Raw genomic sequence first — 55,944 nt, 5'->3', positions numbered from 1 at the left:
CGACCAGGATCTCGGAGCCGATCAGCAGCGCCAGCGTCAGCGGCGCCGCATTCTCCGTGAGCGGTTTCAGGACCGCGACCAGGATCGGCGCCAGCGCGAACGTCGTGACGAGCGCGATGAACAGGCGGACCTGGGCCGGGACATTGACGCTGGAATAGCCGGGCACGAACATCAGGCAGGCGCCGATGCGGCAGAACACGATGAACGTGACCAGCACGCTATCGGCAAGGCCGCTGATCACGATATGGCTCCGAGCGCGCGGATCTCGGCGCAACGCGCGACCTCGACATGTGACAGGATCGGCAGCGTCGGGAACACCCGCTCCAGGATCATCCGGACATAGGGGCGGGCTTCGGGGGTCACTGCCAGCACCACGCTGGTGCCGCTCTCGGTGAACTTGCGGATCGCCGTGCTGGCTTCCGTCGCGAACTGCTCGATCAGGCGCGGATCGGCGTCGAACTCGACCACGTCGCCCTTGGCGTCGCGCTTCAGGCTCTGGTGGAAGGCGAGATCCCAGCGATTGCCGAGGCGAACCACGTTGAGCACGCCGTTGTCGGAGAGATCGCCGCAGATCTGCTGCGCAAGACGCGTGCGCACATGCTCTGCGACCTGCTCGGAGCGCCGCACATGGGGCGCGATCTCGGCGATGGCTTCGAGGATCAGATGCAGGTTGCGGATCGATACGCGCTCGGCCAGCAGGATCTTGAGGATCGCCAGCAGACCCGAATAGGAGATCTGCGAGGGACAGAGATCCTCGACCAGGCGCTTGTACTCGGGATCGAGCCGGTCGAGCAGCGCGCGCATGTCCTTGTAGGACAGGAGCTGGGCGAGATTCGCCCGGATCACCTCGCTCAAATGCGTGAGCAGCACCGAGAGATTGTCGACCGGCTTGCAGCCCTGGCGCCTGACTTCGTCGGTGAAAGCCTCCGTCACCCACAGCGCCTTCATGCCGAAGGCGGGCTCGATCACCTCTTCACCGGGCACGTCGGGCTTGCCGTCCTTGTCGACCAGCACCAGCACCTCGCCAAGCCTGAGCTCGCCATGCGCAACGCGCGTGTCGTGGATCCGGATCTGATATCCCTTGGGATCGATCGACAGATTGTCGGTGAGCTTGATCTCGGGAATGACGAAGCCGTACTGCTTGGCGAACTTCTTGCGGATCTTGGCCACGCGGTGCGCAAGCTCGGTGCGCGCGCCCAGCAGATGGACCGAAAGATGGCCGCCCAGCGCCAGCTCGATCTCGGCGGTCTTGAGCGATTCTTTGACGGATTCCTTGGCCTCGGCTTGGGCGCGTTCGTCGGCCTTGCGCGCGTCTTCCTTCTGCTTGAGCGCCGCCTGCCGCTTCGGCAGCGAGTAGCCGACGAAGGCCATCACGCCGCCGAGCAGCACGAAGGGCGCCATCGGCAGGCCCGGCATCAGGGCCAGCACGAACATCATCAGCGCGGCGGCCGACACCGCACGGGGATAACCGCCGAGCTGCCGCAGCACGGCCTGTTCCGCCGAGCCCCTGGTGCCGCCCTTGGAAACGAGAAGGCCGGCCGACAGCGACACGATCAGCGCCGGCATCTGCGACACGAGGCCGTCGCCGACGGACAGCTTTGTGTAGACATCGGCGGCACGCGACAGGGTCAGGCCGTGATGGGTGACGCCGATGATGATGCCGCCGAAGATATTGATCGCGGTGATGATCAGGCCGGCGATAGCGTCGCCGCGGACGAACTTCGAGGCACCGTCCATGGCACCGAAGAAGGCGCTTTCCCTCCTCGAGTTCGCGGCGCCGGCGCTGCGCTTCCTTGTCGTCGATCAGGCCGGCCGACAGGTCGGCGTCGATCGCCATCTGCTTGCCGGGGATGGCATCCAGGGTGAAACGGGCGCCGACTTCGGCGATACGCGTCGCACCCTTGGTGATCACCACGAAATTCACCGTGACCAGAATCGCGAAGATGATCAGGCCGATGACGAAGTCGCCGCCCATGACGAATTTGGAGAAGCCGGCGACGACGTAGCCCGCGGCCTGCTCGCCCTCCCCGCCGCGCGACAGGATCAAGCGGGTCGTCGCCACGTTGAGCGCCAGGCGCAGAATCGTCGCGATCAGCAGCACGGTCGGAAAAGCGGAGAAATCGAGCGGCCGCTGGATCCACAGCGCGACCATCAAGATCAGCGCCGACAGCGCGATCGAGAAGGCAAGCCCGAGATCGATCAGGATGGGCGGGATCGGCAGGAACAGGATCGTGAGCATGGTCACGATGCCGCCCGCGAAGAAGGCGTCCGCCCCGAATCGGCGCGGGCTGGGCAGGCTAGCAGCTAACGTATCGGCCATGGGTCACCGGCAGAGGGTCCGCCTGGTAATTTGCCGCGCAAAGCTTACGCGAGGGTGGTGGCCGACGACCGCGGGCTCAGAAGCCGCGCTCGATATGCGAATAGACCATCTCGGTGAAGGTGGAGAGATGGGCGCCGATGAAGGAGCCGGAGACGGCGACGACCACGAGAAGGACGATGATCTTCGGAACGAAGGTCAGCGTCGCCTCTTGAATCTGGGTCAGCGCCTGCAGCAGCGCGATGGCGGTGCCGACCAGCATTGCGGCCCCGACCGCGGGGCCGGAGGCGACGATGATGGTCCAGATCGCCGCCTGGACGATGTCGAGGGCGTCGCGTTCGTTCATGACTGGCTGATCGTGAGCCCGGGCCCGACCGCGACTTTCGTGCCGTTCTCGAGGGTCGCGACGGAACCGTTGGTGTTGATGGAGATCGATGCGACCTTGCCGCTGAAGGTCGCGCCGGTCGAGTCGGTGAAGGTGACCTTCTTTCCGATCAGCCCGTCCGCCTGCGACAGCGACTGCGAGGACAGCAGCGCATCCAGCTTGTTATTGGTCTGCATGGCCTGCTCGACCGTCGAGAGTTGAGCGAACTGGCTCATATATTGCGACGTATCCATTGGATTGGTCGGGTCCTGGTTCTTCATCTCGGCGACGAGAAGCTGAAGAAACGTATTGTAATCGACGCCGGTGCTCGACGTGTTCGAGATCGTGTTGGTCGAATTGGACTTGCTGGTGCTGTCGGTCGCGCTGGGGACGTTCATTTTGCCTCTCCGCTGTCAGGCAGCTTCGAATGGGGCGGCGGCGCCGGCCAGGATGGCTTGCTCCACCGGGAACAGCGCCCGTATTCGCTTGAGCGCCTCAAAATAACGGGTCGCCTCGACCAGCTCGTCGACCGCGGCAAGCCCCTCCAGCATCTCGCGGCTTTCGCACACCGCGACCAGGGCCGCGTGGTGCTGCTCATAGAGCGCCGACGCATCCCGAACGTCGGTCGGGTTCATCAGCATGAGCTGGACGATGAAATAGAGCTGCCGCATCGCCGTGGTGGCGTCGGAGGCCTGCATGACCTGCCCTTCGAGCAGGAACATCACGTCGTTGACGAGCTCGACCGAGACCTTGCGGTCCACGCGCAGAACCGCGCCGTTGATGTAGATCCGTTCGCCCGCCCGCAAGGAGATCTTCATTAAAGCGCGTCTCGGATCAGGCGGTTGATTTCGATGAGCTGCATCACGTCGTCCGACTTTTCTTCGCGAAGGCGGTCGGCTTCCTTGACGACCCACAGGCCGATCGAGATGATATCGGCCCGCAGCTTCTCGGGAAGCCCGTTCTCCGGATGCGCGAGGTCCTCGATGAAGATGGTCCACAACCGCCGCACATAGAGCAGGCTCTGGACCTGGTCCTCGAAACTGGCGCGTCCCTTCTGGAGGCGCTCGAGGCGGTCGATGCCCAGGCTAAGCGCCTGGCGCTCGCGCCCCCTCGCCTCATAGCCGCTATCATCGACGACCGCTTCATAGGCTTCAAACGTCATCAGGACCACACTGCGCAGGAAATCGAAGAACAAGACAAAGGTTGCGAGCCTTGGCTCAGAGATAGTTGAGGAGGCTGATCTTCTGGAGCTGCGACGTCAGCGCGAGCGCCGTCTGAATCTGGGTCTGCAAGGTGTTGACGCGCACCGAGGCTTCGGCCGGATCGACCTTCTCCATACCGACGATCTGATTGTTCAGAATGTCCTGCTGCGTCTTGAGCTTGTCGGTTGCGGAGGTGAGCCGCTGCTGGACCGTGCCGACATCACCGCCGAGCGTAGCGAGGCCGGTGATGGCGTTCCCGACGAGGCCGATCGCCTTGTCAACGACGACCTGAAACGTCGACTGGTCCAGGTTCGCGTTTCCGAGATCGGCCATCATGGTGTAGGCCTCCGCGAGCATGCGGAAGGCGGGTTGGTTGGCGCTGACTGACGTATCGGCAATCTCGGTCGTGGAGATACGGCTTTGCATGACCTGGTCGGTGGCCGACGACCAGTTGCTGTTCCAGGCCGGGCTCGCGAATTCGGCATCGAAGGTGGTGTTGAGGAACGTCTGCATCTGGGCCGGCGTGATGTTCTTCACGTTGGGCGAGGATTGCGAGAAGCCGAAGAACGTAGCGAAATCGGAGTCGACCCGGTTCTTGCTGGCGGAGCCGGCGGCATAGGCCGTGATCGGCTGGTTCTGCGTGTTGATGCCCGAGAACAGGTACGAGCCGTTATAGGAGACGTTCAGCGCGCCGATCAGATCCTGGAGATTGGAGGACGCAGGCGGCAGGATGATCCGCCCGCCGCCGTCGGTGCTGCGGGCCGCGATCAGGTCCTTGAGGAAGGACGTTGCGGTCGTGTTGAGCTGGGTGATCCGGTTCTGCGTCACGTCGAGGCGTCCCGCGACGAGCCCATTGGTGTCGACGAGCTGATCGGCGAAGCTGAAGTCGGCCCGCAGGGTGAGGTCGCCGCCCGTCGTGGCCCCGAGCTCGAGGCCGACATCGTAAAAGCGGCCGGTGGTCGCCTCCGTCGACGCCTTGCTCAGCAGGGCCTGGTTATTCGTGATCGACGACCTCAACGACGACGACAGCATCAAGGTCGAGATGTAGTTCGCGCTCATCATGGCTTATTTCCCCACCGCAGCCAGCAGGCTCTGCAACATTTCGTCGACGGTCGAGATGATCTTCGACGAGGCCGAATAGGTGCGCTCAACCTGAAGCATCAAAGACATCTCGTCGTCCATGTTGACGCCGCTGACGTTCGACAGCGCCGCGGTGCTGCGGTCGAGCAGCGTCTTCTGGTAGCTGACGTTGGAGTCCGCGGTCTTGCGCTGGTTTTCGATCCAGCTGGTCGATGACGATGCGAAGTCGATCAAACTGCCGTTCGGCTTGCCTTGCGTGGTTGCATCGAACGGCTGCGCAGCATCCATGCCGCCGATGAGCTGCTGCAGCCGGGCCGAGTAGCCGCCGTTGCCGGCGGTGTTGTATCGGTATGCGACATTGCCGCTGATGGCGCCGTCGCGCAGCAGATTTGGGTTACCGCCCTGGGCCGGATCGACTGACGCTGCGACGCTGATCAGGCCGGCAAGTCCGACCGAGACGGTGGCGCTCGCCGGCATCGCCGGCGCGCCGGGATAGGTGAAGAGACCGGGAACGTCGGGCAGCGCCGCGGCGGTCTGATCGCTCTCCCTGAAGGTATTGATCAGGCCGCGCGCGATTTCGTCGAGCTGGCTCTGGTAGGTGACGGTATCTTGGTCACGCAGCTGGGCGAGACCCGCGAGCTTGCCCGACTTAAGCGGCATCACCGAATTGGCACCGGTTACCGGGACGCCGTCGATGACCACCGCGTTGCCCGTGGTGCCGGGCGTATAGATGTTGGTCGCCGTGAAGCTGACCGTTCGGGCCGTCTTGTCGAACAGCACCACACCGCTGTCGGTGTAGAGCGCCGCGTCGCCGTTGGGGCGGAGCGACATGGTGACGCCGAGCTCCTGCGACAGCTGCGCGACGATGCTGTCGCGCTGGTCGAGATAGTCGGTGACATCGTCGCCGGAGATCGTGCCCTTCACGATCGCGGTGTTCACGGTCCCGAACTGGGAGAGCAGCTGATTGATGTTCTGGACCGACGTTTTCATGTCGGCATCCGCGCCCGCACGGACCGACTGCACGGTCTGCGTCGCCTGGTTGAGCGCGGTCGCCATGTCCTTGGCGGATGTCACCGCCGCCTGCGCCAGCGTGGTGTTGTCCGGAGCGTTGGCATATTGCTGCAGCGCCTTCTTCAGCGCGTTGAGCTGCGCCGTCGGCGACTGGTCGAGCTCCGGATCGTCTACCGTGGCAGACGCGATCTTCTGGAGACCGTCATAGATCGCGGTCTGCTTGGTCGACGACGAGGTCGCGATCAGGACGTTGTCGTAGAGACCTGAACTCGCGGCGCGCTGGATCGCCGCCACATAGACTCCGGCCCCGGGCAGATTGTCCAGCACGGCGATCTTGCGCGAATAGCCGGCGGAGCTGGCACCGGCGATGTTGCGCGAGATGGTCGAGGACTGGATGCCCGACGCCATGAGCGAAGCGCGGGCGGAGTCGAGAGCGGCGGTAAGGGACATGATTTGCTCTTGCCCGGAACGGGCGCTGGAGAATTCAGCGCTTCAGGTTGACGACGACGTCGAGCAGGTCGGCGCCGGTCTGGAACGATTTCGAGTTGGCAGTGAAGCCGCGCTGGGCCTCGATCATCCCGGTGAGCTCGTCCGCGAGGTCGACGTTCGAGTCTTCCAGAGCTCCGGACTGGACCGTGCCGAGTCCGCCAGTACCGGCATTCCCGGCCTGCGCGTTGCCGGAATTCATGTTGGTCGAATAGACGTTGCCGGGCTCCGGCGTCAGATTGTCGGGGCTCGCGACGTCGGCAAGCATGATGGTGTAGAGCGTCAGCTGCTGCCCGTTCTTGAGGATCGCCGTCACGAAGCCCGAATCGTCGACATCGACCTTGTCGATGGCAGAGGGAACGCTGCCATTGACAGTGGCCTTGAAGCTGAAGTCGGTTCCGACCTGCGTCATGTTCGACAGATCCAGGCTCATCGCCGCACCGTTGGGAACGGTGAGGGCCAGAGTCTTCGGGCTCGCCGCCGCCAGCGTGCCTTTGCCGGCCGCGGTGGTATCGAAGGTGAAAGTGGTGGCGGCGCCGACCGACGCACCCGTCGCGGAGTCGTAAGCCTGAATCTGCCAGGTGTCCGAGCCGGCGCCCGTCGCCGTGTGGGACATGTAGATGTCGAGCGTAACGGCCTGGCCGATGTTGTTGTAGGCCACGATCGAGCTCTTCGACGAATATGACGCCGGCCCGGGCGGACCGGCGATCACTGCCGCTTTCGGATCCAGATTGCCGGTCGTGAGCGTCCCCGCCGTCGAGGGCACGGGCACTTGCGAGACCTGGGCAATGTTGACGATCTGCATGCCGGACAGACTGTTCTGCGAGAAATTGGTCACCTTACCGGGCTGACCCAGGAGGTAGTAGCCGGCCGCGTTGACCAGGTTGCCCTGGCTGTCCGGCACGAACGAGCCGGCGCGCGTCAGATATTGCTGCGTGTTGTTGGCGTTCGACACCACGAAGAAGCCGTTGCCCTGGACCGCGAGGTCCGTGGTCGACGTGGTGAACTGCGTATGTCCCGCGTCGCTGATGGCGTAGCGCACCGTGGTCTCGACGGCGCCGGAGTCGTAGTTGCCGGAGCCGCTCTTCAGGATCAGCGAGGAGAATTCGGTCGAGGCCCGCTTGTAGCCGGTCGTGTTGACGTTCGCGATGTTATCCGAAACCGTCGACAGCTTGTTGGACTGCGCGCTCATTCCGGAAACGCCGGTGCGCATAACACCATACAGGCTCATGAATTGGGCTCCTTCGGTAGGTTGCCGCTACAATGCTGGTTCTTGCTTGCGCGGGGCTGATGATTGGGAACCATGCACAACTTCAGGGTTGTCCTGGTCATGTCGCCTTGGGTTGACAGAACGAGCGCGCCTTGTCGGTCCACGCGCCGAAGCCGCTCGAGACGAGATGCGCGACGATGTGGCAGACATAGCGCTTCTGCGCCGGCTGATTGTTGGGGCCGGCATTGTAGCGGGCGACCGCCATGGTCCAGCTGCCCTCGCGCTGCTTCAGCTCCTTCAGGAAGCGCGCGGCATATTCCACGTTCTTGGCGGGATCGAACATCGCGCGCACGGACGTGAACTTGTCGCCATGATAGTAGTGGTTGATCTGCATGCAGCCGAGGTCGATCAGCTTGATGCCCTTGGCGCGCATCGCCTCGAAATTCGCGATCGCATCATTCATGTCCTTGGCGAACACGGTCTGCCCATCGGCGCCCAGTGCGTAAGGATGGAGCGCGCCGCGCCGTCCGGTTTCGGTCAGGCCGACCGCATAGAGAATGCCGAGCGGAATGCCGTGCTGCTGGGACGCACGCGCCATCTCGCGCTCGCAGGGACGCGCATTGTCGGTCGCCGCTGCCGCGGTGCCCGCGTTACAGATAAACAGGACCGCGACGAGTCTGCTGGCCCACGTCCTGATCATGACGTGTCTCCTGGTTGGACTGACGCTCCTGGCGGGTCTGCCTCGCCTCGCCGTCCGATTGCCCCGATGAACTGCCGGTGCCGTCGAACGTGCCTTGCGACTGGGGCGGAGGCTGTTGCTGGCCCGGGAGATGCGGTTGCGACTGGCCGGAGCCGCTCGGGAATCCGTCCAGCGAGCCATGCTGCACCGGCGCGACGTCGGCAACGTAACCGGCCGACTGCATCAGATCGCCGATCTGGTCGCGCTGCTGGTCCAGCATCTGGCTGGTGTCCTTCCGTTCGGCCGCAAGATGGACGGACACCTCGGTACCGACGAGACGAAGGCGCACGGTGACGTTGCCGAGCTGCGGCGGCTCGAGATTGATGGTCAGAATCTTGACAGGCTCCGGCGCGTTGGCCTGTGACATCGCGAGATCGGCAGCCGCGGACGCCATCGGCGTCGCGGTTTCCTTCAACTCGGTGACGACCGCGTTGGCGACCTGTTGCGGCGCGTTGAATTGCGCCGGCGGCAGATGGGTTTCCTGCTGGACCACGGTGACCTTGGTCGCTTCGGGCAAGGTGTCCCGCGACGAGGCCTTGACCGCGCGTTCGACATTGGCTGTGACGGCTTCGAAGCCTGACGTCGCAGGCATTGCCTTCGCAGCCTCGCCGCCTTGCTGGGGTGCGGCCTCCTGAGCTGCCCACGCTTGCGAAGCCGGACCTTGCGCGCGCGGGCTGGCTGGAGCTGCGCCAGCCGGCGCGGAATCGACCGCGGCCGCCTTCGCCGGTGCCTGACTCTCCCGCTTGGTCGAGGAGGACCGGTCATCTCGCGCGGGCGCGCCCTTCTTGTCGTCCGTCGGCAATTGCATCTGCGGATTCGCGGCGGCGAGCTCCGGTCCAGCGATCACCGGGGTGCTCGATCGGCTCTCGGCATCCGCTTTCGAGGCGATATCGACCGGATGTTGCTTCTCCGACGATTTGCTGGTCTTCTCGTCGGAAGACTTCTCCGATGATGTGGGTTCGTCTGCCGCCTCGGCGTGCTCGTGCACCGTGCGGTCCTTCCCGGTCGGGTCCGCGAGGCGCGTGCGCAGCGTTGCGGTTTTCACGGCCGTGTCGCCGCTCTCCTCATTCAGCGCCCGCTTGGCGAGGTTCGAGACGGTGTGGAGCAAATCGTTGAATGACGAATTCGCCTGCGATTTCGCACCAGTGCCTTTCCCAGAACGCGACGTCCCGCGCATGTTGAGGCTCTCGGCGAGGCCGGAGAAGACCTGTCCTGATGTTCCGCTGAGTTTCGTCATGGACGACGATCCCTGGTGAGAAGTTCGAGTTCGCTGAGCTGCTTCTGCGCGCGTGCGAGGGCCGCGGTCGACGACGCGAGATCGAGACGCGCCGGGGTTGCCGCCGGCTTGTCGGCGGCAGCGGCAGGTGCGCCCGCGAACGGCTTGCGGACGTCGAGCGCGAGTTGCACCGTCGCGTTCAGAAGCGGAACGTCGCGCTCGGGCAGCTTCGAGCGGTCGAGTGCCTTCAGCTCGGCAAGACCACCGTCATATTCGTCGGTGAGCGCACGCGAGGCGCCGCGGAAGAGATGCGCTCGCTCCCGCTCCGCAGAAGCATCGGCACTGAGCGTCAGCGCGCGCTCGCCGGCAAGCCGGGTCACTTCCATCCGTCCGCGCAGCATCGCGGCGCGTGCGATCACGAGATAGAGCTTGAGGCGGCTCGCGCGGTCGATCTGCTCCAGCAGGCTGCCGATTCGCGAGAAGCGGCGCTCGTCGAGCGCGAGGCTCGATTGCGTCAGGCCCGAGGAGAAGCGCTGCCAGAAGTCGCCGGCATAGATCGAGTTGCGATAGTGGCGGATGTAAGCCAGCGTCAGGAACTCGAACTTGTCGAAATCCTCGGCCTGTCCGACCAGCAGGATCTCGCGGCGCAGTGCAGCTTCCTCCACCAGCGTGCCGGGCAGAAGCAGACGGGCGTCGTCGAGGCGCTCGATCGCGAGCGATGCTTCCAAGCGTGCGAACAGCGCCCCCTGAACCAGCGCGACCTGTCCGCCCAGGCCCGACGGAAGCGTCCGCGGCTTGACATCCTTGAGCAGCTCGCGCGCTTCGTCCTGGCGGCCTTCGACATAGGCGAGCGCACCGTCGAACAGCCGCCCCTCGACATTGATCTTGTCGCGCGGCAGCTTGCGGACCAGTTGCGGCGCGCCGCCGCTGAGCATGTAGATGACGACGGCCTGGCCGTTCTGCGGATTGCTCCACACGTTCGCATCGGCGGCGAGAAACTTCTCGCCGATCTGCCGGATCAGCGCGATGTGGCTGCCATGCGCGGCGGTATCGCCATTGGCGATGCCGTCCTGCACCGCCTGCAATCGGCGTACGAGCTCATAGGGTTCGTTCGACGCCGTTGCAGGCGCAGGAGCGAGCGCCGGGGCCGGGGTTGGCGACGGCGCCGTCTCAGCCAAGGCGCGTGCAGCCGCCAGGGGCGGCAGCATCAGCAACGCTGCGCAGAGGAGCAGCCTGATCAAGGGCGCTTCTCCCGAACCAGGATCTCGATCCGGCGGTTCTGCGCGGCGGCCGGGTCGTTCGGAAGCTTCGGCCGCCGATCGGCATAGCCTTCGACGTGCTCGATTCGCTGCGCATCGACGCCGGAGCGGACCAGCATGTAATAGGCCATCTGTGCGCGCGCCGTCGACAGCCGCCAATTGTCGTAGTTCTCCGACTTGTAAGGCCGATTATCGGTGTGGCCGCGCACGATGATCACGCCCTGGCGCTTCGTCAGCAACGGCCCGATCTTGTCGATCACACGGATCAGCTCGGGTCGCGGCTCCGCCGAGCCGACCGCGAACATGCCGAAGCTGGCATCGTCGGTGAGGCTGATCAGAAGACCTTCCTCGACCTGACGCACCTCGGCGACTGGTCCGGCGCCGGCCTTGATATCCGACAGCGCATCCGCGATCGCGGATTGAAGCTGCTTGACGGTCGGCTGCTGAGTCTGCGCCGCATCGCGCGGTTCCGAATTCTTGGCTTGATCGCCAGCGCGCGGTTGCGCGCCGGCATTGGCTTGAGCGGCCGGCTGCGCAGGCTGCGCATTCGCCTGGGCGCCGCCGTCGTGCTGAGCCTGCGACGGCGCAGGCCCTGGCGGCAGCAGGGGCGACAGGCTTGCGGACGAAGCATCGGTATTGGCAGCGACGCTTCCGCCGGCATCGTCCGTCTTGGCACGGCGCACCTGCGCCTCCCCTTGGCCCGCTCCGGACGCATTGTCCCGCGCGGACGCATTCGGCTTTGGCTCGCTGTCGACGAAGCGATCCGCATCCTTCGACATTTGCGGCGCCAGCTTCCAATAGCCGGGATCGAAGGGATCGCGATAGGCGTCGCCGCCCTTGAGGCCTTCCTCTTCAGCCGAGGTCAGCGCACCTGCACGCCGCTGGCCCGAAGCCTGGTTGGAGCTGTTGGCGATCTCGGCAAGCGTCGCAAAGGGATCGCGGAACAGGACTTTCTCTTCGAAGGAAGCCGGCTTCTCGGCCGTCGGCGAGTCGCCGCGACGCTCCTCATTCGGCCCGGCTGGCTGGCGCTTGCCATCCTGCCCCTCGAACTGCGTCGGCTCTTTCTTGGTGATATCCTTGAGGCCCTTCGGAGCAGGCGCGTTCTCCGCAAGCTTGATTGGATTGAAATAGCTCGCGACCACCTGCTTTTGGTCCTGGTTGAGGGCGTTGAGCAGCCACATGACCAGGAAGAACGCCATCATCGCGGTCATGAAATCCGCATAGGCGATCTTCCACACGCCACCGTGATGCGCCTCCTCGGCGAAGGCGCTGCGCCGGCGGACGATAACGAGCTCCTGCTTGACCTCTTCCATGGCGACTACCGGCGCGCGTCTTTCAGGCGCTCGCTCCACGCCGATATCTGCGTCTCGATCACGGTCTGGTCGGCGATGACGCGGACCTCCAGGGTCTCGGCGACCTCATACTCGATGCTCGCGCGCTTGGAAGCCTCGAGCTGCGTCCTCACGAGGTCAAGCAGCTCGCTCGGGCCCGTCACTTTGAACACCGGCACCGGCGAGTTGCCGGTCAGAGCCGCGACCTGCTCGACCAGAGACCCGATCGCCTTGTCGCGGACCGCTTCGGCGAGGAACGGCAGCAATATGCGCGCGACGGAGCTCGCGATGTTGGTCTCGATCTCGCGGCATGCCGCCTCGAAACCGCTGACGATCGCCGCCGCCTGCTGGTCGGACCATTTGGCGCGCTCCTCGCCGAGCCGGATCGCGCTACGCACCCGCTCCTCGGCGACCTTGGCATCGCCTTCCGCAACGCCGGCGGCGTGGCCGCGACGATAGGCATCGTCGAGAAGATTGACCGGCGGAGCTTCCGGCTCGGGCGCCGAAAGCGGCGGCTGAAGCTGCGGCTGCGATTGAGGTTGGCGCTGCGGCTGAGCCTGAGGCTGCGGCTCGCGCCGGGCCTCCTTCTGTCTCGTCAGCACGTCCTGAATCTTGGGCGGCGGAGGCGGCGGCGACTTGGCCCGGCCGTTCGCGTCGAACTGCGTCAGGAGTTTTCCGATTGCCGCGTTCATGCCGCCTCCTCGCGTCGCATCCAGTCTTTAAGGATTGCCGCCGCCTGCATCTGATCGAGCCGGACGATCTGCTCCAGCCGCTTCTGCGGCGTCCGCTGCATCTTGCCTTCGAGGTCCTCGACGAGGTTGAGCTCGGGATCCTGGCTCTCGGCCAAGGCGAGAGCCGCGGCGGTTTCGAGCTCCGCGGCCTCGGCCTCTTCGGTCTGCTCCTGCTGTGCGCGGTGAGTCAGGATGCCGTTGACCGCGGGACGAAGGCCGAACCAGACCAGCATTGAGGCGACGGCCAAGATCGTCACCGCGTTGATGACGCTGCCGAGCTGCTTGTTGATCATCTCGACAAAGCTGATCGGCGGCACCGGAGCGAGTTCACGCGAGCCTTCGATGAAGTCGACGGCCGTCACCTGGATCTGGTCGCCGCGCGTCTTGTCCAGCCCGCCGGCGGTCGCCGCGAGCTGGCTGATCTCGGCGAGCTTGCTGTCGATGATGGCCTGGTTGCTCTTGTCGCCGAGATCGGCAACGAGCCGCGCGCGGTTGACCAGCACGGCAATGAAGAGTTTCTTGACCGAATAGCCGTCACTCACCGTCGTCGTGGTCTTCGACGACACTTCGAAATTGGTGACGTCCTCGCGGCGGGTCTTGTCTTCGCTGGAATTCTTGGTCCCGCCGGAATTGACCTGCTGGTCGGGCAGATTCTGCTGCACCGTGGTCGGCTGCGAGCGGTCCGCGTTCTGCGACGATTCCTTTTCGCGGACGTTTCGCACCGAACGCTCGGCGCGGCTCTCCGGATCGTAGACGGTCTCGTTGATCTGCCGCTTGTCGGTGGAGAGCTGCGGGGCGACGCTCACCTCGAAATTGTCGAGGCCCAGATAGGGCGTTAGCGCCTTGCGGATGTTCTCCTGCACCATGCCGCCGACCGTCTTCTGGAGGCTCGCCATCTTGGTCGGCGCAGCGCTCGCCTCGTCCTCCTCGGCGAGCAGCATTGAGCCGTCGGCGTCCAGCACGGTCACCTTGTCGCGGCTCATGCCGGGAATGGCGGCTGCGACGAGATGGCGGATCGACTGCGCGGTGCGCGCTTCGATCGCGCCATCGGTGCGCAGCACGACCGATGCCGAAGGCGGCTGCTGCGTCGCGCGGAACGAGCCGCGTACCGGCAGCACGATATGCACCCGCGCAGCCTTCACTCCCTTCATCAGCTGCACTGTACGCGCGATCTCGCCTTCGAGCGCGCGCAGCTTCGTCACTTCCTGCATGAACGAGGTCAAGCCGAGCGAGCCGATCTTGTCGAACAGCTCGTAGCCGGAATTGGCGCTGGTCGGCAGGCCCTTTTCGGCGAGCAGCATCCGCGCCTGCATGGTCTGGCTCGGGCGCACCGAGACGGCATCGCCAGCCGTATTGACGTCGAAGGCGATGTTCTGCTCGCGCAGCGCCGCGCCCATGCGCGTCACGTCCTCGCGGGTCAGGCCGGTATAGAGCGTCTCGAATTCCGGCCGGCTTAGATAGTACGCGCCGCCGACAACGGTGACGAGAACGGCAAAGCCGATCAGTCCCAAGGCCATCAGGCGTCGCGGCCCAAGCTCCAGCAGATTGTTGAGCAGTTGCTGTATCTGCGCACGACTGAACAGCATATGACCTCGTACCAATGCGAACATAGAGGACACTCCGCTGCCAACCTTGTCTGAAGGTTGCGCAAGGACACGAATGTGTCGGTTCGCTGGCGAGGCGTTGTAATTTTGCAAGGATTTCCTCCGACGCAAACGGTCCAGCAGCAGCCATCGGGCGCACGACCGCACGACAACGCAATCGGCGGCGGGTGCTCCATGAAGTCTGGCGTCAGGAGGTCATTGCAGGCACATCATGTGCCGCCAAATCCACCGTTCATGGCGGGGACCGTGCTCCCATGGGGAGCACGGTCATTTTGAAAGCCGAAGCTTACTTGAACAGCGAGAGGATGCTCTGGCTGTTCTGGTTGGCGATCGAGAGCGCCTGAACGCCGAGCTGCTGCTGGGTCTGGAGCGCCTGCAGGCGGGTCGATTCCGCATTCATGTCGGCGTCGACGAGCTGGCCGATACCGCGATCCACGGAGTCCATCAGGGTCTTGACGAAATCCGTATTGGTCTGGATGCGGTTCTTGACGGCGCCGAGGTCGGCGGCGGCCGAAGCCACCTTGTTGATCGCAGCGGTGACCTGCGCGATGTAGGTATCGAGCGTGGCCTGGTCGGTCGCGGCATCGGTCAGCGAGGTGATGGTCAGGTTGTCGATCGACACACCGCTGGTCTGCGTGTCCAGAATGCCGGTGGAGGTCGAGCTGTAGAGCGAATAGTTGGAGATCGTCAGGGTGATGGAGCCGATAGTCGGCGTGCCGCTGACGCGCGAGAATGACGACACCAGGTCGAAGGTCGCCGGCGTCGAGGCGGTCGCGCTCAGCCAGTTCACGCCGTTGAAGGTCGCCGCAGCGGCGGTGCTCTTCATCTGCTGCTGGATCTGGGTGATGTCGGCCTGGATCTTGGCGCGGTCGATACCGGCGGTCTTGGCTTCGACCAGCAGCGACTGCAGCTTGGTCAGACCACCGGTCTTGTCGCCGACCACGGCGGTCAGAGCGGTGTATTCGGTGTCGACGGTCGCGGCCGATAGACCGAGCGAGTCGGAGACCGCGGAGAGCGCGGCGTTGTCGGCGCGCATCGAGGTTGCGATCGACCAATAGGCGGCGTTGTCCGACGCGGTCGAGACGCGCTGGCCGGTCGAGATCCGGTTTTCGGTGGTCTGCAGGTTGGAGCTGACGTTGCGGAGGGTCTGCAGCGCCGTCATTGCAGCGGAGTTGGTGAGCAGACTAGAACTCATTTTTGACGTCCCCTGGAAATAGAATGAATTTTTTGGGACATACCGGGTTTGCACCGGTACGGCAGGGCGGCATCATGCCTTTGGGCCGCGGAAAAGCGCGCTCAACCTGTCGTAACGGCGGCGATAGCACGCGAAGTTTGTGCGGGGCTTGTGGCTCCGTAACCGGACCACAATGGTGCAGCCGAATTTACGGCTTGTGCGGGACGTCACGCCAACATGAAAAGAGCCGCGCTTCGCGAGAAGCGCGGCCCCCGTTCGGATAGTTTTCAGGCTTAGCGGAACAGCGACAGGATGCTCTGGCTGTTCTGGTTGGCGATCGAGAGCGCCTGAACGCCGAGCTGCTGCTGGGTCTGCAGCGCCTGCAGGCGGGTCGATTCCGCATTCATGTCGGCGTCGACGAGCTGGCCGATACCGCGATCCACGGAGTCCATCAGGGTCTTGACGAATTCCGTGTTGGTGGAGATGCGGTTCTTGACGGCGCCGAGGTCGGCGGCGGCGGAAGCCACCTTGTTGATCGCAGCGGTGACCTGCGCGATGTAGGTATCGAGCGTGGCCTGGTCGGTCGCCGCGTCAGTCAGCGAGGTGATGGTCAGGTTGTCGACCGACACACCGCTGGTCTGCGTGTCCAGAATGCCGGAGGAGGTCGAGGTGTAGAGCGAATAGTTCGAGATCGTCAGGGTGATGGAGCCGATGGTCGGCGTGCTCTGGATGCGCGAGAACGACGACACCAGGTCGAAGGTCGCCGGCGTCGAGGCGGTCGCGCTCAGCCAGTTCACGCCGTTGAAGGTCGCCGCAGCGGCGGTGTTCTTCATCTGCTGCTGGATCTGGGTGATGTCGGCCTGGATCTTGGCGCGGTCGATACCGGCGGTCTTGGCTTCGACCAGCAGCGACTGCAGCTTGGTCAGGCCACCCGTCTTGTCGCCGACCACGGCGGTCAGAGCGGTATATTCGGTATCGACAGTCGCAGCCGACAGACCGAGCGAGTCGGAAACCGCGGAGAGCGCGGCGTTGTCGGCGCGCATCGAGGTTGCGATCGACCAGTAGGCCGCGTTGTCCGAAGCGGTCGAGACGCGCTGGCCGGTCGAGATCCGGTTTTCGGTCGTCTGCAGGTTGGAGCTGACGTTGCGGAGGGTCTGCAGCGCCGTCATTGCTGCGGAGTTGGTGAGAAGGCTAGAACCCATTTTGATGTCCCTTTGAGATTGATGGAGTGGGGACATACCGGACTTGCACCGGTACGACAGGGCGGCGTCATGCCTTTGGGCTGCCGAAAAGCGGTTAGGCCCAACCTGTCGTACGGCGACCGTAACGTGCGAAGCTTGTGCGAGGCTTGTGGCTCTGTGACTCGGCTGCAACAGAGCAGCCGAATTGAAGGCGTGCGCGTCGCGTCACGCCAAACGAAAGGGCCGCGCTTTGCGAGAAGCGCGACCCTCCCTGGATTGTACTTGGGTTTAGCGGAACAGCGACAGGATGCTCTGGCTGCTGTTGTTGGCGATCGAAAGCGCCTGCACGCCGAGCTGCTGCTGGACCTGGAGGGCCGCCAGACGGGTGGACTCCTGGTTCATGTCGGCGTCGACAAGCTGGCCGATACCGCGATCAACCGAGTCCATCAGCGACTTGACGAATTCCGTGTTGGTCGAGATACGGTTCTTGACGGCGCCGAGATCGGCGGCGGCCGAAGCTGACTTGTTGATCGCAGCGGTGACCTGCGCGATGTAGGTATCGAGCGTGGCCTGGTCGGTCGCAGCATCGGTCAGCGAGGAGATAGTCATGTTGGCGACCGACACACCGCTGGTCTGCGCGTCCAGAATGCCGCTCGTGCTGGACGTGTAGAGCGAGTAGTTGGAGACCGTCAGGGTAATCGAGCCCGTGGTCGGCGTGCTCTGGACGCGGGAGTAGGACGACACGAGGTCGACCGTCGCCGGCGTCGAGGCGGTCGTGCTCAGCCAGTTCACGCCGTTGAAGGTCGCCGCATCGGCGGTGCTCTTCATCTGCTGCTGGATCTGGGTGATGTCGGCCTGGATCTTGGAGCGGTCGATACCGGCGGTCTTGGCTTCGACCAGCAGCGACTGGAGCTTGACCAAGCCGGAGTTCTTGTCGCCGATGACCGTGTTCAGAGCGGTGTATTCGGTGTCGACGGTCGCGGCCGACAGACCGAGCGAGTCGGAGACGGCGGAGAGCGCGGCGTTGTCGGCGCGCATCGAGGTCGCGATCGACCAATAGGCGGCGTTGTCCGAAGCGGTCGAGACGCGCTGGCCGGTGGAGATGCGGGTTTGCGTGGCGGAGAGCTGCGAACTCACAGACCGCAGGGTCTGGAGTGCGGTCATGGCGGTCGAGTTCGTAAGCAGGCTTGACATTGCGAATGTCCCTTTATGTACGCGTTACATTTTCACGAGGGGACATACCGGGCTTGCACCGGTACGGAGGGACGGCATCATGCCTTTGGACTGATGTGGGTGGGGTCCAACCCGCCGTGATGCATTGCTAGCACGCCGAATCTTGCGCGCAGCTTAAGATCGGCTTGAATTTCCCAGCAAAATCATATGGTTAACATTACCCACCGCTAACCATGATGCGGTACCTCTCGCTAACCATAACCGGCCGGCCGGCGATCGCGCCTTACGAGAACGAGCGCACCAGGCCTGAGGCGAGCAGATTCCAGCCGTCGATCAGCACGAAGAACAGCATCTTGAACGGCAGCGCGAGGATCGTCGGCGGCATCATCATCATGCCCATCGACATGGTCAGCGTCGCCACGATCATGTCGATGACCAGGAACGGCAGCATGATGAGGAATCCGATCTCGAACGAGCGCCTGAGCTCGGAGATCATGAAGGCCGGGATGATGACGCGCAGATCGATGCGCTTGTCGTCGAACTTCTTGCGAAAACTCTCGGCGGCGAGCGCCTCGAAGGTCTGGAGGTCCTTGTCGCGGACATGCGCCAGCATGAACTCGCGGAACGGATCGGTGATCTTCAGATAGGCCTCCTCCTCCGAGATCTCGTTCTTCATGAGAGGCTGGACACCGCTCTCCCAGGCGCGGTCGAAGGTCGGCGCCATCACGTAGAAGGTCATGAACAGCGCGAGGCTGATCAGCACCAGATTGGCCGGCGTGGTCTGGAGGCCGAGACCGGAGCGCAGGAACGACAGCGCCACCGCAAACCGTGTGAAGCTCGTCACCATGATCAGCAGGCCCGGCGCCACCGACAATACCGTGATCAGCGCCATCAACTGGATGATCCGGCCACTGGTCGAGCCGTTGCCGGGAGGCAGCAGCGAGTTGAGGTCCGGAATCTGGGCGAACGCCATCTCGGGCAGGAGGACCAGAACCAGCGCGAGCAGCAGGACTCTCGATTTCACTGGATCACCAACGTCTCAATGATCAATTCGCGAACCTTGCCCGACGAGCGGATGTTGGCGCGCTCGGTCAGGTCGTCGCGCAGATGCTGGAGCCCGCGAGATCCCTCGAACTGGCTGACGGACGCCGAGCGAAGATAGGTCACGATGTCCTCGCTGATATGGGCTGCGAGGATGCCGGCGTCCTCGTCGTTCATGCTATCGGTCACCATGGAAGCTTCGATACGCGCCCAATTGTTGGACGGCGCGCCGAGATTGGTCACGATCGGAGACAGTTTCCTGAGCCGCGCGCTTCCGGCATAGCTCGTGGCAACAGGTGGCGGCGCGGCGGCTTTCTTCGCGTCGGCGACGCGCTCCGCGGCCGCAAACAGATGCAGACCGGCGAACGCGCCAGCGCCGATCGCGATCAGGGTCAGCACCACAATGGCCGCGATCAGGCGCATCACGTCCCCTGCCCTCGCGACGCGGCCCGGCCGGCGCTATTCTCAGAATGGTGCCACGGCGTCATAGATGCGATGTCCCCATCCGGGTTGCTGCACGTCAGACAGATTTCCGCGGCCGCCGTAGGACACGCGCGCCTCCGCGATCTTCTCGTAGGAGATCGTGTTGGTGCGCGATATGTCGCGCGGACGCACGATGCCGCCGACGTTGAGCACGCGCATCTCGGTGTTGACGCGGAATTCCTGCGAGCCGCTGATCATCATATTGCCGTTCGGCAACACGTCGGTGACGACGGCGGCGATCGACAGCTTGATGTCCTCGGTGCGATCGATCTGGCCGTTGCCCTTGATCTGGGTGTTGGTAGAGAGGTTGGCGTTGGCCTGGCCCTTGTCGCTCCATCCGGCTACGTCCATCAGCCAGTCCAACCCGAACTTGATCTGCGAATCGCGCGAGCGGTCGGTCTTGTTGTCGAGCTTGGCCTTGTCCTGCATCGAGATGATCACCGTCACGACGTCGCCGGTGCGGCGGGCGCGGGGATCGCGGTAGAGATCGGTGCCGTCGTCCCAGGTCGAGCGATAGCTCACGGGCGTGCGAACGCGGGGCGTCACCGGGATCGGTTCGGCCTGCGTCCTGAGGCCGCTGCCGACCGGCGACAATCGCGGGCCGGTCAAGACTTCCGCCGGATCATTGAAGCATCCGGCCAGGAGCACCGACGACAGCAGGAGCGACAGGACGAGGATCGGCTTCTTCATCTATTTGGTCTTTCCGTCATCCACGCGGCGCATTCCGCCGAGCAGGTCGGCAAGGTGCGCCGCGCGCGCCGTATCCATTTCGTTGAAGATCGCGCTCGAGGTCCTCGGGTTGAGCTTGGCGAGCACGGCGGCGGCGGTCTCGTCTGCCATGCCCGCGATCTGGGTGGCGGCCGCATCCGGCTTCATGCGCGAGTAGATCTCGACGACCTGCGCTTCGGCCTTCTTCAGAAAGTCGTCGCGCAGCGCCATCCACTTCTCGTATTCGGCGCGCTTGGCCTCGACCTCGGCGATCCGCTCACGGAGCTGGGTCTCGGCCTTTTCCAGCTCCTTGAGCTGCCAGGCCAGTCGCGCATCGACCGCGGGGTCGGCGACGTTGCTGCAGAACAGCGCGACCTCGTTATCCGCGGGCACAGCGGCCTGCGCCGGCGCAGGCTTCGGCGGTGCCGTGACGCTGCCGGGCTTGACCGTGCGCACGGGCGCGGATGCAGGTGCGGCTGCGGGCGCCCGGGCCGGTGCCGGCGTCTCGGGCGCGGGCACCACACCGGTGACCGCGGGACCGGAGTCTTCGGCCGCCCACGCCGTCGCCCGGATCAACGTGTTGTCGCCCGGTATCGGCATCGCCGGTGCAGGCGGCTTCTGCGCTCCCGGCGCACGGGCGCGCGCGAACGAGAGCAGGTTGAGCGGCTTCGACGCTTTGGCCTCGTCCAGCGCCAGCACGGGCGAGGCGCCCGCAAGCGCGGACGCCGCGACCAGGACGAGGAGTGTGGCTTTGTGATCCAGCTTCAGCATCGGGCCGCGTGCGATTCTCGGTCGAGACCTGAGCATTGAGCGACCAAGCTTGCACGACGCTTGTGCATCATTGCACGATGACGTCGGCCTGGAGCGCACCGGCGGTCTTGATGGCCTGGAGGATCGCGATGATGCCCGACGGCTTCAGGCCGATCTGGTTCAGGCCGCGCACCAGACGCTGGAGGTCGACGCCGCTGAGGATCGCCACCTGCGATCCGGCTTCGTTGGCCTCGACGATAGTCTGGGGAACGACGACCGTCTGCCCTTGCGAGAACGGCGCGGGCTGCGAGACCACAGGAAGCTCGGTGACACGAACCGTCAGATTGCCGTGCGTCACGGCGACGGTCGAGATGCGCACGTCACGTCCGATCACCACCGTCCCCGTGCGCTCGTTGATCACCACCCGCGCCGGAGTGTCGGGTTCGACCGTCAGCTCGCCGATCTCCGCGAGGAAGCGGACCGGCCCGACGTAGCGCGGTTTCGACAGCACGATCGTGCGATAGTCGCGCTCGAAGGCGATCTGCGCCCGATAGCGGCCGCCGGCGTAGCGGTTGATGGCATCGAGGATGCGCGTCGCGGTGACGAAATCGGGATTCTTGAGCTCCAGCACCAGGAATTCCATCTCATGGAGACTTCCCTGCACCTCGCGCTCGACCAGCGCGCCGTTCGGAATGCGTCCCGCGGTCGGCGTGCCCTGGCTGACGTTCTGTGCCTGGCCTCCGACGCTGTAGCCGGCGACCGTGACCGCGCCCTGCGCCACGGCATAGACCGCACCGTCGGCCGCGCGCAGCGACGTCATCACCAGCGTTCCGCCGAGCAGCGAGGTCGCATCGCCGAGCGACGAGACCGTCACGTCCATGCGCTCGCCGGGCCCGATCGAGGGCGGCAGATCCGCGGTCACCATCACGGCCGCGACGTTGCGCGTGCGAAGCGTGGTAGGACGCGGCGGATTGTTGGTGCTGGTGGTCTCGTTCCTGACGTTGATGCCCATGTTCTCGAGCATCGATTGCAGGGACTGCTCGGTGAACGGCGCGTTGCGGAGCGTGTCGCCGGTGCCGTTCAGGCCGATGACGAGGCCGTAGCCGACGATCTGGTTTTCGCGCAACCCCTTGATGTCCGCGATATCCTTGATGCGGACGGCGGCCTGGGCGCTGGCCGCGGAGAGGAGCAGGACGAGCGCGAGCAGCAACCTGGTCATGACCCGTCCACGACCTTGACGGTACCGTCCGGCTGGACGATGCCCCTGATGATCACGCCGGTATCGGTGTTGCGCACCGGGATCAGCGCGCCGGGCGCGCCCTGCTGCATCGCCGAGCCGTAGGTGACGATCGACAGGCCGCTGTCCTCGACCACGACCTTGACCATGGCGCCGCGTGCGACAGTCCAGGGCTCTTCCACCGAGTTGGTCGGAATCGGCTGGCCCGGCAGCAAGTTGCGCCGCGCCATCCGGCCGACCAGGACCTGGCGTCCTTCGATGAACATGGCAACGCCGAGCACGTTCGGCGCGAAGACGCGCTCCGTGATCATGTCGTCCCGGATCAGCTCGCCCGCGCGGATCGACACAGCCGGCACGGGAAGCCGCTTCTCCTCGGCTACGGCGATGCCAGCCGAGACCAGAACCAGCAGCACGGCGGCCAACCCGCGCACGATCAGGCCAACCCTGTTCAACATGGAGACACCGGAACTAGCGAAGGCCCTTCGATACGGTCGAGGCCATTTCATCCGAGGCCTGGATGACCTTGGCATTCATCTCGTAGGCGCGCTGCGCCGAGATCAATTCGGTGATCTCCTTCACCGGATCGACATTCGAGGCTTCGAGATATTGCTGGTTGATCTTGCCGTAGCCGGAATCGCCAGGCAGACCGACGACGGGCGTGCCTGACGCCGTCGTCTCACGGTAGAGATTGCTACCGAGCGGCTCGAGGCCCGCCTCGTTGGCGAAATTGGCGAGGTTGAGCTGGCCGATCTGGCGCGGGTTGATTTCCGTGTCGAGCTTGGCAAACACCTGTCCGGTCTGGTTGACCGTGACCTGGACCGTTCCCTGCGGCACCGTGATCGCAGGATCCAGCAGGTAGCCGTCGATGGTGACGAGCTGGCCGTTGGCATTGGTGTTGAACGAGCCAGCGCGAGTGTATTGCACCTCGTTGTTGGGACCGAGCACCTGAAACCAGCCGCGGCCGTTGATGGCGAGGTCATAAGGGTTTCCGGTCTGCGTCAGCGCGCCTTGGATGTGCAGCTTGCGGATCGCCGCGGACTTGACGCCGAGGCCGAGATTGGCGCCTTCCGGAATCGGCGAGGAGCCGTTGACGTTCGCGACTCCCTGCATGCGGTCCATCTGGTAGAACAGGTCGGTGAATTCGGCGCGCGCCCGCTTGTACGAGGTCGAGTTGATGTTGGCGATGTTGTTCGCGATGACTTCGATGTTGGTCTGCTGGGCATTCATGCCCGTAGCCGCAATGGCGAGCGATTTCACTTACGTCACTCCCTCAGATCAAATCGACATCCGAACGACTTCTTGGTAAGCCTGCACGACCTTGTCGCGGACCGCGACCGCCGTCTGCATGGCCTGCTCGGCCGACATCAGCGCCTCGACGACCTTCCGCGTCGACTCCTTGCCCTGCATCGCCGAGATCGACGCCGCCTCGCCCGCCTTCAGCGTGCCGATCGCGTCCGTCGTCACCTGCTTCATCACCGACTCGAAGCCGAGATCGTCGCCCGACTGGACCGCGGTCGGCGCCGCCGACGCGATGGCCTGTGTCTCGGTCGCGCGGGACGCGGCCTGCCCGGCGGAGACCGCGGTGGATGAAATCGCCTCAAGCATTGTCAGCTCCTCATAAGGTCGATGGTCATGCCGAGCATCGAGCGCACCTGCTTCACGACCTGGAGATTGGCTTCATACGACCGGTTGACCTCCCGCATGTCGGCCATCTCGATCATCATGTTGACGTTCGGCAGCTTGACGTAGCCGGCCTTGTCGGCGGCGGGATGCCCCGGATCGTACTCGACGCGATAAGGCGTGGTGTCGACCCCGATCTCCTTGATCTTCGCAAGCTGGGCGCCGGAGGCGCGGTCCATCGCGGCATCGAAGGTGATGGTCTTGCGCTGATACGGATCGGCGCCGGCGGTGCGGCCCGTCGAGGTGGCGTTGGCGAGGTTTTCCGAGACGATGCGCATGCGCGTCGACTGCGCTTCGAGCCCGGAGCTCGCGACCGTCAGAGAGGCACTCAGTGCGTCCAGCATGTCAATTCACCTCAGGTCTTTGCGCTCGACAGCAGCATGCGGTGGAACGAGCGCACGACGGCCGCGTTCATCGAGTAGTCGCGATTGACGTCATTGCCCTTGATCATCTCCTGCTCGAGGCTGACGGAGTTGCCGGAGTGGACCACTTCCCAGCTGTCCTTCTTGGCCGTCGCGCGCGTGTCGGTCTCGGCCGCAGACAGCTGCAGGTGCGACGGCGATGTCGTCGCAAGCCGGACCGGCATGGTGTCGAGCACCTTGTTGAAGGGCTCGACGTCGCGCGCCTTGAAGCCCGGCGTGTTGGCATTGGCGACGTTGGTCGCGATGGTCTGCTGGCGGAGTTCGAGGTAACGCGCCTGCGACGATGCGAGTTCGAAGAGATAAAGCGGTCCCACGACAGCCCCATTCTGGTCCATTCGGGAGAACCCTAGGGCGTTAAGCTTTCGTCAAGCTGTTGCGCGAAGCGCCATCCTCGGAAATCTACTGGACCTTCTCGGGCCGCGGCGCCTGTTTCGACTGGAGGAAGTAGATGATCTCGGCGACAGGCCGGAAGAATTCGGCCGGAATCACCTGGTCGACCTGCACCGCCTCGTAGAGCGCGCGCGCCAGCGCCTTGTTCTCGATGACCGGAATCCGGTTCTGCTCAGCGACTTCGCGGATCTTGAGCGCGATCACGTCCATGCCCTTGGCCACGACCAGCGGCGCCGCGTTCTCCTCGCGCTTGTAGCGCAGCGCGATCGCGAAATGCGTCGGGTTCGCGATCACGAGCGTCGCGCGCGCCGCCGAGGCGATCATCCGCTGCCGCGAGCGGTCGCGCGCGAGCGAGCGCAGGCGCGCCTTGATCAGCGGATCGCCCTCCGCCTGCTTGTGCTCGTCCTTGATCTCCTGCTTGGTCATGCGCAGCTCGCGCCGCCAATGAAAGCGCGCCCAGGCGAGATCGATCGCGACGAGGACGATGGTGGCGATGCAGATCGCCGAGACGATCCGCATCGCAATGCTGAGGATCATCTCCGGCAGCGCGACCGGATCGGTGTACATCGCCTCGAACGCCTTGGCTTCGGACGAGCGCAGCACGAAGGCGACGACGGCGGTCACCGAGGCGAGCTTGAACAGCGACTTGCCGAATTCCACGAAGCCCTGCGTCCCGAACAACCGGTTCCAGCCGGTGAGTGGAGAAATTCGCGAAAGGTCCGGCATGATGCGCTGGAGCACCAGGTTAGGCGCATTCTGTAGCAGCGAGGCCGCCAGCCCGAACACGGCGAGAATGACGAGCAACGGCGTCAGAAACCGCAGCGCTTCGAGGCCCAAGACGGTGAGCAGGTTCTGCGCATCCGCCGCCGTGCTGAGCGGGAATCCGTCGGGGTCGTCGAGAAGTCCCTTCAGGGTCAGCGTCAACTGCTGCACGCCCCGACCGATCAGGAATGTCAGGATCACCATCAGCGCGGCCATCGAGGCGAAGATGGACGCCTCCCGAGAGACCGGAATGTTGCCCTGTTCGAGCGCATCGCGGACTTTCTTCTCGGTCGGCTCTTCTGTCTTGCTGTCCTGATCGGATGTTTCTGCCATGCCCGTTCAGCGGTCAGCGGAAGACCAGCTCATCCTCCTGGTCGGGGTTGAGCTCGATCTCGCCCTTCTCCGCAAGGTCGAGCGCGAGGTCGGTGATGACGCGGCGCGCCTCCAGCACGTCGCGCTGGTTCGACGGCTCGCCTATCGCAAGTTCGCTCTCGACGACACGGCGAACGCGCGAGGCAACCGCGGACAAGATGGTTTCGCGGAAATGCTTGTCGGTGCCCTTCAGTGCGACGACGATGCGGTCGGTCGGCACCTGATCGAAGATCATGGTGCGCGCCTTCGGGGCCAGATTGACGACGTCGTCGAAGGTGAACAGCAGCTCCTTCAGCACTTCCGCAGACTTCGGCCGCTTCTCCGACAGGCTCTTCAGCATGTCCTCGATGTGGCCGCGCTCCATCTTGTTGATGATGTCGGCGACGCGGGCGTAGGTATCCGCGCCGAGGTTGCGGGCGAAATTCAGCGTCAGATCCTCGTGCAGCGTCTTCTCGAGGACCTTCATCGCGTCGTCGACGATAGGCTTCAGGCTGAGCACGCGCCGCATCAGCTCGTTGCGCAGGCTTGAGGGCAGCTGGCTCATCACCTTGGCGGCGCAGGACGGCTTGACCTTGGACAGGATCAGCGCCGCGGTCTGCGGATGCTCCTTGGAGAGGTAGGTTGCCAGCGAATTTTCCGAGACCGACGAGACGCGGTCCCATACCGAGCGGCTCGAATTGCCGAGCAGGTCCGACATGATCGCCGTGACCTGGTCGGCCGGAAGCACGTCGCCGAGCACGGCCTCGAGCCCCCCGAGCGTGCCGAGGATGTTGGCCCCCATCGAGAACTGCTGGGCGAACTCCTCGACGATCGCCTCGAGCTCCTGGGCGGTGATCGGCCGCAACTCCGCCGCGGCCTTGGTGACGATGCGAATATCCTGCGGCTCGAACTGCGCGAGCACGCTCGCGGCCGCCTGGCGGCCCATGGCCAGCAGGAGCGCCGCGACCTTTTCCGTTCCACCCAGCGCGGCAACGCCTCGCTGCTTGACGGGAGCGACCTGTGCCGCCATGGTCAGGTATCACCCTGCCCCAGTGGTCCGACGATCTCCGTGAGCGAGACGCCGAAGCGGGAGTTGTCCTCTTCGACGACGACCACCTCGCCGCGGGCGACGATGCGGCCGTTGACCACGACGTCGACGGGCTCGCCGACGCGGTGGTCGAGCGGGACCACCGCGCCGCGGCCGAGCTTCATCAGATTCGCGACCGGAATGGTCGCCGAGCCGAGCACCACCTGCATGGTGACGGGAATCCGCAGGATGGCATCGACGTTGGCGAACTTGCCCGTCTCCTCCGCCGTGCGCGCGGCAATCTCGGCCAGCCGCTCCAGCGGAGACGCTTCGGTCTCTTCCGATGCAGATGCAGATTCATAGTCGAAGGATTGCGCCATGTCGTATCGCCTCTTGGTAGTTCCGCCCCCGGAGCGCCACGACGATCCGGTCGTATGTGTTCAGACTGCTTCGGCCTCAATGCTTGTTCACGTCGGCGCCGCCTGCGGCGGACGCGAGCCCGCTCCTCGCATCGAGTGCCGCGATCGCCTCGTGAGCCTGATCGATCTTTGTGCTCAGCACGTTGGCGAGCCGTCCGAGGTTCGCGGTGGAATCGTGCGCAGCGGTGATGACGGTGTCGAAGGCGCCCGCCGTCTCGTGGACGATGGTCGAGAACTCGCCCTGGTAGCTGCGCAAGCGCGCCAGCTCGCGGTGCATCCGGGTCACCCGCATGCTGGTGAAGGCGAGCGCAATCAAGAGCACGGCATCAACGAGATAGGATATCATCGACGAACTCCCGTTTCTGGTCGACGGGATCAGCCACCTGCATGGCGTAATAGCCATCGAGCTGGCCGATCTGACACCAGAACAGCACCTGGTTGTTGCTTTCGAGGCGGGCCAGCGTGCGCGGCGTGGCTTCGAGCTCGAGCACCTGGCCGACGTGGAACTTCACGACATCGCCGAGAGTTATCATCTTCTCGTCGAGCACCGCGCTCAGCGTCACCTCGGTGCGGTGGACCTCGCTTTCCATCTGTTCGCGCCAGCGCGGATCGGCCGCGCCGCCCTCGCTGACCACGACGGTCGCGAGCTTCTGCCGGAGCGGGTTGAGCGCGGAGTGCGGGACGATGAGGAACATCTGGCCGCCGCGGTAGAGCGCCTGCAGCATGATGTTCGCGCAGATCGACATGTTGCCGCTGCGTCCGATCGCCAGCGAGGCCATCGCGGTCTCGACCCGCTCGACGCGGAAGGTGACGTTGGAGGTGCCGGCGAAGGCGGATTGCAGAGCCTTGGCGAAGCGCTCGAACAGCGCCTGGACCAGGCGGATCTCGATGTTGGAGAACGAGCGCTCGACGTCGAGGGGCGGCTCGGCACCGTCGGAGCCGAACATCGCCTCGACCATCGTGAACACGAAATCGCGGTCGAGCATGATGATGACGCGGGAGTCCCACTGCTCGGCATAGAGCACCGCGGCGACCGCGTTGCCCTCGTAGTCCTTGATGATGTCGCCGACGCGGTCGTTGGTGATGCCGTTGACCGAGAAGTAGCAGGGCGTTCCGGCCATCGGCTGCAAGCTGTCGGTGCACGATGCCGCCATGCGATCGAAGATCACATTGAGCATCGGCATGCGTTCGATCGAGATACCCGCCGCATCGAGCAGGTAGTTCGGCAGCTGCTTCCGCTGATCGACCTCGACGTCTTCCATCGTCATGCGCGGGCCGCCTTCGGTTCAGGCTCGGTCGGGACGGCCTTGGGGCCCGCGATCGTCTCGTTCTCGACGACGTCGATCGACGGGCGCTCGTTGCTCGATATCATCTTGCGGCCGTGCTCGACAGCGATCTGCGGCATGGCGCCGTTCATGAAGGCCAGCAACGTCTGCTTGACAATGATGTAGGGCCGGCACTTCTTCTCGCGCGTCATCTTGATCTTGATCGCGAAGGGCGAAATGATGCCGTAGGACAGGAAGATGCCGGCGAAGGTGCCGACCAGGGCCGCGCCGATGAAGCCGCCCAACAGCTTCGGCGACTGGTCGAGCGCGCCCATCGCCTTGATGACGCCGAGCACCGCGGCGACGATGCCAAGCGCCGGCATCGCCTCGGACACCGTCACCAGCGCATGATAGGGCGCCAGCTTGCCCTTCACGATGGTGTGGATCTCCTCATCCATCAGCGCCTCGATCTCGTGGGTGCGCGCGTTGCCCATGATGATGAGGCGGACATAGTCGCAGATGAACTGGAGCAGCGACGGGTCGCCGAGCACGCTCGGGAACGCCTTGAAGATCTCGGAGGACGAGGGGTCGTCGATATGGGCTTCCACCTCGCTGCGGCCCTTGCCGCGCAGCTCGCGCATCAGGGCGTGCAGCGCCCCGAGCAGGTCAAGGTAATAGCGCTGCCCGGGCACAGCGTTGGTGATGGCCTGCATGCAGGCGACCCCGCTGTCGACGACCGTCTTCCACGGATTGGCCAGAATGAAGGTGCCGACCGCCGTGCCCATGATGATCACGAACTCCCACGGCTGCATGAGCACGGCCAGATGCCCGCCCATGGCGGCAAAGCCGCCGAGCAGCGCCGCTACCGTGATGAAAATCCCCACGAAACTGCCCAACACGCCGCTCCATCGCCGATCCCACCGGAAATATCTAGTCGGCGACGCTTGCGCGAAGCTGGCTTGCCGCATCGCCAGCCCCGCGCAAGCAATTGACGGCAGCTTGGGACACCTCGCAACAGCGGCCAGAGGGGCGCGAGCCATGTTATCCACCATCGCGGACTACACCAGACTGACCACGGACATGAGCAAGTCGATGACGCAGGTCGCGACACAGCCCGATGTCAGCCGCGATACCGATTACTTCCTCAGCCACATCGGCAACGTGAAGACGATCGACGACTTCCTGAACGACTACCGCCTCTATTCCTACGCGATGAAGGCCTATGGCCTCAGCGACATGACCTACGCCAAGGCGTTCATGCGCAAGGTGCTGACCGAGGGGGTCTCGGACCAGGACGCTTTCGCCAACAAGCTCTCCGATACCCGCTATCGGCAGTTCGCCACCGCCTTCAATTTCGCCGCTCTCGGGGAGCAGGCGACCTCGACCACGGCGGCCACGACCGGCACGGCGACCCAATACGTCACGCAGACGCTGGAGGAGAACGCCGGCAACCAAAACGAGGCCCTGCGGCTCGCGCTCTATTTCACCCGCAAGGCCTCCACGATCACGAACGCCTACCAGATCCTCGCCGACAAGGCGCTGACCCAGGTGGTGCAGACTGCGATGGGCTGGTCGTCGACGATCAGCTCGTCCGACATCGACGCCCAGGCCAAGATGATCACGGACAAGATCGATCTCACCGACTTCCAGGACCCGACCAAGGTCACCAAATTCGTGCAGCGCTTTGCCGCGATGTGGGATGCGACCCAGGCTCAGAGTGACAATTCGACCAATCCCGCGCTGGCGCTGATCGCCGGCGCGCCGACATCGGTGAACCTCGATACCGACATGCTCACGACGCTTCAGAACATTCGCTTCAACAGGTAAATCATGCAATCGGCTCTCTATGTGGGATTGTCGGCGCAGGTCGCGCTGGAAAAGCGCCTCCAGACGATCGCCAACAACGTCGCCAACGTGAACACGGCGGCATTCCGCACCGACGTGGTGAAGTTCGAGACGGTGCTGTCCAAGGCCGGCGCGAACCCGGTCGCCTTCTCCTCGCCCGGCGACAACATCATCTCGCGCGAGCAAGGCAGCATTACCGAAAGCGGCAACCCGCTCGACGTCGCCGTGGTGGGCCAGGGCTGGATCGCCTTCGCCGGTCCGAACGGCACTGTCTACACCCGCGACGGCCGCCTCCAGATCGCGCCCAATGGCGATCTTCAGACCGTGGCCGGCTGCCCGGTCATCGACGCCGGCGGCGCGCAGATTACGCTCGACCCGAACGGCGGACCGATCGCCATCTCGCGCAGTGGCGCGATTACCCAGGACAACAACGAGATCGGCACCATTGGCCTGTTCAGCATCCCCGCCGATGCCAATCTCGAGCGCTACGGCAATTCCGGCGTCACGCCCGACCGGCCGGCGACCGCCATCGCCGATTTCTCCCGCGACGGCTTCAAGCAGGGCTATGTCGAGGGCTCCGGCGCCAATCCGATGATGGAGTTGACGAAGCTGATCGCGGCTTCGCGTGCCTTCGACGGCACCAATTCGATGATCGAGGGCACCGAGAGCTCGCTCCAGAACGCAATCCGGACTCTGGGCGAGCCGGGCAAGTAGACTTCAAGTAGTCTGCGCCGCGTGCGCATTGAGGTGGACGGTTTCCTTGAACGCTCTTCGGCAACTCGAGTGGGCGCTGCTGGAGCTCCAGCAGAGCACTCCCCTGGCCAGCGTCAGCGGCGCGATCTGCGAGATCGCGCCGACGCATTTCCGCGTCTCCGGCCTGTCGCGCTTCGTGCGGCTCGGTGAACTCATCGGCGTCAATTCCGGCGGCAAGCCGCAGATCGGCGAGGTGGTGCGGATCGACAGCGACGGCATCATCGCCAAGCCGTTCGACCGGCAATTTGCCGGCGGCCTCGGCTCCGTCGCCTACCGGATGCCGCCCTTGTCCTTCGCGCCCGATGCGAGCTGGAAGGGCCGCGTCATCAACGCGCTCGGCGCCCCGCTGGACGGACAGGGCCCCCTGACGCCGGGGTCGCGTGCAGTCTCGGCCGAGGCCGAGGCGCCGTCGGCCATGAAGCGCGCGCGCGTGCACAAGCCGCTGCGCACCGGCGTGCGTGTCATCGACCTGTTCGCCCCGATCTGCGCCGGCCAGCGCGTCGGCATCTTCGCCGGCTCCGGCGTCGGCAAATCGACGCTGCTTGCGATGCTCGCGCGCAGCCAGGGCTTCGACACCGTCGTGCTGGCGCTGGTGGGCGAGCGCGGCCGCGAGGTGCGCGAATTCATCGAGGACGTGCTCGGCACCAACCGCAATCGCGCCGTCACCATCGTATCGACGGGAGATGAAAGCCCGATGATGCGGCGGCTGGCGCCGAAGACGGCCATGGCGGTCGCCGAATATTTCCGCGACAGGGGCGAATCGGTGCTGCTCGTGGTCGATTCGATCACCCGTTTCGCCCACGCCGCCCGCGAGGTTGCGCTGGCCGCCGGTGAGCCCGCCGTCGCGCGCGGCTATGCACCGACGGTGTTCACCGACCTGCCGCGCCTGCTGGAGCGCGCCGGCCCCGGCGAGGAGGGATCCGGCTCGATCACCGGCATTTTCTCCGTGCTGGTCGACGGCGATGATCACAACGAGCCGATCGCCGACACCATCCGCGGCACGCTCGACGGCCACATCGTGCTCTCCAGGCACATCGCCGACCAGGCGCGCTATCCGGCCGTGGATGTGCTGGCCTCGGTCTCGCGTCTCGCCCACAACGTCTGGGACCCCGAAGAGCGCGAACTGGTGAGCAAGCTGCGCACCATGATCGCCAAATACGAGGACACGCGCGACCTCCGCCTCATGGGCGGCTATCAGTCGGGACGTGATTCGGGCCTCGACCAGGCCATCGACATGGTGCCGAGGATCTACAGCGCCATGCGGCAAGATGCCTCGGCTCCGCCGAGCGCCGACCCGTTTCGCGAACTGCGGGACATGCTGCGCGGCGACTGAAGCATTTTTCGACCCTGATCGAATCAGAACCGAAGCTCTTGTTTTGACGCGTGTTCTTCACGCGCCTGCTCGCAGCGCAGCTCTGCTCATGATCGCGACAGCCGATCATGCATGCCGCCACGCTTGCCGTGCATGTGCATGCATCGTCGGAGACATTTCCGTCGCAAGCATGTCATTCGTTCGGTCGAGATTCGCGGCCGGGTGAAGCGGATCCGGCCCGGCCCCATTTTGCGGGGTTTACGCAAACAACCGCTGCGTGTAAACCCTGCGGGTTCCATTGGACGATTCCCTGACAGATCGCACAAGTTGTGGACGGCGCGCCGAGGCGCATCGTCGCCATGCACAAGCTTCAACCAAGCTGCATCGACGACAGACAGCAAGATGCGTGCAATCAAACCATCGTATATTTGCGCGAAACTCGCTTGTTATGCTGCCTATTGCGATCACCATCATGTGTTCCGGAGCGGGAGATTGTCTTGAACGTGATATTTGCTTCGAGCGACATCCAGTCTCCTAGAGTGACTTGACTTGATTTTGTTGAGAAGCTCATTCATCGTTTCGGTGAACATAAAGAAACGTCTGCGTGTGACTTGAACTTCAGGGGCTTCGGTTGAACAACTCCGATCCATCGTCCGCCAGTGACGGCAACTCGGGCTTTCGTTCGACGACGCCACGATTGGCATATCATCGGCGACGCCGCGTCTCGGGTCGCGGCTTGCAGTGCCCGTCAGTCGAAGTCGGGTACCGAGCAGTCCGTGCTTTCGTGCGGACAACGGGCAAGGCGTGCGGGTCGGACATTGCGCGTCATACGGCTTCTCGCAAAAGATTCGCGTGCAACGGCGGAATGCGGCTCCGGGGCGCCGCAGAAGAGATTCCCGGGGCGAGGTAAATGCATGCCGTTGGCACGTGAGGCTGTCGAGCTGCTGGTCCAGGCGGCGAGAGCTTGGTATTTCGAGGGCAATCAGCACGGGTTGCGAGATCGGGAATGGATGGCGCTGCGCTTTCTCGGCCGCGCCAACAGGTTTTCGCGCACCCCGTCCGCGCTCGCTGGCTTCATCGGCGCCACCAGGGCGACTGCGTCGCAGATCGTGAAGACGCTGGAGGGCAAGTCCTACCTGGTGCGAAAGCCATCGCACGAGGACAAGCGGTCCGTCGTGCTTCACGTCACCGCGCAGGGCGAGAAATGCCTGAACCAGCACGACCCGATCAATCATGTGGTGAACGCGGTCACGGCGCTCGGCACCGAGGAGTGCCTCCGCTTGCGCGACTCGCTTCGCGAGATCCTCAATCATCTCGACGCGGCCCATCAGCGGCTGGACGCCAGCATCTGCCGCGACTGCATGTTCCTCGCCGAACGCAGCCCCGGCCATGCCGGCGCCGGCAAGGGACGCGCAACGGCCGAGTTCATGTGCCGGCTGTATCGCGCCCCGATCTCGCTCGAGGAGACAGAGCTGCTCTGCACCAGTTTCGAGCGTACCCGCGATCGCCCGAAGATCGAGGAGCATCTCGACCGTGCGCGCGTCGCGAGCCAGGGATAGACGCGCATGGTGTTCCGGACAACGGAGCGTGCAGCCGAGCCGTCGCTCTTCGAGGTTCGCTCCGCGCAGGTATACGCGGCAGAGCGCGCAGCTCGGGGTGACGGAGACAGATAAGCGCAGCCTCCACATCGGCATTGCAGCTTGAATTCTGACTCGCAGACACAGCTTCGCATCCTCGCGGCTCGATTCGCCCGAGCTTTGCTTGACCTCTCACCCCCTTTGCCAAGAGGGCACAGGGAAGGCCGCATAGGCGTTAAGTTTATTCTTGAGTGTTGGAATCACACGTGATTCCAAGGGGCATGGCAGACGAATCGCTTCTAAATGAGGACTGGACGAGAGTGGTTGCGCAGCTGGGTGGGGCTGAGCAGCTTGAGATAAGCGCGCGCCAGACGAAGGCTTTCGCGCGGCGGCGCCAAATTCCAGACGCGGTGGCGTTGCTTCGGCTGATGCTGGCCTATTGTTTAGGGGAAAGAGGATTGAGATCGACAGCTGCGTGGGCGGCTTCTGTTGGCCTTGCGGACCTCAGCAGCGTGGCGTTGTTCTATCGCCTGCGTCAATGTGGCGATTGGTTTGCAGTGCTGGTGGAGAGCTTGCTCGATGCGGCAGCGCCGAAGGCGAGCCGAGGCCGCCTGATCCGCATCGTCGATGCGACGACAGTACCTCAGGCCGGGCCGACTGCCCGCAGGAGCAGTGAGCTTTGGCGGCTTCATAGTGCATTTGATCTGCCAAGTGAGCGCTTTGGTCACTTCGAGCTAACGGATCAGCAAGAGGGCGAAACGTTTGACCGGATACCAGTAGTCAAGAACGAGATCCGCATTGCTGACCGCGCTTATCTGCAACCTGACCGCATCGCGGCTGTCCGCGCGGCTGGTGCCGACGTTCTGATCCGAGCAGGCTGGAAGAACGCGCGCTGGCTTGATGCCCAAGGCCTTCCATTCGATCTGATGGCCCAATTGCGTGCGGCAAAGGCACGCGGACTGATCGATCGGAGGATTTGGATCAAACGCAAGGACGGGGCGCCTCTGGCTATGCGTCTGGTTGCGGTCAAGAAGCCCACCGGTGCGGCCGCGGCTTCGCGTCGTAAAGCTCGGCGAGACGCACGAGACGAAAACCGCATCATCTCCAAAGGGACTCTGGAAGCCGCGGATTGGGTCATTCTGGTCACGTCGCTCGCACGGGACGAGTTCTCCGCCAAGGATGTGCTTGCACTCTATCGACTGCGATGGCGGATCGAACTTGGCTTCAAGCGACTGAAAAGCCTGATTGGTCTCAAGACACCGCCTGGAACTGATCAGCGTTCGGCGAAGCCCTACCTGCTGGCTCACCTCTTGATTATCCTGCTGCTCGAGCCGCTTGTCCGCGACTTCGAGGACTCTCCCCACTGGAAGCAGGCCGCCTGACGACACCTGGCGGTTGGCGTATCTTGCAACAACTCGTTGCATCCTTGCTGCAAGCAATCATTCCACAACCAACCATCCGCCGCTTGCGCCGCAGTAAGCGAGCGCTCGGGCGGCACCTGCGCGAGCCTCCCCGAAAACGTCAATATCAATCAATGCTTGCGCTACCTTAACGCCTATGGGGAAGGCCGGGTGCCGGCGGCACCCGCGGTCCGCTGCGCGAAGAGGTAGCGCAAAAGAACCGCACAGCAGCATACAGGTGAAGCCCAACACACGGCCTTCCCTGCGCGATGGTTGGACGGCTTATGCCGCGCTCTCCCGGGAGCCGAGTTCGTTCTGGCCTCCCTCACCCGACAGAAGTCGCCGGCAGCACGCCGGTTGACGCGACTGCCGCATCCGCCAGGGCTTGACCGTAGCAACGACGGCCAGGACCACACGGTTTTGCCGTACGCGCGGCTCGTTGGCGCCACAGCGGCCGACGGCGTTGTGCACGTTGCCATCGACATGTTGGCGCGACGAGCCTGACAGCGCCGTCCGTCCGCGCGAAGCCTTAAGGGCTCACGGAGAGCAATCCGCCCTGCCCCTGGCCACTCGCGCCCGACGCTGCCGCGTCCACCGCAAAGCCCGGCTCGCAAACATGACGACCTCATGATCGCCCCTCAAGGATGAGCCGGGATGGGCGACACATACGACAAATCCGAATTTCGATAAAGCGGAATATTTTTGCGAGGAAGGGTTGACCGGCGGCGACACAGGCCGCGCTGCGTCACACGAGGAGCCAGCGGGGCGGCGCGAAGCGCCGCCCCGCTGGCCGGGAAAGCACCGGATGCATGGGCGAACCGCCTCGAATCAGGCTCATGCTCGATCGGAGCTTGGGGGCGCGGGCGCCGGACTTTCGGCACAAAAAAACACCCGGCGGTTGCCCGCCGGGTGCTTCGTCGAATTGCTTTCGACCGAACTTACCAGTTGCGCTGAGCGCGGAGCAGCAGGGTGAACGAGTCCTGATCCTTCAGCTCGTAGGTCGCGGCCGGCTTGGCGACCGGGAAGTTGTTGCCGCCAGCAATGACGCCAGCATACTTCTGATCGACGTGGGTCCAGGTGAAGTCGGCCGAGAACGTCAGGTTCTTGACCGGGGTCCAGCGGGTGATCAAGCCAACCTGACCGATGTTAAAGTCAGGGTTGCACGAGGTCACGCCCGCAACCGACGAGAAGACGCCGCCAACGCCGCAGAGGAATGCCTTGGTCCCACCACCGAACTGGGCAGCCGCGTAGGCACCGTAGATCGCGGTGTTCCAGTACGGATCCCAGTTGTGGGTGTAAGCGCCACGGACGCCCCAGGTCTTGACGCTTTCCTGCGAGCCGCCCGTGATGTACGTGGTGTCCGGAGCGATAACCGCAGCGACGCTCTGGTAGGCAATGCCCGAGCTGCCGTACATGAGGTACGAGCCGCCCGCCAGGTTCTGGAAGTTGTAGCGGGTCGCGCCGTCGGTGTACACGCCCGAAACGTTGATCACGTCACCCGCACCGGTCGGGATGTTCTTGATCGACAGAGCGAGCTGAACCGCCCAACCCCACTTGTCATCGGGATGGCCAGTCGGCTCGGTCGCGCCGTAGTAGGCAACGTGGTTGTCATGCGCAGCGACCGACGCCTGGAAGAGACCCCAGGCCTGGTCGACGCGGACCATACCGACGAGGTTCGGCGAACGCGAGCCACCGATGGCGTTGGCACCCAACGCACCAGTGGTCAAACCAGCGATAGCAGCAGCACCAGATGCAGCCGCGCTGCTAATGTTGAAGTTACCGGCCTGGTAGTAGGCCGTTGCGTCTTCTGCCGAGAACGCCGCTGTCACGCCCTGACCGAAGTCAGCGGTGTAGGTGAACTGGTTGACACCGGTGACCGTGCCGGAACCGCCGACGAGACCGTCGAAGTTGTTGCCGGGATAGTTGGTCCAGGGCGCGTCGAACTGCGACACGGCCTTACCCATGGTGAAGCCGGCGAACTGGATGAAGGCATAGTACACGCCGAGCGAACCGCCCGAGGTGCCGCCGTCAGTCGGGTTGATCGACGAACCGACCAGCGAGGGGGCCGAAGCCGGGAAGCCGTTGGTATTGAGGGCCAGCGTACCGGTATAGGCAGTGCCGCCGAAGCCGGAACCCGTGCCCTGATAACCGCCGGTGGTCCAGGAGAACGTCGCATCAAAGAAGGTGCGGACGACGCCGTACTCGGTGGCGGTGCGCGTGTCGATGTTGAGGTCTTCACGAGCGCGCATGGTGTAGTAGTTGCTCAGGCGATTGCGCCCAGCGGCAGGCGAGGTACGCTGCGAGTCATAGATGCTGTTGGTGTTCAGACCAACTTCAGCGCGCAGATAACCACCCAGCTTGATGCAGGTGTCGGTGCCCGGGATGTAGTAGAAGCCCGCGCCGTACAACGAGCAGATCTTCACGTATTCGACCGCCTTGGCCTTCACGGGAAGATCGGCTGCGAACGCGCCGGAGACGGCCATCAGGCCGGCTGCCGAGCCGAGAAAGAGCGTCTTCGTCAACTTCATTAGTAAACCTCCAGATGTCGGTTCAGGGGGCCGGGTCCTCGCTGGAGGCCGCGTTACCCACATCAATTTCCGTTCAATTCAGGTCCGCACTGAAGGTCCGGACTGAAACGACAGTGAGGTGCCCCCCCTCCGTCGTGCTTCACGTATAGTTTATAAAAACAATCGCCTCAATTCATTGATTTGATGAAGCGACAGTTCGGAAGAGAATGTTGCCGCCAAGCAACAGGGGTGCTTCGCGGCAAATTTGATACTGAAAACAAAAGAAAAAGCCCTCAGGGGGCATCCCGAGGGCTTTCTTGGAGGTCTCACATTGCTAGCTATCGACATGGTCAAGAGCAGCAAACTTTGAGTGGGACGAGACGTAACTCAATTAATTGTTTTTTGCAAGTACCAAACGACGAAATGGTTTTCGCGGCGCGATAGGCCTCCATGCCTCCCGCACGCTATGCACGAGACACCCGCCTAATATCCCGGTACAAGATCGCGTTGCCGCCCCTGCCCTATTTCCTTTTGCCTGAGCGATTCCGGGACCACATGATTGAGAAGAGGCTCGATAGAGCGATTACGGACTTCATTTGGAATGTGGTCGAAATCCACTCTCAGCTTGATGACATCCACACCAGCTGGGCCACCCTGCTAGGCATTACCGAGCCGCAGTGGCTCATCTTGATGGCCATCACCGAACTCGACGAGGGGCGCGGCGTTGCCGGAATCGACATCGCGAACAAGCTGCGGGTCCATCCGGCCTTCGTGACCAACCAGACCAAAAGCCTCGAGAAGAGCGGGTTCCTGTCGCGGCGACCGGCAGCCGACGACGCCCGTTTCGTCCTGATGTCGCTGACAGAAAAGGCGACGACGGAAATCGGCAAGCTCTCCAAGAGAAGGCTCGCCTTGAATTCGACCATGTTCAACGAGCTCGACGAGGAGACCCTGGCCGATCTGAACGCTGCGCTGGCCAAGATCGCCAAGAACGCGCGGCTTGCTGCACGATTGCTGGCCATCGACGCTTCGTGATCCGCCGACCTAGGGCGCAGCACCGCCCGGCTCGTCCCGATCGTCGTCACCGGCGCCCGAGCGGCCTGCACGCGATCCTGGTTCGGCTAAAGCATGATCCGGAAAAGTGCGAAGCGGTTTTCCGGAAAGATCATGCGTAAACAACAACCTAAAGCGCGATGACGATTCATCCAAATCTCATCGCGCTTTAGAGTTTAGAGATAGGTTACGGGATCCAGCTGGCCGCCAGCTCCAAGCTTGCTGTCGAGCCATTCGAAAATGAAGTCGTCCACGGCGATGAAATTCTCGATCTCGCCCAGCGGGTGAGCGATGCAGTTCGGCACCACAATCGAACAGTCGGCACCGGCCTGCTGATAGAACCTTTGGAGCTCGAGAGCGTCGCGTTCGCGCACCATCGAGCGGCTGCCGACAACCACAAGAAGCGGGCAGGATAGTCGATGCGACGGCAGCATCGAGCCTGTCGAGCTTGCGTCATGGTCGCTCTGCTCCGGTCCGGTCATCCAGCGAAACGGCGCCCGGCGCATGACCTGCGTCAGAAGGCCACCGTCGCAAACCGCGGCAGCGATCCTGCGATCCGTGAGCGCAACACGGTATGCATGCGGGGCGGCGGCGCCTTCGCCATAGATCGCGATCCGCTGTCGGTCGACATCCGGACGCGCCTCCAGATAGTCAAGGCAGCATTGCAGCACATGCTCCGGCTTGAAAGAACGTCGATGGGACGAATTGCAGGTGTCGATCAGCAGCAGCGACATGTTGCGGCCAAGCACGGCTGGCGGCAGCCGACCCATCATCGAGCTGCCGTTGATGTCCTCGTCACTGATGCAGATGACCACGGGTGCGCAAGACCCCTGACGTCCGCCCTGGACAAAGAAGCCGGCAAGCACGTCCTGACCAAAGCAATCGATCTCGACCCGATCGATCGCGAGGCGAGCGTCATCCTCGAAGTTTCTGCGGCCGGTCGCGAGATTGTCTGCGAGATCGGCGTCCGTGATATCTCCGGGGCAAGACAGGCTTCGCGCGACTTCGACCGCCGTCTGCGAGCACATCCACGCTACGCGCGCAATCCGGCCGGAACCGTCTGCGCGCGCGGATTCGGCCGCGGTCCGATAGTCTTCCGCGACCCTCAACCAGTCCACAATCCACAGCCGCCTGCGTGCTTGGCAGGCTAGTTCTGCAACGGGCAGGCTATTGAAGAATTCGGACGCGCGTTTGCGCAAGCGTACCAGGTTTCCACCGGCGCCGTCACAAGAGCCGTAAGGCCAATGATCACCGTCCATCATGATATCCGAACAGCGCCGTCAGCGGTTGCTAGACCTGCCGGCTTGGCTGCCGGCATGGCGCGCTGCACGCCTGCTCGACTCCGTCACAACGCGTCTGGTCCTGTCCGTCGAGCATGCGTCTGCTGATCGCAACGAGCCGGCCTCGCTCAAAGATTCAGGCTGGTTCAACCGTTCCCCGCTCCCTCCGACGGGATTCCCGACTCTGTCATACTCGGGGCCCCCGCGTTTTAACATTTGTTGTCGTCAATGATCGAAACGGACCCGTGATGACGATGCGGCACGTCGTATCAGCCTGGTCGCGTCATTTATGGTCTCATTCCGGCGCGCCGCCAATCACGATAACCATGAAAGATGCGACTGATTGCCGCTTCGTCAACGCGACTATCGACGGAGTGGGACGGGAATCCGCTGAAAGGTCTCCTTCCATATGGATATATCGTGAGACGATATATCCACCCACGTCCCGAGCCAGCCCGGGACGTGCAAAACATCCGATAAACTCGTTCTGAAAGAATATCATGGCGACGGCTGGGCGGAAATTGGGGCCGCCGGCCGGCCGGAGAGCTCGGCGCAGCTGGATGGGGACCGTGCGCCATCCGGCCGGCGGAACATCCTTCAACGCCTTGTATGCATTATCCCAGTTGCTATCCCCACGCACTTCGCCTTAGATGCCGGCAACTCGCCCGCGGACGACGGCCGGGACGGAAAAATCACGCACATTGTCGAGGGGACGGATATGGCGCGTAACGTATTGATTCTCGGGGCTTCCTACGGCTCACTCCTGGGCACGAAGCTGCTGATGGCCGGGCATAACGTCACCCTGGTCTGCCGCGCCAAGACCGCCGAGCTCATCAACCGCGACGGGACCGAGGTGCGCATCAAGCTGCGAGACGAGGCGGTGCACCGGGCGATCTTCTCACGCGACCTGCCCGGCAAGCTCGACGCGGTGACCCCGCAGAATGTCGACGTCTCGCGCTACGATCTGGTCGGCCTCGCGATGCAGGAGCCGCAATACACCAACCACACGGTGCGCGTGCTCATGGTCAAAATCGCCGCGGCGAAGCTGCCGTGCCTGTCGATCATGAACATGCCGCCGTTGCCCTATCTGAAGCGGATTCCGGCGCTCGCTGACATGGATCTCGAGGAGGCCTACACCAATGCGCAGGTGTGGGAGCGCTTCGAGCCGGGCCTGGTGACGCTGTGCTCGCCCGATCCGCAAGCGTTCCGTCCGCCGGAGGAAGCCGCGAACGTGCTTCATGTCGGCCTGCCCACGAACTTCAAGGCCTCGGCCTTCGCCGACGAGAAGCACAACAAGGTGCTGCGCGAGCTCGAGGCCGACATCGACGCCGTGACGCTCGACGGCCACGACGTGCCGGTGAAGCTGAAAGTGTTCGACTCGCTGTTCGTGCCGCTGGCGAAATGGTCGATGCTGCTGACCGGCAACTACCGCTGCATCACGCCGCACGAGCCGCAATCGATCCGCGACGCCGTTCACGGCGACCTCACGCGCTCGCAGACGATCTACGACCATGTCGATGCGATCGCGCGCAAGCTCGGCGCCGATCCGCAGGACCAGGTGCCGTTCGCGAAATACGCCAAGGCCGCCGAGAGCCTGCTCAAGCCGTCGTCGGCCGCGCGCGCGGTCGCGAGCGGCGCGCCTTTCATCGAGCGCGTCGACCTCCTGGTGAAGCTGATCTCGCATCAACTCGGCATGCCCAACGCCGAGATCGATCGCACGGTCGACACCGTGGACCAGAAGCTGAACGAGAAGATCGTGCAGGGCGGGTCTGGCGCGCAATAGCGCGCCGCTTCCGTTCCTGCCGGATAACGTCGACCTTGGCGCGGCGTGACCACGCTGCGCTCCACCCCCGCGATCACGCAAACGTGTCGCCTCTCCACGTGCGTGCCCACGCATCGCGCATATCACAGCTGCGTGAGAGAATGCGCGCTTGCTCATCGTCCATCTGGGCCGCACGGCGGTGAAATGACGCCATTTTGCTCGCGAAACCGGCGAGTGCGATCGGATATCCCTATCGCCCACGCTTGAAGCGATCGGTGCACAGCGCGCGCGATCCTGCATTTGCGCAGGCGCTGCATGCGTGCCGCTCAGTCTTCGCTCGTTGTCCCGCAAACAGGAGGAAGATAGCTTTCTGGCTCATCCATTATGCCATTCCGGCGTCCCGGAGCGGACAAGAACAACAAGAAACGAAGATGGATCAGGCGATGCTGAGCGTCCTTCGCGCGGTCGAGGCGGGCGCGACGACGATGAAGGGCGTGATCGACGCCACCGGCCTGTCCCGTCTCAAGATCGAACGAGCGTTGACCGCGCTGGAGAAGCAGAAGCTGCTGGTCCGCGACGGCCAGGGTTTTCGCGCGACCGGCCTGCCGAAGGCGGCGCGTCCCACACGGGAATGCGGGTCCTGCAACGCCTGCTGCGACATCCTCGAGGTAGCCGCCGTCGACAAGCCGGTGCACCAGCTCTGCAAGCATTGGCAGACGGGCACGGGATGCACCATCTACGAACGCCGTCCGCAAATGTGCCGCTCGTTCGTCTGTGCCTGGCTGCAAGGCCATCTCGACGACGAGTGGTTCCCCGCGAAGGCCGGGCTCATCGTCCATTTCAGCCAGGACGCAGTCAACGTCACCGTAGACGACCATTGCCCCGGTCGCTGGCGCGAGGAGCCCTACTTCAGCAAGCTCGCCGAATGGTCCCTGAACGGGATCAGACGAATCGGAAATCGCGGCTATGCGACCCTCATCGTGTCCGGCCCCGACCGGTTCATGCTGCTCGGGCGCACCATCGTTCCAGAACCGACGCTGTTCGGTACCGCCTTCATGCCGCTGACGCAGGACACATTCCGCTTTTGGAAGGCAAGATCGCCCGAGCACCTGCAGCGGCTGCACGAGCGCATCGCCGAGATCGAACGGATCAGGCACGAATTCGGCTCCTGCGCGATTCCCGCCGACGAGGACGACGATCCGCAGGCGCCCTATCGGCCCGCACTTCTGCGGCTCTCGAAGCACGCCTGAACTCCGCCGTGGGCAACACGGGATGATTCGCCCTGTTCCGCTCGACGCGCCCCGGCCGGATTGATAAGCCCCTGTCCGCGAATGACGGGACTTGAGTCGGGGACATGACGGTTGCGATCGAGATGGGGCAGACCACGGCAGGCGCCGCGGCCGCCATGGACCTCGAGGAATTGCTGGCGACTCGTCTCCTGGTGCAGGGCAATTCCGGCTCCGGCAAGTCGCATCTGCTGCGGCGCCTCTTGGAGCAGAGCGCACCCTGGGTGCAGCAGGCCATCATCGATCCCGAGGGCGATTTCGTCACGCTGGCCGAGCGATTCGGCCATCTCGTGATCGAGGCCGAGGATCACACCGAGCGCGGCTTGCAGGTTGCCGGCGAACGCGCGCGGCTGCACCGCGTCTCGACCGTACTCAATCTCGAAGGCCTCGATGCCGAGAATCAGATGCGGCGCGCCGCGGCCTTTCTCGGTGGCCTGTTCGACGTCGACCGCGACCATTGGTACCCGATGCTGGTGGTGGTGGACGAGGCGCAGCTGTTCGCGCCCGCCGTCGCCGGCGAAGTGTCGGACGAGGCGCGAAAGCTGTCGCTCGGCGCCATGACCAATCTGATGTGCCGCGGCCGCAAGCGCGGGCTCGCCGGCATCATCGCGACGCAGCGCCTCGCAAAACTTGCTAAGAACGTCGCGGCGGAAGCCTCGAACTTCCTGATGGGCCGCACCTTCCTCGACATCGACATGGCGCGGGCCGCCGACCTGCTCGGCATGGAGCGGCGGCAGGCCGAATCCTTTCGCGATCTCGAGCGCGGACAGTTCATGGCGCTGGGACCTGCGCTGTCGCGCCGTCCCCTGCGCCTGAACATCGGCGCGACCACTACCCACCCGCGCAATTCCACGCCGCGGCTGATGCCGCTGCCCGAAGCGACGCTGGAGGATGCGCGCGCCGTGATCCTGGCAGCGCCGCCGCCCGACGCCAGCCGGCCGCAGCGCCGGCCGGCGCCTGATCTGCTCGAACAGCTCCGCGCGGCGAAGGCGGCGGCGACGCCGGAGATTCGCACCGAAGTGGTCGAGGTGCCCGTCAGCGCCGAGGAGCTCGCGGAGCGGCGCGAGCGCGTCGATCGCACCTTGCGCGCCGTGCTGGCCGGGCCCGATGCCGGCTTCCGCGCCATCGGCGTGCTCTATCAGGAGTTCGTCGTCCGCTGCCGCATCGAGGGCCTCGGCGCGGCGGTCCCCGACCTCAACGAATTCCGCCGCATGCTGACGCATGCACGCGCCGGGCTCGGCACTGATCTCGCCGAGGACGACGCCTGGCAGGAGGTGTCGCTGCGCGCCTCGATCCTGCCCGACGACATGCAGGGCGTGTTCATGATGATCGCACGCGCAGCCAGAGAAGGCTGGCCCTGTCCCGGCGACGCCGCGATCGCCCGCGCCTATGGCTCGCATTCGCTGCGCCGGGCGCAACGCCTCCTCGGCTATATGGAGGAGCAGGGCCTGATCGTGGTGCAGCTCGACGGCGGCGGGCGCAGGATCGTGACGCTGGTGGAGCTGGCCTGGGCGACGGCGCCGGGCGATCCCAACGCCGACGAGCTGCCGGCGGAGCAGGTGCAAAGCGCGGCCTCGGTCTGATCCCAGGGATTCAGGCCCGTCGCGGCACCTCGGTCGCGTCGATCAGCACGTCCGGCGCGGCACTGCGATCGTCAGCAAAGATGCGGCGGTGGAGCGCGACCGAGACGAGCCAGGCGATCGCAAACAGCGCGATGACGGCAAAGCCGAGATTGGCAAGCGACCCGTTGAGGCCGTCGACCAGCACCCATACGCCTCCGGAGAGGCCGAGCCGATCGGCGATCAGCCCGAGCGCCTCGATGCCGCCGATCAGCAGCGCCACCGCGACGGAAGCGCCGGTGATGGTGAGGTTGTACCAGAGCTTTCGCAAGGGATCGACGAAGGCCCAGCGATAGGCACTCACCATCAGCGTGGAATCGGCGGTGTCGACCAGCGCCATGCCGGATGCGAACAATGCGGGAAAGACCAGGATATCTGCGAGCGACGCACCGTGCGCGGTCTCGGTGGCGGAGATGCCGAGCAGGCCGATCTCGGTCGCAGTGTCGAAGCCGAGGCCGAACAGGAGGCCGAGCGGATACATGTGCCATGGCCGCCTCACCAGGCGAAACATCGGGCCGAGCAGACGCCCGAGAAATCCGCGATTGGCGAGCAGCGCATCGAGGCCTTCGGCGTCGTGCACGCCCTGTTCGCGCGCGATGCGGAACGCCCGCCACAGGCCGGCGAAGATGGCGAGGTTGATGGCTGCGATCACGAGCAGGAACAGCGCCGATACCGACGTGCCGATCAAGCTGCCGATCTGCTTGAGCAGGCTGTCGGCGCCGAGGCTGACGACCCCGAGTGCAAGCAGCATGGCCGCGACCACGACGATGGTGGAATGGCCGAGCGCGAAATAGAGGCCTGCGCTACGCGGCGTATCGCCCGACTGCATCAGCTTGCGTACGACGTTGTCGATGGCGGCGATGTGGTCGGCGTCGACAGCGTGGCGCAGGCCGAACACCCAGGCGAGCAGCGCGGTCGCCATCACCGTGGGGCGATCGCCGAACGCCGCGAAGGCCCAGGCCCATGCGGCGATGTTGGCCGCCACCAGCCCGCCGAACAGCAACGCTACGCCGGGCTCGATTGCCCGCAAGGACCATCTCGTCACGACTTCAATCCGTCCGTACCCCGATCGCGAACGGTATGATATTCTCACAAGATAGTCATACTGACTAGCCCGATCGGCCGACGATCGCATATGTGAACTTGCGGGAGATCCGGGCTTATTCCGGGCATCCACGGTCTTCGTACCGCGGGGCAAGACGTGGATGGCCAGGGTCAAGCCCGGCCTGACGATGTGGAAGCGCCAACGCGCTCCATTGTCACTACGCCGCTTCGGAACCGCCGAGATAGGCATCCCGCACGCGGGGGTCGTCCTTCAACGTCCGCGCCGGGCCCGACAGCACGATCTTGCCGGTCTGGAGCACATAGGCTTCGTGCGCGATCTCGAGCGCGAGGCTGGCGTTCTGCTCGACCATAAAGACCGAGACGCCCTCGTGGTTGATGGTGCGGATCAACTCCAGCACGCGGTCGACATAGAGCGGCGACAGGCCCATGGTCGGCTCGTCCATGACGATCATCCTCGGGCGGCTCATCAGCGCGCGCGCCATCGCCACCATCTGCTGCTCGCCGCCGGAGAGCGAGCCGGCGCGCTGCGACAGCCGCTGCCCGAGCTTCGGGAATAGGGTGAGCATCCTGTCGAGATCCTGTGCGATCGCCTCGCGGTCGTTGCGCACGAAGGCGCCCATCAGGATGTTCTCGCGCACGCTCATATCCGCGAACAGCCGCCGCGCCTCCGGCACCGAGGCGATGCCGCGGCGGACGATCTGCGGCGTGGCGAGGCCGAGCAGCGAGGCGCCGTCGAAGGTCACATCGCCCGAGCGTGGCTTCACCAGGCCCAGAATGATCTTCATCGTCGTCGACTTGCCGCTGGCATTGCCGCCGAGCAGGCAAACGATATGGCCGCGTGCGACCGTGATCGACAGGTCGAAATGCACCTGGGCCTGGCCGTAGAACGTATTGACGTTCGACAGCGCCAGCAGCGGTTCGGGTGGGCTCGCCGTCATGCCGCGCTCTCCTGCTCTGGCGCCAGGCCATGGCCGAGATAGGCCTCGATCACCTTGGGATCGCCACGCACCTCTTCGCCCGGTCCTTCCGCGATCTTCCTGCCTTCGTCCATGACGATGACGCGGTCGGACAGGCGCATCACCATCTCCAGCTTGTGCTCGATCAGGAGGATGGTCAGCCCCTCCGCCTTCAGCTCGGCGACGAGCGCCTGCATCTCCGCCGTCTCGGTCGGGTTCATGCCCGCGGTCGGCTCGTCCAGCAGCAAGAGGCGCGGCTTCAGCGCGAGCGCGCGCGCGATCTCGACACGGCGGCGGTTGGCGTAGGACAGGCTATAGGCGGGCTGGTCTATGCGCGGCAGCAGCCGCTCGCCGAAGCGGGCGAGGATGGCCTTCACTTCTTCGCGCAGCCGCTCTTCCTCTGCCTTGACGCTCGCCGGGCGCAGCAGCGCCAGCCCCAGTTCGAGCAGCGGACCCATCACCGGCACCGCCGGCTTGACCGCGCGCAGACGGGTGTGGGCGCCGATCAGGACGTTGTCCATCACGCTGAGATTGCCGAACACGCGGCCGAGCTGGAACGTGCGCGCGATGCCTTCGGCGGCGAGCCGCTCCGGCGACAGGCCCGTGATGTCCTGACCTTCGAAGCGGACATGGCCGGCATCGGGGCGGTCGAGGCCGGTCACGAGATTGAACAGCGTGGTCTTGCCGGCGCCGTTCGGACCGATGATGCTGACCAGATCGCCCTTGGCGAGATCGAGATCGATGGCGTCGACGGCGGTGAGGCCGCCGAAGCGGCGGGTCAGCCCGCGCAGGGACAGCATGGGCTTCACCATCAGATCGTCCCCAGCAGGCCCTGCGGTCTGAACCGCACGAGCAGCAACAGCACGATGCCGTAGATCAGGATGCGGTACTCCGCCGCGATCCGGAACACTTCGGGCAGACCAACCAGCGCCACCGATCCGAGAATCGCGCCGACGACATTGCCGAGGCCGCCGAGAATGACGACGGTCAGCGCCAGGATCGATTGCTGCGTGTTGAAGGTCTCGTGGTTGATGTAGGAGTAGAGATGCGCAGCGATGCCGCCGCTGGCGCCGGCAGCGAAACCGCCGAAGATGAAGGCGAGCGATTTGTAGCGGTTGAGGCTGAGGCCGTAGGCACGCGCGGCGATATCGTCGTCGCGGATCGCACGAAAACTGCGGCCGAGATGTGAACCGAGCAGGCGTCCCTGCAGCAGCGCGAGTGCGACCATCACGACAAAGCTGAACCAATAGATCGAGGTCGGGCTAATCAGGTCGTAGCCGAACAGCGACAGCGGCGGGATGCCGGAGATGCCGATCGGACCGCGCGTGACGCTTTCCCAGTTCAAGATCATCAGCGACACGATCTCGCCGATCGCAAGCGTCGCGATCGAGACATAGTGTCCGCGCAGGCGGAAGGACGGCGAGATCAGCGTCGTGCCGAGTGCCGCGCTCATCAGTCCGCCAGCGATGATGGCAAGGCCGACCGGAACGTTGAGGGTCAACGACAGCAGCGCGGAGGTATAGGCGCCGATCGCGAGCAGCGCCGCGTGCCCCAGCGAAACCTGTCCCATCGTGCCCGCCACCAGCGTCAGGCTGAGCGCGAGCATGCCGAGCAGCCAGGCGTTGATTAGGGTCTGGAGCACGTAGAAGGACACCGGAAAGAACGGCAGGACCGCGAAGATCGCGGCGGCGACAGCCAAGGCCCAGCGCGGAATGCGCACGGGACGGCTCGGCGCAATGAAAGTGCCGGTGAGCGGCTCCGGCGGCGCCTGCCGCGCGCTGGCGAACAGGCCGTTCGGCCGCAGCACGAGCACGACGACGAGCAGCAGGAAGGCGAACAGATTACGGTAGCTGGTGCCGAACACGGCAACGCCGTAGCTCTCGACGAGGCCCAACAGCAGGCTGCCGATGACAGCACCGGGCACGTTGCCGGCGCCGCCGACCACTTCGGCAACGACGCCCTTGAGCGTCGCCTGCAGGCTCATCGCGGTGTCGATCTGGTTGTAGTACATGCCGACCAGCATGCCGGAGACGCCGCCGAGCGCTGCGGCAATGCCGAACACCGCCTGATTGACCCGGTTGACGTCGACACCCATCTGCATCGCCGCGTCGCGGTCCTGCGACGCGGCGCGCACCGCCCAGCCGAGCTTGCTGTAGCGCAGGAACACGAACAGCAAGAGCGCGCTGGTGATGCCGACGCCGGCGATCAAGAGATCAAGCGGGCCGATGGTGCCGCCGCCGACCTGGAAACGGACATCCGGCAACTGGCTCGGCAGCGCGCGCGGGTTGGGCGAGAAAGTCAGCATCACCAGCTGATCGAGCACGAAGCTGATGCCGATGGTCGCCAGCAGCGGCGCGATGCGCACCGAGTTCTGCAGCGGGCGCAGGCCGAAGCGTTCGATGATCAGGCCGACGGCCGCGGCGGCCGCCGCGACCACGATGATGGTGAGCGGCAGCGGCGTACGCAGCTGTACCACCGCGACCCAGCCGATATAGGCACCGACCAGATAGATCGAGCCTTGCGCGAAGTTGATCAGCCGGCTGACGCCGAAGATCAGCGCGAGCCCGACCGCAACGAGGGCGTAGACATTGCCGACGATCAGCCCGTTGATCGTGTAGTCGAGCCAGGAAGACACGCCGTGTTCCTACTGAGGAGGGAGATCAGGTCGGCTTGCCGTCCCAGAGCGCGAACTGGCCCTTGCGCACGACCAGCTCGGCGTTCATGGCGCCCTTGACGCGGCGGGTCGCGACGTCGAACGTCGCGGTGCCGAAGATGACGCTGGGGACGTCCTTGACCTTGGCGAAGGCGTCGCGGATCGCCTTGCGATCGGTGCCGCCGATCCTCACCACGGCAGCCGCCATGTTCATCGCGTCATAGGCGTAGGCGTTGAAGGCGTCGGGCTCCAGCCCGTTGTACTTCTTCTTGAATCCGGCGATGAATTTCTGCACCTCGGGCCGTGGATCTTCCGGGAAGTAGCGCGTACCGACATGGACGTCCTCGACGGCCTCGCCGCCGAGCTCCAGAAATTTCGGCGAGTAGACCGAGCTTGCGGCGCAGATCACCTGCTTGAGCCCGACCTGCCGCGCCTGGCGCGCGATCAGCGCACCGTCGGAGTAGTACGAAATCAAGATCAGCCCGTCGGGGTTCGCGTCACGCACGCGGACCAGCGTCGAGCGGAAGTCGCGCTCCTCGGCGATGTAGCCTTCGGTGACCGCGATCTCCGCGCCATATTCCTTGGCGGCGTTGACGAAATAGTCGCGGCTGGTGCGGCCCCAATCGGTGTTGAGATGCAGCACCGCGAGCTTCTTCAGGCCGAGGCGCTTCACCGCATAGCGCGCCAGCAGCGGCTGCTCGTCGGCCTGGCTCACCGACGTGCTCCACATGAAGTCGCCGCCCTTGGTGAAGTCAGGATGCGAATTGGTGAAGCCGAACTGCACCAGGCCGCCGCGCTGATAGATCGGCGAGGCCGCCATCGAGGCGGGACTGGAGAAGTCGCCGAGCTCCATGACGATGCGGGGATCGGAGACGAATTTTTGCGCAATCGCCACCGACTGACGCGGATCGCTCTGGCTGTCCTCGAATTGATAGGCGAGCTTGCGGCCGTTGATGCCGCCGGCCGCCTCGATCTCGTCGAGCGCGAGATCAAAACCCTGCTTCCACTGCGTGCCGTATTGCGCGTTCGGCCCGGTCAGGGGACCGCTGACCCCGAGCAGGATCGGCTCGGAGGATTGCGCGAACGCGCTGCGCGAGAAGGCCGCGCCCGCCATCATGGCGAGCGAGCCTTTGACCAGGGTACGGCGATCGATGTTGCTCATGCACGGCTCCATCCACTCACTGTTAAAATAAGCAGCAATTCTTGTGCCGGTGAGATTGCCTATTTCGAGGGCTCACCCAGCGACAGCATCAGGCGGTTGGCCCAGTTGAAGAACGAGGCGCCGTTGATGACGTCGACGATCTCGGCATCGTCGAGCCCGGCACGGCGCAGCTCCGCGATATTCTCAGGGCCGAACGCGATCGGCGTTGCGGCCAGCGCCACCGACGCCCTGACCACGGCATTCCAGCGCTCGCCGAGCTCGGCCTTGACGCCTTGGTCGAGCAGGCGCTGCACGTCATCGCGGCGCTTGGAATAGGTGCTGGCGAAGCGCGCATGCACGGAGGCGCAATAGATGCAGCCGTTGTAGCGCGAGGTCGCAGCCGCCGCGAGCTCACGCTCGGCGCGCGGCAGGCCGTCGGCCACGTTGTAGAAAATGTCCTTATCGGTCTTGGTGCGGGCCTCAAGCACTTCAGGATCGCGCACCAGCAGGCGGAAATATTCCGACTTGGCGCGGGTGCGGTCGACGAGGCCATTGAAATGCCGTTCGGTCAGCTCGGCCTCGGGCAGCGGATCAATCCACGAGACCCAGCCGAGTTCGTCCTGGGTGAAGACGACGGGCGGATTGACGGTGCTCATGATGCAATCTCCTAGGCGTTTGCCGCTGCGAGCGTGCACAAACCGGTGACGACGCGCACCTGGAACGACAGGAATGCGACGAGCTGGGAGAACGTGACGATGCCGGTGGTCGACCAGCCGGCAGCTGCCAGCGCCATCATGTCGGAGGATGCGGCATTGCGCGGTCGAAACACCAGCAGATGCGCATGCTCCAATGCCGCCGCCAGTCTCGCACCGAGGACGGACTTGCCCTCCGCGCTCACGCGGTAGATCAAGCCGGCCGTGTTCTCGGCTGACAGCGGCCCGGCCGGATACGCGCCGTACGGGCCTGAGGTCTCGCCGCGCGCGATTTCGGCCTCGATGACCTCGACCAGGCGGGCACCATTGGGCGTCGCAGCCAACTTCGCGCGGTAGAAGGCGGTGACATTGGGTTCACGGTGCAGGCCGATGACGAAGAGCGCGACCGCCGCGCGTTCCAGCAGCGAGAACTCGCTGGCGTCGATCGGCTCGAACAGCGAGAGATAGCTCTTCTGCGCGTTCTCGCGCGCCTGAAGACGGCGGGCGCGGATGGCATCGAGGGCCGAGCCCGGCTCGATCCCGGCGAGCGTGTCGATGATATCCGTCGTGCTCATCATTCAGCCTCGTGCAACATGTTGATGCGCGTCAGTCGCCGCCGTCCGGACCCAGCCCAGCGCCGGCGCGACCTTCTCGGCAACCAGCTCGATCGAGCGCAAGATATAGGGATGCGGCGCATCGACCGAATGCGCCTGGAAAACGAGATCGGTCACCCGCTCCAGCGTGGCGTCGGTGCGGAGCGAGGCGATGACATCATCGGCTGCGCCGACATGAGTGTCGAACGCCACGATCATCTCTTCCAGCGTGTCGCCGGGAGGAAGGTGCCCGCCCTTCATGAATTGCGGCAGCGCGCGGCGCAATCCGATGTCCGCGAGGCGCATTGCCTCGGCGCGGTCGTCGGCGACGAAGACGCTGCGCGAGGCCATGATGCGCGGCTCGCGTCCCGGCGGCAGTGCTTCGAGATAGGCATCGATGATCGGGTTCTGGATCTCGGCGAGCGTGGCCTTTGGCGCGTCCTTGGTCCGCGGCTGGGTGCGCGACAGCAGGAGGCCATCGCCCGCCTTGCCGGCGCGCGCACCGCCGGCGACCGAGAACGTCGCCTGCCAGATCCGGCCGTCCAGCTGCGGCCGCTGCGGATAGAGCGTGTCGCCGCCGTCAAGCGGCTTGCCGGTCAGCGCGGCGCGCACGATCGCCAGATTGCGGGCAAAGATCTCGTTGCGCTGGGCGCTGTCGAGGCCGAAGGCGGCAAAGGCCGACGGGTTGCCGCCGGTGCCGACGCCGAGCTCGAAGCGGCCGTTGCAGATGAGATCGAGCACGGCGGCGTCCTCCGCGACCCGCACCGCGCTCTCCAGCGGCAGCGTCACGATACCGGTGCCGAGGCGGATGCGCGAGGTCAGGGCTGCGACATACCCTAAGAAGGTGAAGGGCGACGGCAGGCCGCCTTCGCGCTCGTGGAAATGATGCTGCGCGATCCACGCGGAATCGAGGCCCGCCTTCTCGGCGCGCACGATCTGCTCGGCGGCGAAACGATAGCGCTCGGCCGCCGGCGCCTCGTCGAGGAGGCGCGTGAAGAATCCCAGTCGTTTCAGGTTTGCGAAGCGTTTCATTAAGACCCCTGCCGGGCGAGGATAGGCCCCGATGATGTCGGTTGCCGCAGCTCCAGACAAGCGGGCATTGCGCAAGGCTGCCCGCCGGATCGCCTCTGGCCTTCAGGCGGGCAGATTGCCTACCAGCTCGGCAGCACCGCGCCCTTGAACTTGGTCAGGACGAACTCCTTGAGCTCCGGGGTGTGGTAGCTGTCCACGAGCACCTTGACCCAGGGCTTGTCCTTGTCGGCGGTGCGGACTGCGATCAGGTTGACATAGGGGCCCTTCGGGTCCTCGCGCAGGATCGGGTCCTTGACCGGATCGAGGCCCGCCTGGGTTGCATAATTGGTGTTGATCGCGGCGGCGTCGACATCGTCGAGCGCGCGCGGCGCCTGCGCCGCGTCGACCTCGATGAACTTCAGCTGCTTCGGATTCTCGGTGATGTCGAGCACCGTGGGCTTGAAGCCGGTGCCGTCCTTCAGCTTGATCACGCCCTTGTCGCGGAGCAGCAGCAGCACCCGGCCGCCATTGGTCGGATCGTTCGGGATCGAGACCTTGCCGCCCTCGGGAATGTCGGCGAAGGCCTTGTGCTTCTTCGAATAGACGCCGATCGGGAAGTTCACAGTCAGCGCGACGGACTCGATCTTGTAGCCGCGGTCGGCTTTCTGATTATCGAGATAAGGCTGGTTCTGGAACGAGTTGGCCTGGATCTCGCCGGCGTCGAGAGCGGCGTTCGGCACGACGTAGTCGGAGAACTCGATCAGCTGGATGTCGAGGCCCTGCTTGGCGGCGATCGGCTTCACCGCCTCGAGGATCTGCGCATGCGGTCCCGGCGTCACGCCGATCTTGATGGTCTCGGCGCTCGCGGCAGCGGACCAGGCGGCGAGCACGGTTGCGAGGATCAGGGGGAGGCGAAACGACATCTTGGTCTCCGGCAGTCTGCGGCAATGGTGGAACCGTATTCGCTTCTCCGCCGTGCGAAATCAATGAAATGAATGACCATATTGGCGGCAGGTCGTGGGCTGCGCCTTCTCGAATCACCACCGAACGTGAAACGAAATCGCGGCGGCGATCAGGCCCGCCACAAGCGGCCGGCGCAACACGGCCAGCCGCGCTCTCTCGACGTCATCCGCGCGCGCTGTCGACCAGCAGATTCCAGATCCGCTGGGTTTCGCACCTCGTGCGCACGTCGGCGCTTGCCTCCGGCTCCGAGGGTGAGCGGCCACCGGCCGGCTTGGCCTCAGGCGGTGTGATCCATCGCTCCGAGATCGGGTCGTACCATTTTCCGATCGAATTTCCGATAAACAGGTCGCTCACCAAGATCACCTCGTCTCGCCGAACAAATTCGCGTGCCTCTCTCGCCCGCTGCGTCTGACGCAACGCCCGTTTGGAAAACGAGGTTCGCTTGCGAACGTTCCTCCCGGAGACGAACGGCCCGGCGCTTCAGGCGGGCTTTGCCGGATGCTGCGTGCGCGGGTGACGCGCGTGCAGCAGCCGTGCGAGGTCCTCGCGCTCGCCCTCGCGTTGCTTCATCGCCGTCTCGAACAGCGCCTCCTGGATGTCGCGGGGCATGTCGCCCCACACGTCCATCGCCGCGCGTCCAAGCAGCCGCGCAAAATGGTCTTCTCCCTCGCCCATCGGTATCTCCTGATCCCATCTAAAAGGATGGAACGGCGGTCGCGCTGCGGCGTTCCACCGCCATCCCGTGAAAGCAGGCGTGGCCGGCAATCGACCGTGCTTGTCCGGCGCGCGCCTCCGCCATTTCGCCGCAGGGTTTTCCGCTCTTGCCGCCCCTTGCCGGCATTGCCGCCTCGTCCATGATGAAACATGATGGGACGCTGGCGACGCATGTTCCAAGTGGAGACCATCTGATGGACGAGAACGACATCCGCAAGGCAATCGCGGAGGTGAAGCAAGGCACCCTGTCGCGGCGCGCGTTCATCCGGACCATGGCCACGGTCGGGATCGCAGCGCCGATCGCAAGCCAGATCCTGCTCTGGAACGACGTGGCAATGGCCGACGCCACGCTGCCCTACAAGCCGACCAAGGCCGGCGGCGGCGGCCCGCTCAAGCTGCTGATCTGGCAGGCCCCTACTCTGCTCAATCCGCATTTCGCGATCGGCACCAAGGACCAGCTCGCCTCGCGCATCTTCTTCGAGCCGCTCGCCGGCTGGGACAAGGAGGGCAACCTCATCCCCTGTCTCGCCGCCGAGGTCCCGACCAAGGCGAACGGCGGCCTCGCCGCGGACGGCACCAGCGTGACCTGGAAGCTGAAGCAGGGCGTGAAGTGGCACGACGGCAAGCCCTTCACCGCCGACGACGTCGTGTTCACGTGGGCTTACGCTGCCGATCTTGCGACCGCCGCGTACTCCACGGGATCCTACAAGGACATCAAGGTCGAGAAGATCGACGACTACACCGTCAAAGTGATCTTCACCGGCCCGACCCCGTTCTGGGCCGATCCCTTCGTCGGCGCGGTCGGCCAGATCCTGCCCAAACATCATTTCGCCGACTATGTCGGCGCGAAATCGCGCGAGGCGCCGGGCAATCTGAAGCCGGTCGGCACCGGTCCCTACAAATTCGTCGAGTTCAAGCCGGGCGACTTGATCCGCGCCGAGCGCAATCCAGACTATCACGTCAAGAACCAGCCGCATTTCGACACGCTCGAAATCAAGGGCGGCGGCGATGCGGTTTCCGCCGCGCGCGCCGTGCTCCAGACCGGCGAATACGACTATGCCTGGAACCTGCTGGTGGAGGACGAGGTCCTCAAGCGCATGGAGACCAGCGGCAAGGGCAAGGTCGACATCACGCCCTCCGGCAATGTCG

Annotated in this window: 56 protein-coding genes and 1 pseudogene (2 of these 57 only partly in view); 10 read left to right on the top strand and 47 right to left on the bottom strand. The window is 64.5% G+C overall.

The window, feature by feature from the left end:
• From fliR to motA, 34 genes and pseudogenes are all read right to left on the bottom strand, one after another.
• Positions 1 to 241: the start of a flagellar biosynthesis protein FliR gene (gene fliR / locus ACVWY3_RS38145; RefSeq protein ID WP_456843049.1), read on the bottom strand. Its footprint begins 512 nt before the window's first position; the window shows 241 of its 753 coding nt (coding positions 1-241); its start codon is at positions 239 to 241; the stop codon falls past the left edge of the window.
• A pseudogene (gene flhA / locus ACVWY3_RS38140) lies at positions 238 to 2,320 on the bottom strand (flagellar biosynthesis protein FlhA). The gene fliR and the pseudogene flhA overlap by 4 nt, the downstream one beginning before the upstream one ends.
• A gap of 76 nt (positions 2,321 to 2,396) precedes the next feature.
• Positions 2,397 to 2,663 (bottom strand): flagellar biosynthesis protein FliQ, encoded by a 267-nt coding sequence (gene fliQ / locus ACVWY3_RS38135; RefSeq protein WP_283084478.1) that lies wholly within the window; start codon positions 2,661 to 2,663, stop codon positions 2,397 to 2,399.
• A complete protein-coding gene (gene flgD, locus ACVWY3_RS38130) occupies positions 2,660 to 3,079 on the bottom strand; it encodes a flagellar hook assembly protein FlgD (RefSeq protein WP_456843048.1) in 420 nt (139 codons plus the stop codon). Before flgD ends, fliQ begins: the two co-directional genes overlap by 4 nt.
• 15 nt (positions 3,080 to 3,094) lie before the next feature.
• Positions 3,095 to 3,499: a flagellar biosynthesis repressor FlbT gene (gene flbT, locus ACVWY3_RS38125; protein WP_456843047.1), complete on the bottom strand. Its 405-nt coding sequence runs from the start codon at positions 3,497 to 3,499 to the stop codon at positions 3,095 to 3,097.
• A complete protein-coding gene (gene flaF / locus ACVWY3_RS38120) occupies positions 3,499 to 3,843 on the bottom strand; it encodes a flagellar biosynthesis regulator FlaF (RefSeq protein ID WP_456843046.1) in 345 nt (114 codons plus the stop codon). The genes flbT and flaF overlap by 1 nt, the downstream gene beginning before the upstream one ends.
• A 55-nt stretch (positions 3,844 to 3,898) precedes the next feature.
• Complete coding sequence (locus ACVWY3_RS38115; RefSeq protein ID WP_456843045.1) at positions 3,899 to 4,945, bottom strand: flagellar hook-associated family protein; 1,047 nt, start codon at positions 4,943 to 4,945, stop codon at positions 3,899 to 3,901.
• A gap of 3 nt (positions 4,946 to 4,948) precedes the next feature.
• Positions 4,949 to 6,424: a flagellar hook-associated protein FlgK gene (flgK, locus tag ACVWY3_RS38110; RefSeq protein WP_456843044.1), complete on the bottom strand. Its 1,476-nt coding sequence runs from the start codon at positions 6,422 to 6,424 to the stop codon at positions 4,949 to 4,951.
• Between the two features lie 34 nt (positions 6,425 to 6,458).
• A complete protein-coding gene (locus tag ACVWY3_RS38105) occupies positions 6,459 to 7,691 on the bottom strand; it encodes a flagellar hook protein FlgE (RefSeq protein ID WP_456843043.1) in 1,233 nt (410 codons plus the stop codon).
• 97 nt (positions 7,692 to 7,788) lie between these two features.
• Complete coding sequence (locus tag ACVWY3_RS38100; RefSeq protein ID WP_456843042.1) at positions 7,789 to 8,370, bottom strand: transglycosylase SLT domain-containing protein; 582 nt, start codon at positions 8,368 to 8,370, stop codon at positions 7,789 to 7,791.
• Entirely contained in the window at positions 8,321 to 9,646 is a 1,326-nt protein-coding gene (gene fliK, locus ACVWY3_RS38095; protein WP_456843041.1) for a flagellar hook-length control protein FliK, read from the bottom strand. The genes ACVWY3_RS38100 and fliK overlap by 50 nt, the downstream gene beginning before the upstream one ends.
• Positions 9,643 to 10,866, bottom strand: coding sequence for a chemotaxis protein (locus ACVWY3_RS38090; protein WP_456843040.1), 1,224 nt, complete (start codon positions 10,864 to 10,866; stop codon positions 9,643 to 9,645). Before ACVWY3_RS38090 ends, fliK begins: the two co-directional genes overlap by 4 nt.
• Complete coding sequence (locus ACVWY3_RS38085) at positions 10,863 to 12,197, bottom strand: MotB family protein (protein ID WP_456843039.1); 1,335 nt, start codon at positions 12,195 to 12,197, stop codon at positions 10,863 to 10,865. Before ACVWY3_RS38085 ends, ACVWY3_RS38090 begins: the two co-directional genes overlap by 4 nt.
• 5 nt (positions 12,198 to 12,202) lie before the next feature.
• Positions 12,203 to 12,907 (bottom strand): hypothetical protein, encoded by a 705-nt coding sequence (locus ACVWY3_RS38080; RefSeq protein WP_456843038.1) that lies wholly within the window; start codon positions 12,905 to 12,907, stop codon positions 12,203 to 12,205.
• Positions 12,904 to 14,532 carry a flagellar basal-body MS-ring/collar protein FliF gene (gene fliF, locus ACVWY3_RS38075; protein ID WP_456843037.1) on the bottom strand — a complete coding sequence of 543 codons (1,629 nt, stop codon included), beginning with the start codon at positions 14,530 to 14,532 and terminating at the stop codon, positions 12,904 to 12,906. The genes ACVWY3_RS38080 and fliF overlap by 4 nt, the downstream gene beginning before the upstream one ends.
• A 304-nt stretch (positions 14,533 to 14,836) precedes the next feature.
• Positions 14,837 to 15,745 (bottom strand): flagellin N-terminal helical domain-containing protein, encoded by a 909-nt coding sequence (locus ACVWY3_RS38070; protein ID WP_456843036.1) that lies wholly within the window; start codon positions 15,743 to 15,745, stop codon positions 14,837 to 14,839.
• Between the two features lie 272 nt (positions 15,746 to 16,017).
• Entirely contained in the window at positions 16,018 to 16,926 is a 909-nt protein-coding gene (locus tag ACVWY3_RS38065) for a flagellin N-terminal helical domain-containing protein (RefSeq protein WP_456843035.1), read from the bottom strand.
• A 267-nt stretch (positions 16,927 to 17,193) separates the two neighbouring features.
• The gene (locus tag ACVWY3_RS38060) at positions 17,194 to 18,099 is read right to left on the bottom strand and encodes a flagellin N-terminal helical domain-containing protein (RefSeq protein WP_456843034.1); all 906 of its coding nucleotides are present in this window, start codon (positions 18,097 to 18,099) and stop codon (positions 17,194 to 17,196) included.
• A 262-nt stretch (positions 18,100 to 18,361) separates the two neighbouring features.
• The gene (gene fliP / locus ACVWY3_RS38055) at positions 18,362 to 19,102 is read right to left on the bottom strand and encodes a flagellar type III secretion system pore protein FliP (protein ID WP_456843033.1); all 741 of its coding nucleotides are present in this window, start codon (positions 19,100 to 19,102) and stop codon (positions 18,362 to 18,364) included.
• Entirely contained in the window at positions 19,099 to 19,542 is a 444-nt protein-coding gene (locus ACVWY3_RS38050) for a flagellar basal body-associated FliL family protein (RefSeq protein WP_456843032.1), read from the bottom strand. Before ACVWY3_RS38050 ends, fliP begins: the two co-directional genes overlap by 4 nt.
• Positions 19,543 to 19,584: 42 nt before the next feature.
• Complete coding sequence (flgH, locus tag ACVWY3_RS38045) at positions 19,585 to 20,292, bottom strand: flagellar basal body L-ring protein FlgH (protein WP_456843031.1); 708 nt, start codon at positions 20,290 to 20,292, stop codon at positions 19,585 to 19,587.
• Positions 20,293 to 21,081: a MotE family protein gene (locus tag ACVWY3_RS38040; RefSeq protein ID WP_456843030.1), complete on the bottom strand. Its 789-nt coding sequence runs from the start codon at positions 21,079 to 21,081 to the stop codon at positions 20,293 to 20,295. It abuts the gene before it with no gap.
• Positions 21,082 to 21,148: 67 nt separating this feature from the next.
• A complete protein-coding gene (flgI, locus tag ACVWY3_RS38035; protein ID WP_456843029.1) occupies positions 21,149 to 22,279 on the bottom strand; it encodes a flagellar basal body P-ring protein FlgI in 1,131 nt (376 codons plus the stop codon).
• Positions 22,276 to 22,752 (bottom strand): flagellar basal body P-ring formation chaperone FlgA, encoded by a 477-nt coding sequence (gene flgA / locus ACVWY3_RS38030; RefSeq protein WP_456843028.1) that lies wholly within the window; start codon positions 22,750 to 22,752, stop codon positions 22,276 to 22,278. Before flgA ends, flgI begins: the two co-directional genes overlap by 4 nt.
• A gap of 13 nt (positions 22,753 to 22,765) precedes the next feature.
• Positions 22,766 to 23,554, bottom strand: coding sequence for a flagellar basal-body rod protein FlgG (flgG, locus tag ACVWY3_RS38025; RefSeq protein ID WP_027565126.1), 789 nt, complete (start codon positions 23,552 to 23,554; stop codon positions 22,766 to 22,768).
• Positions 23,555 to 23,572: 18 nt separating this feature from the next.
• Positions 23,573 to 23,902 carry a flagellar hook-basal body complex protein FliE gene (locus ACVWY3_RS38020; protein ID WP_456843027.1) on the bottom strand — a complete coding sequence of 110 codons (330 nt, stop codon included), beginning with the start codon at positions 23,900 to 23,902 and terminating at the stop codon, positions 23,573 to 23,575.
• A gap of 2 nt (positions 23,903 to 23,904) precedes the next feature.
• Positions 23,905 to 24,321 carry a flagellar basal body rod protein FlgC gene (flgC, locus tag ACVWY3_RS38015; RefSeq protein WP_456843026.1) on the bottom strand — a complete coding sequence of 139 codons (417 nt, stop codon included), beginning with the start codon at positions 24,319 to 24,321 and terminating at the stop codon, positions 23,905 to 23,907.
• 11 nt (positions 24,322 to 24,332) lie between these two features.
• On the bottom strand, positions 24,333 to 24,734 hold the full coding sequence (gene flgB, locus ACVWY3_RS38010; RefSeq protein WP_235543969.1) for a flagellar basal body rod protein FlgB: 402 nt from the start codon (positions 24,732 to 24,734) through the stop codon (positions 24,333 to 24,335).
• A gap of 64 nt (positions 24,735 to 24,798) precedes the next feature.
• Entirely contained in the window at positions 24,799 to 25,884 is a 1,086-nt protein-coding gene (flhB, locus tag ACVWY3_RS38005; RefSeq protein WP_456843025.1) for a flagellar biosynthesis protein FlhB, read from the bottom strand.
• A 13-nt stretch (positions 25,885 to 25,897) separates the two neighbouring features.
• Positions 25,898 to 26,932: a flagellar motor switch protein FliG gene (locus ACVWY3_RS38000; protein WP_456843024.1), complete on the bottom strand. Its 1,035-nt coding sequence runs from the start codon at positions 26,930 to 26,932 to the stop codon at positions 25,898 to 25,900.
• 2 nt (positions 26,933 to 26,934) lie between these two features.
• On the bottom strand, positions 26,935 to 27,309 hold the full coding sequence (gene fliN / locus ACVWY3_RS37995) for a flagellar motor switch protein FliN (protein ID WP_235543965.1): 375 nt from the start codon (positions 27,307 to 27,309) through the stop codon (positions 26,935 to 26,937).
• Between the two features lie 76 nt (positions 27,310 to 27,385).
• On the bottom strand, positions 27,386 to 27,694 hold the full coding sequence (locus tag ACVWY3_RS37990; RefSeq protein ID WP_456843023.1) for a hypothetical protein: 309 nt from the start codon (positions 27,692 to 27,694) through the stop codon (positions 27,386 to 27,388).
• A complete protein-coding gene (locus tag ACVWY3_RS37985) occupies positions 27,675 to 28,616 on the bottom strand; it encodes a flagellar motor switch protein FliM (RefSeq protein WP_456843022.1) in 942 nt (313 codons plus the stop codon). The genes ACVWY3_RS37990 and ACVWY3_RS37985 overlap by 20 nt, the downstream gene beginning before the upstream one ends.
• Positions 28,613 to 29,509: a flagellar motor stator protein MotA gene (gene motA / locus ACVWY3_RS37980; protein ID WP_456843021.1), complete on the bottom strand. Its 897-nt coding sequence runs from the start codon at positions 29,507 to 29,509 to the stop codon at positions 28,613 to 28,615. The genes ACVWY3_RS37985 and motA overlap by 4 nt, the downstream gene beginning before the upstream one ends.
• A gap of 142 nt (positions 29,510 to 29,651) precedes the next feature.
• Between motA and ACVWY3_RS37975 the strand changes: the two genes are divergently transcribed.
• The 5 genes from ACVWY3_RS37975 (at position 29,652) to ACVWY3_RS37955 (ending at position 35,482) form a co-directional block, all read left to right on the top strand.
• Positions 29,652 to 30,440, top strand: coding sequence for a DUF1217 domain-containing protein (locus tag ACVWY3_RS37975; RefSeq protein WP_456843020.1), 789 nt, complete (start codon positions 29,652 to 29,654; stop codon positions 30,438 to 30,440).
• Between the two features lie 3 nt (positions 30,441 to 30,443).
• On the top strand, positions 30,444 to 31,172 hold the full coding sequence (gene flgF / locus ACVWY3_RS37970) for a flagellar basal-body rod protein FlgF (RefSeq protein WP_456843019.1): 729 nt from the start codon (positions 30,444 to 30,446) through the stop codon (positions 31,170 to 31,172).
• A gap of 46 nt (positions 31,173 to 31,218) precedes the next feature.
• Positions 31,219 to 32,544, top strand: coding sequence for a flagellar protein export ATPase FliI (gene fliI, locus ACVWY3_RS37965; protein ID WP_456843018.1), 1,326 nt, complete (start codon positions 31,219 to 31,221; stop codon positions 32,542 to 32,544).
• 893 nt (positions 32,545 to 33,437) lie between these two features.
• A complete protein-coding gene (locus ACVWY3_RS37960; protein WP_456843017.1) occupies positions 33,438 to 34,082 on the top strand; it encodes a MarR family winged helix-turn-helix transcriptional regulator in 645 nt (214 codons plus the stop codon).
• Positions 34,083 to 34,381: 299 nt separating this feature from the next.
• Entirely contained in the window at positions 34,382 to 35,482 is a 1,101-nt protein-coding gene (locus tag ACVWY3_RS37955) for an IS4 family transposase (RefSeq protein WP_456836948.1), read from the top strand.
• A gap of 956 nt (positions 35,483 to 36,438) precedes the next feature.
• Here the strand turns inward: ACVWY3_RS37955 and ACVWY3_RS37950 are convergent.
• Positions 36,439 to 38,028, bottom strand: coding sequence for a porin (locus tag ACVWY3_RS37950; protein WP_456843016.1), 1,590 nt, complete (start codon positions 38,026 to 38,028; stop codon positions 36,439 to 36,441).
• A 534-nt stretch (positions 38,029 to 38,562) separates the two neighbouring features.
• Between ACVWY3_RS37950 and ACVWY3_RS37945 the strand changes: the two genes are divergently transcribed.
• The gene (locus ACVWY3_RS37945) at positions 38,563 to 39,042 is read left to right on the top strand and encodes a MarR family winged helix-turn-helix transcriptional regulator (RefSeq protein ID WP_456843015.1); all 480 of its coding nucleotides are present in this window, start codon (positions 38,563 to 38,565) and stop codon (positions 39,040 to 39,042) included.
• A gap of 194 nt (positions 39,043 to 39,236) precedes the next feature.
• On the opposite strand, the gene ACVWY3_RS37940 is transcribed toward ACVWY3_RS37945, so the two are convergent.
• The gene (locus ACVWY3_RS37940) at positions 39,237 to 40,088 is read right to left on the bottom strand and encodes an alpha/beta hydrolase family protein (protein ID WP_456843014.1); all 852 of its coding nucleotides are present in this window, start codon (positions 40,086 to 40,088) and stop codon (positions 39,237 to 39,239) included.
• Between the two features lie 970 nt (positions 40,089 to 41,058).
• On the opposite strand from ACVWY3_RS37940, the gene ACVWY3_RS37935 reads away from it, so the two are divergent.
• The 3 genes from ACVWY3_RS37935 (at position 41,059) to ACVWY3_RS37925 (ending at position 44,971) form a co-directional block, all read left to right on the top strand.
• Positions 41,059 to 42,123: a ketopantoate reductase family protein gene (locus ACVWY3_RS37935; RefSeq protein ID WP_456843013.1), complete on the top strand. Its 1,065-nt coding sequence runs from the start codon at positions 41,059 to 41,061 to the stop codon at positions 42,121 to 42,123.
• A gap of 410 nt (positions 42,124 to 42,533) precedes the next feature.
• A complete protein-coding gene (locus ACVWY3_RS37930; protein WP_456843012.1) occupies positions 42,534 to 43,352 on the top strand; it encodes a YkgJ family cysteine cluster protein in 819 nt (272 codons plus the stop codon).
• 104 nt (positions 43,353 to 43,456) lie between these two features.
• Positions 43,457 to 44,971 carry a helicase HerA domain-containing protein gene (locus ACVWY3_RS37925; protein WP_456843011.1) on the top strand — a complete coding sequence of 505 codons (1,515 nt, stop codon included), beginning with the start codon at positions 43,457 to 43,459 and terminating at the stop codon, positions 44,969 to 44,971.
• A gap of 10 nt (positions 44,972 to 44,981) precedes the next feature.
• Here the strand turns inward: ACVWY3_RS37925 and ACVWY3_RS37920 are convergent, their stop codons facing one another.
• From ACVWY3_RS37920 to ACVWY3_RS37870, 11 genes are all read right to left on the bottom strand, one after another.
• Positions 44,982 to 46,052: a HoxN/HupN/NixA family nickel/cobalt transporter gene (locus ACVWY3_RS37920; protein WP_456843010.1), complete on the bottom strand. Its 1,071-nt coding sequence runs from the start codon at positions 46,050 to 46,052 to the stop codon at positions 44,982 to 44,984.
• A gap of 217 nt (positions 46,053 to 46,269) precedes the next feature.
• On the bottom strand, positions 46,270 to 47,010 hold the full coding sequence (locus tag ACVWY3_RS37915; RefSeq protein WP_456843009.1) for an ABC transporter ATP-binding protein: 741 nt from the start codon (positions 47,008 to 47,010) through the stop codon (positions 46,270 to 46,272).
• The gene (locus ACVWY3_RS37910) at positions 47,007 to 47,840 is read right to left on the bottom strand and encodes an ABC transporter ATP-binding protein (RefSeq protein WP_456843008.1); all 834 of its coding nucleotides are present in this window, start codon (positions 47,838 to 47,840) and stop codon (positions 47,007 to 47,009) included. Before ACVWY3_RS37910 ends, ACVWY3_RS37915 begins: the two co-directional genes overlap by 4 nt.
• Entirely contained in the window at positions 47,840 to 49,663 is a 1,824-nt protein-coding gene (locus ACVWY3_RS37905; protein WP_456843007.1) for an ABC transporter permease, read from the bottom strand. The genes ACVWY3_RS37910 and ACVWY3_RS37905 overlap by 1 nt, the downstream gene beginning before the upstream one ends.
• Before the next feature lie 25 nt (positions 49,664 to 49,688).
• Entirely contained in the window at positions 49,689 to 50,843 is a 1,155-nt protein-coding gene (locus tag ACVWY3_RS37900) for an ABC transporter substrate-binding protein (RefSeq protein WP_456843006.1), read from the bottom strand.
• Between the two features lie 59 nt (positions 50,844 to 50,902).
• The gene (locus ACVWY3_RS37895; protein ID WP_456843005.1) at positions 50,903 to 51,478 is read right to left on the bottom strand and encodes an alkylhydroperoxidase domain protein; all 576 of its coding nucleotides are present in this window, start codon (positions 51,476 to 51,478) and stop codon (positions 50,903 to 50,905) included.
• A gap of 11 nt (positions 51,479 to 51,489) precedes the next feature.
• Positions 51,490 to 52,089: a CMD domain protein gene (locus ACVWY3_RS37890; RefSeq protein ID WP_456843004.1), complete on the bottom strand. Its 600-nt coding sequence runs from the start codon at positions 52,087 to 52,089 to the stop codon at positions 51,490 to 51,492.
• Between the two features lie 3 nt (positions 52,090 to 52,092).
• Positions 52,093 to 53,139 (bottom strand): putative FMN-dependent luciferase-like monooxygenase, encoded by a 1,047-nt coding sequence (locus ACVWY3_RS37885; protein ID WP_456843003.1) that lies wholly within the window; start codon positions 53,137 to 53,139, stop codon positions 52,093 to 52,095.
• 119 nt (positions 53,140 to 53,258) lie between these two features.
• Positions 53,259 to 54,041, bottom strand: coding sequence for a MetQ/NlpA family ABC transporter substrate-binding protein (locus tag ACVWY3_RS37880; protein WP_456843002.1), 783 nt, complete (start codon positions 54,039 to 54,041; stop codon positions 53,259 to 53,261).
• 202 nt (positions 54,042 to 54,243) lie between these two features.
• Positions 54,244 to 54,435, bottom strand: coding sequence for a hypothetical protein (locus tag ACVWY3_RS37875; protein ID WP_456843001.1), 192 nt, complete (start codon positions 54,433 to 54,435; stop codon positions 54,244 to 54,246).
• A 126-nt stretch (positions 54,436 to 54,561) separates the two neighbouring features.
• Positions 54,562 to 54,756 (bottom strand): hypothetical protein, encoded by a 195-nt coding sequence (locus ACVWY3_RS37870; protein ID WP_456843000.1) that lies wholly within the window; start codon positions 54,754 to 54,756, stop codon positions 54,562 to 54,564.
• A gap of 233 nt (positions 54,757 to 54,989) precedes the next feature.
• Here ACVWY3_RS37870 and ACVWY3_RS37865 point away from each other — a divergent pair, with 233 nt between their 5' ends.
• Positions 54,990 to 55,944: the 5' portion of a peptide ABC transporter substrate-binding protein gene (locus ACVWY3_RS37865; protein WP_456842999.1), read on the top strand. It continues 833 nt past the right edge of the window; the window shows 955 of its 1,788 coding nt (coding positions 1-955); it begins with the start codon at positions 54,990 to 54,992; its stop codon lies off the right edge, out of view.

Source organism: Bradyrhizobium sp. USDA 4486 (assembly GCF_054057995.1).
Note: the sequence above shows the minus strand (reverse complement) of the source record. Positions and strands in the feature narration are given on the sequence as shown.

Excerpts from the sequence above, each read along its gene's own strand:
- ACVWY3_RS37950 (WP_456843016.1), bottom strand. The coding sequence starts at position 38,028 with ATGAAGTTGACGAAGACGCTCTTTCTCGGCTCGGCAGCCGGCCTGATG.
- fliK (WP_456843041.1), bottom strand. The coding sequence starts at position 9,646 with ATGACGAAACTCAGCGGAACATCAGGACAGGTCTTCTCCGGCCTCGCC.
- fliN (WP_235543965.1), bottom strand. The coding sequence starts at position 27,309 with ATGGCGCAATCCTTCGACTATGAATCTGCATCTGCATCGGAAGAGACC.
- ACVWY3_RS38065 (WP_456843035.1), bottom strand. The coding sequence starts at position 16,926 with ATGGGTTCTAGCCTTCTCACCAACTCCGCAGCAATGACGGCGCTGCAG.
- flgF (WP_456843019.1), top strand. The coding sequence starts at position 30,444 with ATGCAATCGGCTCTCTATGTGGGATTGTCGGCGCAGGTCGCGCTGGAA.
- ACVWY3_RS37885 (WP_456843003.1), bottom strand. The coding sequence starts at position 53,139 with ATGAAACGCTTCGCAAACCTGAAACGACTGGGATTCTTCACGCGCCTC.
- ACVWY3_RS37985 (WP_456843022.1), bottom strand. The coding sequence starts at position 28,616 with ATGACGATGGAAGACGTCGAGGTCGATCAGCGGAAGCAGCTGCCGAAC.
- flbT (WP_456843047.1), bottom strand. The coding sequence starts at position 3,499 with ATGAAGATCTCCTTGCGGGCGGGCGAACGGATCTACATCAACGGCGCG.
- ACVWY3_RS38000 (WP_456843024.1), bottom strand. The coding sequence starts at position 26,932 with ATGGCGGCACAGGTCGCTCCCGTCAAGCAGCGAGGCGTTGCCGCGCTG.
- ACVWY3_RS38050 (WP_456843032.1), bottom strand. The coding sequence starts at position 19,542 with ATGCGCCTGATCGCGGCCATTGTGGTGCTGACCCTGATCGCGATCGGC.
- ACVWY3_RS38115 (WP_456843045.1), bottom strand. The coding sequence starts at position 4,945 with ATGATGAGCGCGAACTACATCTCGACCTTGATGCTGTCGTCGTCGTTG.
- fliQ (WP_283084478.1), bottom strand. The coding sequence starts at position 2,663 with ATGAACGAACGCGACGCCCTCGACATCGTCCAGGCGGCGATCTGGACC.
- flgB (WP_235543969.1), bottom strand. The coding sequence starts at position 24,734 with ATGGACCAGAATGGGGCTGTCGTGGGACCGCTTTATCTCTTCGAACTC.
- ACVWY3_RS37925 (WP_456843011.1), top strand. The coding sequence starts at position 43,457 with ATGACGGTTGCGATCGAGATGGGGCAGACCACGGCAGGCGCCGCGGCC.
- ACVWY3_RS37940 (WP_456843014.1), bottom strand. The coding sequence starts at position 40,088 with ATGTGCTCGCAGACGGCGGTCGAAGTCGCGCGAAGCCTGTCTTGCCCC.
- fliF (WP_456843037.1), bottom strand. The coding sequence starts at position 14,532 with ATGCTGTTCAGTCGTGCGCAGATACAGCAACTGCTCAACAATCTGCTG.
- ACVWY3_RS37960 (WP_456843017.1), top strand. The coding sequence starts at position 33,438 with ATGCCGTTGGCACGTGAGGCTGTCGAGCTGCTGGTCCAGGCGGCGAGA.
- flaF (WP_456843046.1), bottom strand. The coding sequence starts at position 3,843 with ATGACGTTTGAAGCCTATGAAGCGGTCGTCGATGATAGCGGCTATGAG.
- ACVWY3_RS38100 (WP_456843042.1), bottom strand. The coding sequence starts at position 8,370 with ATGATCAGGACGTGGGCCAGCAGACTCGTCGCGGTCCTGTTTATCTGT.
- ACVWY3_RS38020 (WP_456843027.1), bottom strand. The coding sequence starts at position 23,902 with ATGCTTGAGGCGATTTCATCCACCGCGGTCTCCGCCGGGCAGGCCGCG.
- ACVWY3_RS38040 (WP_456843030.1), bottom strand. The coding sequence starts at position 21,081 with ATGCTGAAGCTGGATCACAAAGCCACACTCCTCGTCCTGGTCGCGGCG.
- flgA (WP_456843028.1), bottom strand. The coding sequence starts at position 22,752 with ATGTTGAACAGGGTTGGCCTGATCGTGCGCGGGTTGGCCGCCGTGCTG.
- ACVWY3_RS38070 (WP_456843036.1), bottom strand. The coding sequence starts at position 15,745 with ATGAGTTCTAGTCTGCTCACCAACTCCGCTGCAATGACGGCGCTGCAG.
- flgK (WP_456843044.1), bottom strand. The coding sequence starts at position 6,424 with ATGTCCCTTACCGCCGCTCTCGACTCCGCCCGCGCTTCGCTCATGGCG.
- ACVWY3_RS37915 (WP_456843009.1), bottom strand. The coding sequence starts at position 47,010 with ATGACGGCGAGCCCACCCGAACCGCTGCTGGCGCTGTCGAACGTCAAT.
- ACVWY3_RS37880 (WP_456843002.1), bottom strand. The coding sequence starts at position 54,041 with ATGTCGTTTCGCCTCCCCCTGATCCTCGCAACCGTGCTCGCCGCCTGG.
- ACVWY3_RS37955 (WP_456836948.1), top strand. The coding sequence starts at position 34,382 with ATGGCAGACGAATCGCTTCTAAATGAGGACTGGACGAGAGTGGTTGCG.
- flgI (WP_456843029.1), bottom strand. The coding sequence starts at position 22,279 with ATGACCAGGTTGCTGCTCGCGCTCGTCCTGCTCCTCTCCGCGGCCAGC.
- flhB (WP_456843025.1), bottom strand. The coding sequence starts at position 25,884 with ATGGCAGAAACATCCGATCAGGACAGCAAGACAGAAGAGCCGACCGAG.
- flgC (WP_456843026.1), bottom strand. The coding sequence starts at position 24,321 with ATGCTGGACGCACTGAGTGCCTCTCTGACGGTCGCGAGCTCCGGGCTC.
- ACVWY3_RS38105 (WP_456843043.1), bottom strand. The coding sequence starts at position 7,691 with ATGAGCCTGTATGGTGTTATGCGCACCGGCGTTTCCGGAATGAGCGCG.
- ACVWY3_RS37895 (WP_456843005.1), bottom strand. The coding sequence starts at position 51,478 with ATGAGCACCGTCAATCCGCCCGTCGTCTTCACCCAGGACGAACTCGGC.
- ACVWY3_RS37900 (WP_456843006.1), bottom strand. The coding sequence starts at position 50,843 with ATGAGCAACATCGATCGCCGTACCCTGGTCAAAGGCTCGCTCGCCATG.
- ACVWY3_RS37945 (WP_456843015.1), top strand. The coding sequence starts at position 38,563 with ATGATTGAGAAGAGGCTCGATAGAGCGATTACGGACTTCATTTGGAAT.
- ACVWY3_RS37935 (WP_456843013.1), top strand. The coding sequence starts at position 41,059 with ATGGCGCGTAACGTATTGATTCTCGGGGCTTCCTACGGCTCACTCCTG.
- flgD (WP_456843048.1), bottom strand. The coding sequence starts at position 3,079 with ATGAACGTCCCCAGCGCGACCGACAGCACCAGCAAGTCCAATTCGACC.
- ACVWY3_RS38080 (WP_456843038.1), bottom strand. The coding sequence starts at position 12,907 with ATGAACGCGGCAATCGGAAAACTCCTGACGCAGTTCGACGCGAACGGC.
- ACVWY3_RS37910 (WP_456843008.1), bottom strand. The coding sequence starts at position 47,840 with ATGGTGAAGCCCATGCTGTCCCTGCGCGGGCTGACCCGCCGCTTCGGC.
- ACVWY3_RS38085 (WP_456843039.1), bottom strand. The coding sequence starts at position 12,197 with ATGGAAGAGGTCAAGCAGGAGCTCGTTATCGTCCGCCGGCGCAGCGCC.
- ACVWY3_RS37930 (WP_456843012.1), top strand. The coding sequence starts at position 42,534 with ATGGATCAGGCGATGCTGAGCGTCCTTCGCGCGGTCGAGGCGGGCGCG.
- ACVWY3_RS37890 (WP_456843004.1), bottom strand. The coding sequence starts at position 52,089 with ATGAGCACGACGGATATCATCGACACGCTCGCCGGGATCGAGCCGGGC.
- ACVWY3_RS37870 (WP_456843000.1), bottom strand. The coding sequence starts at position 54,756 with ATGGGCGAGGGAGAAGACCATTTTGCGCGGCTGCTTGGACGCGCGGCG.
- ACVWY3_RS37975 (WP_456843020.1), top strand. The coding sequence starts at position 29,652 with ATGTTATCCACCATCGCGGACTACACCAGACTGACCACGGACATGAGC.
- ACVWY3_RS37990 (WP_456843023.1), bottom strand. The coding sequence starts at position 27,694 with ATGATATCCTATCTCGTTGATGCCGTGCTCTTGATTGCGCTCGCCTTC.
- ACVWY3_RS38060 (WP_456843034.1), bottom strand. The coding sequence starts at position 18,099 with ATGTCAAGCCTGCTTACGAACTCGACCGCCATGACCGCACTCCAGACC.
- flgH (WP_456843031.1), bottom strand. The coding sequence starts at position 20,292 with ATGAAGAAGCCGATCCTCGTCCTGTCGCTCCTGCTGTCGTCGGTGCTC.